At 69.0% G+C, this 56,645-nt stretch carries 48 protein-coding genes (2 of these 48 running past the window's edge); 18 read left to right on the top strand and 30 right to left on the bottom strand.

Going from position 1 to position 56,645, the window contains the following annotated elements:
* The 3 genes in view from NQV17_RS23775 to NQV17_RS23765 are tightly spaced (at most 24 nt apart) and all read left to right on the top strand, a layout consistent with a single transcriptional unit that may run on beyond the window.
* Positions 1-343: the 3' portion of a DUF2069 domain-containing protein gene (locus NQV17_RS23775; protein WP_257774105.1), read on the top strand. The gene continues 59 nt to the left of window position 1, outside the view; 343 of the gene's 402 nt are visible here — the last part of the coding sequence; its start codon lies beyond the left edge, outside the window; the stop codon is at positions 341-343.
* A 19-nt stretch (positions 344-362) separates the two neighbouring features.
* On the top strand, positions 363-1,784 hold the full coding sequence (locus tag NQV17_RS23770; RefSeq protein WP_257774104.1) for an FAD-binding oxidoreductase: 1,422 nt from the start codon (positions 363-365) through the stop codon (positions 1,782-1,784).
* Between the two features lie 24 nt (positions 1,785-1,808).
* The gene (locus NQV17_RS23765) at positions 1,809-2,636 is read left to right on the top strand and encodes a metallophosphoesterase (RefSeq protein WP_124488969.1); all 828 of its coding nucleotides are present in this window, start codon (positions 1,809-1,811) and stop codon (positions 2,634-2,636) included.
* Between the two features lie 55 nt (positions 2,637-2,691).
* On the opposite strand, the gene NQV17_RS23760 is transcribed toward NQV17_RS23765, so the two are convergent.
* Together NQV17_RS23760 and NQV17_RS23755 are read right to left on the bottom strand one after the other, a co-directional pair.
* The gene (locus NQV17_RS23760) at positions 2,692-2,850 is read right to left on the bottom strand and encodes a hypothetical protein (RefSeq protein ID WP_170296438.1); all 159 of its coding nucleotides are present in this window, start codon (positions 2,848-2,850) and stop codon (positions 2,692-2,694) included.
* Between the two features lie 125 nt (positions 2,851-2,975).
* The gene (locus tag NQV17_RS23755) at positions 2,976-3,917 is read right to left on the bottom strand and encodes a LysR family transcriptional regulator (RefSeq protein ID WP_257774103.1); all 942 of its coding nucleotides are present in this window, start codon (positions 3,915-3,917) and stop codon (positions 2,976-2,978) included.
* Positions 3,918-4,074: 157 nt separating this feature from the next.
* Between NQV17_RS23755 and NQV17_RS23750 the strand changes: the two genes are divergently transcribed.
* Genes NQV17_RS23750 through NQV17_RS23735 form a run of 4 tightly spaced genes read left to right on the top strand, consistent with a single transcriptional unit; the run spans position 4,075 to position 8,999 of the window.
* Positions 4,075-5,694 carry an efflux transporter outer membrane subunit gene (locus NQV17_RS23750; protein ID WP_257774102.1) on the top strand — a complete coding sequence of 540 codons (1,620 nt, stop codon included), beginning with the start codon at positions 4,075-4,077 and terminating at the stop codon, positions 5,692-5,694.
* Positions 5,695-5,709: 15 nt separating this feature from the next.
* The gene (locus NQV17_RS23745; protein ID WP_257774101.1) at positions 5,710-7,911 is read left to right on the top strand and encodes an FUSC family protein; all 2,202 of its coding nucleotides are present in this window, start codon (positions 5,710-5,712) and stop codon (positions 7,909-7,911) included.
* Positions 7,908-8,111 carry a DUF1656 domain-containing protein gene (locus tag NQV17_RS23740; protein ID WP_011351756.1) on the top strand — a complete coding sequence of 68 codons (204 nt, stop codon included), beginning with the start codon at positions 7,908-7,910 and terminating at the stop codon, positions 8,109-8,111. The genes NQV17_RS23745 and NQV17_RS23740 overlap by 4 nt, the downstream gene beginning before the upstream one ends.
* 12 nt (positions 8,112-8,123) lie before the next feature.
* Positions 8,124-8,999 (top strand): HlyD family secretion protein, encoded by an 876-nt coding sequence (locus NQV17_RS23735; protein ID WP_044846076.1) that lies wholly within the window; start codon positions 8,124-8,126, stop codon positions 8,997-8,999.
* Between the two features lie 18 nt (positions 9,000-9,017).
* Here the strand turns inward: NQV17_RS23735 and NQV17_RS23730 are convergent, their stop codons facing one another.
* The gene (locus tag NQV17_RS23730) at positions 9,018-10,691 is read right to left on the bottom strand and encodes a methyl-accepting chemotaxis protein (RefSeq protein ID WP_257774100.1); all 1,674 of its coding nucleotides are present in this window, start codon (positions 10,689-10,691) and stop codon (positions 9,018-9,020) included.
* 410 nt (positions 10,692-11,101) lie between these two features.
* On the opposite strand from NQV17_RS23730, the gene NQV17_RS23725 reads away from it, so the two are divergent.
* Positions 11,102-12,340, top strand: a complete 1,239-nt coding sequence (locus NQV17_RS23725; RefSeq protein WP_257774099.1) for an MFS transporter — start codon at positions 11,102-11,104, stop codon at positions 12,338-12,340.
* Between the two features lie 71 nt (positions 12,341-12,411).
* Here NQV17_RS23725 and NQV17_RS23720 read toward each other — a convergent pair whose 3' ends face one another.
* From NQV17_RS23720 to NQV17_RS23710, 3 genes are all read right to left on the bottom strand, one after another.
* The gene (locus tag NQV17_RS23720) at positions 12,412-12,684 is read right to left on the bottom strand and encodes a hypothetical protein (RefSeq protein WP_044846079.1); all 273 of its coding nucleotides are present in this window, start codon (positions 12,682-12,684) and stop codon (positions 12,412-12,414) included.
* 75 nt (positions 12,685-12,759) lie between these two features.
* A complete protein-coding gene (locus NQV17_RS23715; protein ID WP_257774098.1) occupies positions 12,760-13,569 on the bottom strand; it encodes a 5'-methylthioadenosine/adenosylhomocysteine nucleosidase in 810 nt (269 codons plus the stop codon).
* Complete coding sequence (locus tag NQV17_RS23710) at positions 13,566-15,929, bottom strand: UvrD-helicase domain-containing protein (protein ID WP_257774097.1); 2,364 nt, start codon at positions 15,927-15,929, stop codon at positions 13,566-13,568. The genes NQV17_RS23715 and NQV17_RS23710 overlap by 4 nt, the downstream gene beginning before the upstream one ends.
* 214 nt (positions 15,930-16,143) lie before the next feature.
* On the opposite strand from NQV17_RS23710, the gene NQV17_RS23705 reads away from it, so the two are divergent.
* Together NQV17_RS23705 and galU are read left to right on the top strand one after the other, a co-directional pair.
* The gene (locus tag NQV17_RS23705) at positions 16,144-19,011 is read left to right on the top strand and encodes a valine--tRNA ligase (protein ID WP_257774096.1); all 2,868 of its coding nucleotides are present in this window, start codon (positions 16,144-16,146) and stop codon (positions 19,009-19,011) included.
* Between the two features lie 87 nt (positions 19,012-19,098).
* Positions 19,099-19,983 carry a UTP--glucose-1-phosphate uridylyltransferase GalU gene (gene galU, locus NQV17_RS23700; protein WP_124523042.1) on the top strand — a complete coding sequence of 295 codons (885 nt, stop codon included), beginning with the start codon at positions 19,099-19,101 and terminating at the stop codon, positions 19,981-19,983.
* Between the two features lie 59 nt (positions 19,984-20,042).
* Here galU and NQV17_RS23695 read toward each other — a convergent pair whose 3' ends face one another.
* The 7 genes from NQV17_RS23695 to NQV17_RS23665 form a co-directional block, all read right to left on the bottom strand.
* Positions 20,043-20,657: a DUF4136 domain-containing protein gene (locus tag NQV17_RS23695; RefSeq protein WP_257774095.1), complete on the bottom strand. Its 615-nt coding sequence runs from the start codon at positions 20,655-20,657 to the stop codon at positions 20,043-20,045.
* Between the two features lie 37 nt (positions 20,658-20,694).
* Complete coding sequence (locus NQV17_RS23690; protein ID WP_257774094.1) at positions 20,695-23,082, bottom strand: CHASE2 domain-containing protein; 2,388 nt, start codon at positions 23,080-23,082, stop codon at positions 20,695-20,697.
* A 10-nt stretch (positions 23,083-23,092) separates the two neighbouring features.
* On the bottom strand, positions 23,093-24,454 hold the full coding sequence (locus NQV17_RS23685; RefSeq protein ID WP_257774093.1) for a FecR domain-containing protein: 1,362 nt from the start codon (positions 24,452-24,454) through the stop codon (positions 23,093-23,095).
* Complete coding sequence (locus NQV17_RS23680; RefSeq protein WP_006490421.1) at positions 24,451-25,155, bottom strand: response regulator transcription factor; 705 nt, start codon at positions 25,153-25,155, stop codon at positions 24,451-24,453. Before NQV17_RS23680 ends, NQV17_RS23685 begins: the two co-directional genes overlap by 4 nt.
* 229 nt (positions 25,156-25,384) lie before the next feature.
* On the bottom strand, positions 25,385-25,810 hold the full coding sequence (locus NQV17_RS23675) for a peptidase (protein WP_257774092.1): 426 nt from the start codon (positions 25,808-25,810) through the stop codon (positions 25,385-25,387).
* A gap of 290 nt (positions 25,811-26,100) precedes the next feature.
* The gene (locus NQV17_RS23670) at positions 26,101-26,328 is read right to left on the bottom strand and encodes a sulfurtransferase TusA family protein (protein ID WP_006753156.1); all 228 of its coding nucleotides are present in this window, start codon (positions 26,326-26,328) and stop codon (positions 26,101-26,103) included.
* Positions 26,329-26,479: 151 nt separating this feature from the next.
* A complete protein-coding gene (locus NQV17_RS23665; protein ID WP_257774091.1) occupies positions 26,480-27,415 on the bottom strand; it encodes a LysR family transcriptional regulator in 936 nt (311 codons plus the stop codon).
* Positions 27,416-27,531: 116 nt separating this feature from the next.
* On the opposite strand from NQV17_RS23665, the gene NQV17_RS23660 reads away from it, so the two are divergent.
* A complete protein-coding gene (locus NQV17_RS23660; protein WP_257774090.1) occupies positions 27,532-29,052 on the top strand; it encodes a CoA-acylating methylmalonate-semialdehyde dehydrogenase in 1,521 nt (506 codons plus the stop codon).
* A 62-nt stretch (positions 29,053-29,114) separates the two neighbouring features.
* Here the strand turns inward: NQV17_RS23660 and NQV17_RS23655 are convergent, their stop codons facing one another.
* From NQV17_RS23655 to NQV17_RS23620, 8 genes are all read right to left on the bottom strand, one after another.
* On the bottom strand, positions 29,115-29,999 hold the full coding sequence (locus NQV17_RS23655; protein WP_257774089.1) for a MurR/RpiR family transcriptional regulator: 885 nt from the start codon (positions 29,997-29,999) through the stop codon (positions 29,115-29,117).
* A gap of 318 nt (positions 30,000-30,317) precedes the next feature.
* On the bottom strand, positions 30,318-31,490 hold the full coding sequence (locus NQV17_RS23650; RefSeq protein WP_257774088.1) for a Gfo/Idh/MocA family protein: 1,173 nt from the start codon (positions 31,488-31,490) through the stop codon (positions 30,318-30,320).
* A gap of 66 nt (positions 31,491-31,556) precedes the next feature.
* On the bottom strand, positions 31,557-32,483 hold the full coding sequence (locus tag NQV17_RS23645; protein WP_257774087.1) for a sugar phosphate isomerase/epimerase: 927 nt from the start codon (positions 32,481-32,483) through the stop codon (positions 31,557-31,559).
* Between the two features lie 85 nt (positions 32,484-32,568).
* On the bottom strand, positions 32,569-33,582 hold the full coding sequence (locus tag NQV17_RS23640) for a Gfo/Idh/MocA family protein (RefSeq protein WP_257774086.1): 1,014 nt from the start codon (positions 33,580-33,582) through the stop codon (positions 32,569-32,571).
* Between the two features lie 74 nt (positions 33,583-33,656).
* Entirely contained in the window at positions 33,657-34,571 is a 915-nt protein-coding gene (locus NQV17_RS23635; protein WP_257774085.1) for a sugar phosphate isomerase/epimerase family protein, read from the bottom strand.
* A gap of 36 nt (positions 34,572-34,607) precedes the next feature.
* Positions 34,608-35,633, bottom strand: a complete 1,026-nt coding sequence (locus NQV17_RS23630; RefSeq protein ID WP_040143986.1) for an ABC transporter permease — start codon at positions 35,631-35,633, stop codon at positions 34,608-34,610.
* Between the two features lie 27 nt (positions 35,634-35,660).
* The gene (locus NQV17_RS23625; protein ID WP_257774084.1) at positions 35,661-37,235 is read right to left on the bottom strand and encodes a sugar ABC transporter ATP-binding protein; all 1,575 of its coding nucleotides are present in this window, start codon (positions 37,233-37,235) and stop codon (positions 35,661-35,663) included.
* Positions 37,236-37,303: 68 nt separating this feature from the next.
* Positions 37,304-38,230, bottom strand: a complete 927-nt coding sequence (locus NQV17_RS23620) for a sugar ABC transporter substrate-binding protein (protein WP_044846095.1) — start codon at positions 38,228-38,230, stop codon at positions 37,304-37,306.
* A 317-nt stretch (positions 38,231-38,547) separates the two neighbouring features.
* Here NQV17_RS23620 and iolC point away from each other — a divergent pair, with 317 nt between their 5' ends.
* The 5 genes from iolC (at position 38,548) to NQV17_RS23595 (ending at position 44,856) form a co-directional block, all read left to right on the top strand.
* Entirely contained in the window at positions 38,548-40,506 is a 1,959-nt protein-coding gene (gene iolC, locus NQV17_RS23615; RefSeq protein ID WP_124893746.1) for a 5-dehydro-2-deoxygluconokinase, read from the top strand.
* A gap of 46 nt (positions 40,507-40,552) precedes the next feature.
* Positions 40,553-42,436 (top strand): 3D-(3,5/4)-trihydroxycyclohexane-1,2-dione acylhydrolase (decyclizing), encoded by a 1,884-nt coding sequence (gene iolD, locus NQV17_RS23610; protein ID WP_257774083.1) that lies wholly within the window; start codon positions 40,553-40,555, stop codon positions 42,434-42,436.
* A 61-nt stretch (positions 42,437-42,497) separates the two neighbouring features.
* Positions 42,498-43,427: a myo-inosose-2 dehydratase gene (gene iolE / locus NQV17_RS23605; RefSeq protein WP_257774082.1), complete on the top strand. Its 930-nt coding sequence runs from the start codon at positions 42,498-42,500 to the stop codon at positions 43,425-43,427.
* 31 nt (positions 43,428-43,458) lie between these two features.
* Entirely contained in the window at positions 43,459-44,277 is an 819-nt protein-coding gene (gene iolB, locus NQV17_RS23600) for a 5-deoxy-glucuronate isomerase (RefSeq protein WP_257774081.1), read from the top strand.
* 84 nt (positions 44,278-44,361) lie between these two features.
* The gene (locus NQV17_RS23595; RefSeq protein ID WP_257774080.1) at positions 44,362-44,856 is read left to right on the top strand and encodes a heme-degrading domain-containing protein; all 495 of its coding nucleotides are present in this window, start codon (positions 44,362-44,364) and stop codon (positions 44,854-44,856) included.
* 22 nt (positions 44,857-44,878) lie between these two features.
* Here the strand turns inward: NQV17_RS23595 and NQV17_RS23590 are convergent, their stop codons facing one another.
* The 8 genes from NQV17_RS23590 to NQV17_RS23555 all read right to left on the bottom strand — a co-directional run bounded on the left by NQV17_RS23590 (position 44,879) and on the right by NQV17_RS23555 (position 51,925).
* The gene (locus NQV17_RS23590) at positions 44,879-45,625 is read right to left on the bottom strand and encodes a glucose 1-dehydrogenase (protein WP_257774079.1); all 747 of its coding nucleotides are present in this window, start codon (positions 45,623-45,625) and stop codon (positions 44,879-44,881) included.
* A gap of 161 nt (positions 45,626-45,786) precedes the next feature.
* A complete protein-coding gene (locus tag NQV17_RS23585) occupies positions 45,787-46,491 on the bottom strand; it encodes an ABC transporter ATP-binding protein (RefSeq protein WP_257774078.1) in 705 nt (234 codons plus the stop codon).
* On the bottom strand, positions 46,488-47,237 hold the full coding sequence (locus tag NQV17_RS23580; protein WP_257774077.1) for an ABC transporter ATP-binding protein: 750 nt from the start codon (positions 47,235-47,237) through the stop codon (positions 46,488-46,490). Before NQV17_RS23580 ends, NQV17_RS23585 begins: the two co-directional genes overlap by 4 nt.
* Entirely contained in the window at positions 47,234-48,460 is a 1,227-nt protein-coding gene (locus NQV17_RS23575) for a branched-chain amino acid ABC transporter permease (protein ID WP_257774076.1), read from the bottom strand. Before NQV17_RS23575 ends, NQV17_RS23580 begins: the two co-directional genes overlap by 4 nt.
* Positions 48,453-49,388: a branched-chain amino acid ABC transporter permease gene (locus tag NQV17_RS23570; RefSeq protein ID WP_257774075.1), complete on the bottom strand. Its 936-nt coding sequence runs from the start codon at positions 49,386-49,388 to the stop codon at positions 48,453-48,455. The genes NQV17_RS23575 and NQV17_RS23570 overlap by 8 nt, the downstream gene beginning before the upstream one ends.
* 13 nt (positions 49,389-49,401) lie before the next feature.
* The gene (locus NQV17_RS23565; protein ID WP_257774074.1) at positions 49,402-49,839 is read right to left on the bottom strand and encodes a thioesterase family protein; all 438 of its coding nucleotides are present in this window, start codon (positions 49,837-49,839) and stop codon (positions 49,402-49,404) included.
* 149 nt (positions 49,840-49,988) lie between these two features.
* The gene (locus NQV17_RS23560; RefSeq protein WP_257774073.1) at positions 49,989-50,525 is read right to left on the bottom strand and encodes an NUDIX domain-containing protein; all 537 of its coding nucleotides are present in this window, start codon (positions 50,523-50,525) and stop codon (positions 49,989-49,991) included.
* Positions 50,526-50,647: 122 nt separating this feature from the next.
* Positions 50,648-51,925, bottom strand: a complete 1,278-nt coding sequence (locus NQV17_RS23555) for a YbfB/YjiJ family MFS transporter (protein ID WP_257774072.1) — start codon at positions 51,923-51,925, stop codon at positions 50,648-50,650.
* Between the two features lie 124 nt (positions 51,926-52,049).
* Here NQV17_RS23555 and NQV17_RS23550 point away from each other — a divergent pair, with 124 nt between their 5' ends.
* Positions 52,050-52,970, top strand: a complete 921-nt coding sequence (locus NQV17_RS23550) for a LysR family transcriptional regulator (RefSeq protein WP_257774071.1) — start codon at positions 52,050-52,052, stop codon at positions 52,968-52,970.
* Positions 52,971-53,206: 236 nt separating this feature from the next.
* On the opposite strand, the gene alaS is transcribed toward NQV17_RS23550, so the two are convergent.
* A complete protein-coding gene (gene alaS / locus NQV17_RS23545; RefSeq protein ID WP_257774070.1) occupies positions 53,207-55,831 on the bottom strand; it encodes an alanine--tRNA ligase in 2,625 nt (874 codons plus the stop codon).
* Between the two features lie 240 nt (positions 55,832-56,071).
* Here alaS and NQV17_RS23540 point away from each other — a divergent pair, with 240 nt between their 5' ends.
* Positions 56,072-56,645, top strand: partial view of a CaiB/BaiF CoA-transferase family protein gene (locus tag NQV17_RS23540; protein ID WP_257774069.1) — the 5' end (the start) only. It continues 647 nt past the right edge of the window; the window shows 574 of its 1,221 coding nt (coding positions 1-574); it begins with the start codon at positions 56,072-56,074; its stop codon lies beyond the right edge, outside the window.

Genomic DNA, 56,645 nt, shown 5'->3' with positions numbered 1-56,645 from the left:
GACCGCGGCCGCGTGCCTCGTCGCGCTGATCGCGCTGTCGCTCGCGTGGGAACTGTGGCTCGCGCCGCTGCGCCCGGGCGGCTCGGCGCTGATGCTCAAGGCCGTGCCGCTCGCGCTCGCGCTGCCCGGCGTCTGGCGGCGTAACATCTATACGATGCAGTGGGCGAGCATGCTGATCCTCGTCTATTTCGCCGAAGGCATCGTGCGCGGCATGTCCGACCGCGGATTGTCCGCGACGCTCGGCTGGTGCGAGACCGCGCTCGCCGTCGGCTTCTTCGTGGCCGCGCTGGCCTACGTCGCGCCGTTCAAGCGCGCGGCGAAGCAGCAGCGCGCCGCGTCCTGACCCTTACGCGACCGAACGTATGAATTCTTCCGAAGCCTTCGTATCCGCCTGCCGAGACGCGATCGGCGCCACCTACGTGCTGACCGAGCCGCACGACACCGAACCGTTCCTGACCGACTGGCGCCGCCGCTACAAGGGTAGCGCGTGCGCAGTGCTGAAACCGGCCGATACGGCAGAAGTCGCCGCGCTCGTCCGGCTCGCCAACGCGCACGGCGTCGCGCTCGTGCCGCAGGGCGGCAACACGGGGCTCGCCGGCGGCGCGACGCCCGACGCGAGCGGCGGCCAGGCGGTGCTGAGCCTCGCGCGCCTGAACCGCGTGCGGGCCCTCGATCCGCACAACAACACGATCACGGTCGACGCCGGCGTGATCCTCGCCGACGTGCAGGCGCGCGCCCGCGAAGGCGGCCGGCTGTTCGCGCTGAGCCTCGCCGCCGAAGGCAGCTGCACGATCGGCGGCAACCTGTCGACCAACGCGGGCGGCACCGCGGTGCTGCGCTACGGCAACGCACGCGAGCTGTGCCTCGGGCTCGAGGTCGTGACGCCGCAGGGCGAGATCTGGGACGGCCTGCGCGGGCTGCGCAAGGACAACACCGGCTACGACTTGCGCGACCTGTTCATCGGCGCCGAAGGCACGCTCGGGATCATCACGGCCGCCGTGCTGAAGCTGCATCCGCTGCCGGCCGCGCAGGTCACGGCGCTGGCCGCGCTCGAGTCGCCGCACGCGGCGCTCGACTTCCTCGCGCTCGCGCAACGCGCGGCCGGCCCGCTGCTGACCGGCTTCGAGCTGATGTCCGACTTCTGCATGCAGCTGGTCGGCAAGCACTATCCGCAACTGCGCTATCCGTTCGACCGCACGCATGCGCAGACGGTGCTGCTCGAACTGTCGGACAACGAAAGCGAAACGCATGCGCGCGCGCTGTTCGAAAAACTGATGGAAGAGGCGTTCGAGGCCGGGCTCGTGGTCGACGCGGTCGTCGCGGAAAATCTCGCGCAATCGCGCGCGTTCTGGGACCTGCGCGAACACATCCCGCTCGCGCAGGCCGACGAAGGTCTCAACATCAAGCACGACATCGCGGTGCCGATCTCGTCGATCGCGCGCTTCATCGACGAAACCGACGCGGCGATCCAGCAGGCCGCGCCGGGCGCGCGGATGGTCACGTTCGGCCACCTCGGCGACGGCAACCTGCACTACAACGTGCAGACGCCCGAAGGCGGCGACCCGAAGGCGTTCCTCGCGGCATTCCAGAAGCCGATCAACCGCATCGTCTACGACAACGTGCACCGTCACCACGGCACGATCAGCGCGGAGCACGGGATCGGCCAGCTGAAGATCGACGACGCGCAGCGCTACAAGTCGCCGGTCGAAACGGCGCTCATGCGCACGCTGAAGACCGCGCTCGACCCGCGCGGGCTGATGAATCCCGGCAAGGTCCTGCACTGAAGCCCCCGTCCCGGAGCGATGCCCATGAGAGTTCGCGTCCTGTCCGACCTGCATCTCGAATGCAACCAGCCCGACACGATCGCGCATGCCGACGCGGATCTCGTCGTGCTGGCCGGTGATATCCACAATCACGCGGAAGGCCTGCGCTGGGCCGCGGAGACGTTCGATCCCGACGTGCCGGTGATCTACGTGCCGGGTAATCACGAGTACTACGACGGGGAATTCGGCGCGCTCGAAACCGCGATGCGCGACGCCGCGCACACGATCGACCACGTGCATTACCTGAACAACGGCGTGTACGTCGATCCGGCGCAGCGCTTTCGCGTGCTCGGCACGACGCTGTGGGCCGATTTCTCGCTGTTCGGCGCCGATCAGGCGAGCGTCGCGCGCGCGATCGACGCGGCCATGCGCGTGATGCTCGATTTCAAGGGATTGATCCAGGTGACGTGGCCGCACGATGCGTCCGTGCATGCGGCGGCAGCCCCGGAGCGGGATTTCACGCCGGCCGACGCGATCGCGCTGCACCGGCAAGGCCGCGCGTGGCTGGAAGCACGGCTCGCGACACCGTTCGCGGGCCGCACGATCGTCGTCACGCATCATGCGCCGCACCTGCGCTCGCTGGCGGAGCGTTATGCGGAAGACCTGGCGTCGGCGGGATTCGTCACGGACATGGCGGAACTCGTGCGGCCGCCCGTGGACCTGTGGATCCACGGCCACACGCATACTTCATTCGATTACGTGACCGACAGCGGCACGCGCGTGGTGTGCAACCCGCGCGGCTATATCCGCCGGCGCACCGGCGAACTGGAGAATCCCGCGTTTGCGTGGGACAAGGTAGTCGAGCTCGGCTGAGCGCCAAGCCATCGGGCCGCGCGATGCGGCCCTACCCGAGCTGAAAGGCCCCCGATCAGCGATCGGCGCGGCGCGAGCCGTTCGACGACGGGCGCACCCGCACCGGCACCGGCTTCATCCGCGCCTTCATCGCGCGCAGCAGATCGCGCGTCGCCGCGGCGGCAGCAGCCGCACCAAGCAAAACTCCAAGGCCGATCATCAGTTGCGTATCCATTGCGACTCCGGGTGTGGGCAGTTCCAAATCTCGATGATTGAAACAGTATCAAACTGTCCGCGGTCCGTTGGTAAAAAAATGTTGCGTGAAGGACAAATCTCGTCAGATTGCACTCGACCGCGCGCTCATGTCGCAGCCGTGAACTGCGCGAGCGCCGCTTCGTCGGCTTCCAGCGTGGCCGGCAGCTCGTCGCGCAGGAAATCGACCCAGGTGCGGATTTTCGCGTCGAGGTACTGGCGCGACGGATACAGCGCATAGATGTTCATCACGTGCGACCGGTATTCGGGCATCACGCGCACGATGTGTCCGCTGCGCAGCCCGCCGATCGCCGAATAGAGCGGCAACCCGCCGATCCCCATCCCTTCCCGCACGGCCACCGCGAGCGCCTCGGCGACGTTCACGCGGAACGGCGGCGCCGTGACCGGAACCACCTCGTCGCCGCGCGGCCCCGACAGCGACCACTCGTCGAAATGAAAACCGGGCGCGACCATCCCGAGACAGACGTGCTGCTCGAGATCGGCCGGCGTGTGCGGCACGCCGTGCGCGTCGACATAGCCCGGCGACGCGCACACGACGCTGTAGCTCTCGCCGAGCCGCTGCGACACGAGCCCCGAATCGGGCAGGTCGCGGCCGACCACGATCGCGACGTCGTACCCCTCGTCGAGCAGGTCGGGCATCCGCTGCGCGAGCGTCAGCTCGACGTGCACGTCCGGATAGCGCTGCCGATAGCGCGCGATGGCCGGCACCAGGTAGTGCTGCCCGAGGCTCGTGAAACAATGCACCTTCAGCTTGCCCGACGGCCGCGCGTGCGCGTCGCCCGCTTCGGCTTCGGCCTGGTCGACGTACGCGAGGATCTGCTCGCAGCGCTGCAGGTAGCGCTCGCCCGCTTCGGTCAGCGCGATCCGGCGTGTCGTGCGGTTCAGGAGGCGCGTGCGCAGATGCGCCTCGAGATCCGACACGGCGCGCGACGCATAGGCGGTGGTCGAATTCATCTGCTGGGCGGCCGCGGTAAAGCTGCCCGCGTCGACCACGCGGACGAAGACCCGCATGTTTTGTAACGTATCCATCCCATTACCCGTTTGAATCCGGAGGGATTGTTGCACAGGGGCCAACAAATATTATCTCAAGATTCGTAAAAATGACTTGCACCGTTGTCCATTTATTCAGGAATCACTGAAAAATATAATCGCATCCGACTCATCTATATCCGAAAGGGAGAAAATCGTGCGCTCTCCGGCAACAAAAGGGACGCTGGCACTGGCGGTTCTTGCAGTCTCATTAATAATGGCCGGATGCGCGAGCATGGGCGACAACAGGCCGCAGTCCGCCCGTATCGAAGCGAACACGCTCGACGCCGGTGCCGCGATCCGCGCGGCGGACCACGACGCGGGCTGGCCCGCGTCCGACTGGTGGCGCGCGTACCGCGATCCGCAGCTCGACGCGTGGATTGCCGCCGCGCAGGCCGGCAACCCGAGCCTGGCGGCCGCCGAGGCCCGCGTGCGCGAAGCGCAGGCGATGGCGCGCGTGGCGCGCTCGGCGGAACTGCCGCAGATCAACGGCAACCTGTCGCTGATGCGCCAGCACTGGCCCGACAACGTCTACTACGGCCCGGGGCCGCTCGCCGATACCGACACCTGGAACAACACCGGCACGCTCGGCCTGTCGTACCACCTCGACCTGTGGGGCAAGGACAAGAACGCGACGGAGCGCGCGCTCGACACCGCGCATGCGACCGCGGCCGACGCACGGGCGGCGAAGCTCGAGCTCGAGGTCAACGTCGTGCGCGCGTATGTCGGCATGTCGATGAACTACGCGCTGCTCGACCTTGCGCACGAAACGTTCGAACGCCAGCGCTCGCTGGCCGATCTCGCGCGCAAGCGCCTGCAGGCCGGCCTCGGCACGCAGCTCGAAGTCAGCCAGGCCGAATCGACGCTGCCCGACTACGAGCGCCAGATCGACAGCTACGAAGAAGCGATCCAGCTCGCGCGCCACCAGCTCGCCGCGCTCGCGGGCAAGGGCCCGGGCGCCGGCGACGCGATCAAGCGGCCGAGCCTGTCGCTCGACGCGCCGGCCGGCCTGCCGTCCGCGCTGCCGGCCGACCTGCTCGGGCGCCGCCCGGACGTCGTCGCGGCCCGCTGGACGGTCGACGCGCAGGCTCGCGGCATCGATGTCGCGAAAGCCGCGTTCTACCCGAACATCGACCTGCTCGCGACGGTCGGCGGCTTCGGCGTGACCGCGCCGTTCACCGACTTCCTGCGCGCGATGAACGGCGGCTGGACGGCCGGCCCCGCGCTGTCGCTGCCGATCTTCGAAGGCGGCCGGCTGCGCGCGCAACTCGGCGCGGCCGACGCCGGCTACGACCAGGCGGTCGAACGCTACAACCAGACGGTCGTCGGCGCGCTCAAGGACATCGCCGACCAGGTCGTGCGGATCCGCTCGCTCGACACGCAGAAGAAGGACGCCGCGCGCTCGGTGGCCGCCAACGACCGCAGCTACCAGCTGTCGCGCGAAGGCTTCCGCCGCGGGCTGACCGATTACGTGAACGTGCTCGTCGCGCAGCAGCAGTTGCTGCGCGCGCAGGAGACGGCGGCCCGCATCGACGCGGAACGCCTCGCCGCGCACGCGCAGTTGATGGCCGCGCTCGGCGGCGGCGTCGAGACGGAGGCGCAGACGCAGACAGATGCGGACGTTCGGGGCGGTCATCCGGCCCGCGACGCGTCCGCCGCGGGTGCCGCCGCGCCGGCCGCCGCATCGGGTGCGAAACCCGCCGCGGCCGCCGCGCGCCCCGCGCAGGTCGCGACGGCCGGTTCGGCCGGTGCGGCCGCCACGCCGGCCGCACGGTAACGCGGAGCGACCGTCATGTCAGCCTCCTCCCCCGCTTCCACGCACGCCGGCGGCCCGCTCGCGGCCTGGTACGCCGCCTTCGGCGACTGGGCCCGCAGCGACGGCGCCGCGTGGCTCTACCTGTTCAAGGCGCTGCTCGCCGCGTTCATCGCGACCGGCGTGTCGATGCGGCTCGACCTGCCGGCCCCGAAGACGGCGATGACCACGGTGTTCATCGTGATGCAGCCGCAAAGCGGCGCGGTGCTCGCGAAGAGCTTCTACCGGGTCGCCGGCACGATCTTCGGGCTGATCGCGACGCTCACGTTCGTCGGGCTGTTCCCGCAGCAGCCGCAGCTGTTCCTCTTGGCCGTCGCGCTGTGGGTCGCGCTGTGCACGGCCGGCGCCGCGCGCAACCGCAATTTCCGCAGCTACGGCTTCCTGCTCGCCGGTTACACGACCGCGCTGATCGGGCTGCCGGCATCGCAACACCCCGACGGCGCGTTCATGAGCGCGATGACGCGGGTCGCCGAGATCATGGTCGGGATCGTGTCGGCAGGCGTCGTCAGCGCGCTGGTGTTTCCGCAGTACACCGGCGAGCAGATGCGCACGACGGTGCGCAAGCGCTTCAGCAGCTTCGTCGACTACGTCGCGGCGGCACTGTCGGGCCAGCTCGACCGCGCGCACATCGAGACCATCCATACGCGCTTCGTCGCGGACGTGGTCGGCTTCGAAGCGGCGCGCAGCATGGCCGTGTTCGAGGATCCGGACACGCGGATGCGCAGCGGCCGTCTCGCGCGCCTGAACAGCGAGTTCATGAGCGTATCGAGCCGCTTCCACGCGCTGCACCAGCTGATGAACCGGCTGCGCGCGGCCGGCGCGCAGGCCGCGATCGATGCGATCGAGCCGTACTTCCGCGAAATCGCGCCGCTTCTGACGCGCAACGGCGAGCCGGTGCGCTCGTCGGCCGACGCCGCGCTCGCCGCCGAACAGTTGCTCGCGTGGCGCGACGCGCTGCCGCGCCGCATCCGCGCGACGCGCGCCGCGCTCGAGACGCAGCCGGATTTCCCGCTGCTTGACTTCGACACGGCCACCGAGCTGCTGTACCGCTTCATCACGGACCTGCACGAATACGCGGCGACCTACGCGTCGCTGTCGACCGCGACGCACGAGCGCGAGCGCTGGATCGAGCGCTACGAGCCGCGCACCAACCTGACGGCGATGGTGATCGCCGCGATTCGCACCGCGACCGTGATCCTCGTGCTCGGCGCGTTCTGGATCGCGACCGCGTGGCCGAGCGGCGTGACGCTGACGCTGACGGCGGCGGCCACCTGCGCGCTCGCGTCGTCGACGCCGCGCCCGACCGCGATGTCCGCACAGATGGGCATGGGTACCGCACTGGCCGTCTGCACGGGCTTCCTGCTGACGTTCGGCATCTACCCGCACATCGACGGCTTCCCGCTGCTGTGCGTGGCCCTCGCGCCGCTGCTCGCGATCGGCATCTTCATGACGCTGAAGCCGAAACTCGCCGGCTACGGGATGGGCTACCTGATCTTCTTCAGCTTCCTCGCCGGCCCCGACAACATCACGCACTACGACCCGACGAGCTTCATGAACGACGCGCTCGCGCTGGTGCTGTCGATGCTCGTCTCGGCGATCGCGTTCGCGGTGCTGTTCCCGCCGACCGCGCCGTGGCACAAGAAGCGGCTGTTCGCCGACCTGCGCCACCAGGTGGTCGCGGCGTGCCACGCACGGCTGGCCGGCTTGCGCACGCGCTTCGAGAGCGGCGCGCGCGACCTGATGTACCAGGCGCACACGCTGTCGGCCGACCAGCCCGACGTGCAGCGCGACGCGCTGCGCTGGATGTTCGCGGTGCTCGAAACGGGCAACGCGGCGCTCGACCTGCGCACGGAGCTGGCGACGCTGCCGTCCGACCCGCGCTATGCGCCGACGACACCGTGGCGCCGCGCGATCGAGACGCTGCGCGCCGCGCTGTCCGCGCTGTTCCGCAAGCCGGACGCGGCGCGCTTCGACGCGGCGCTCGCCGCGGTCAACGCCGCGATCGACGCGACCCGGCTGACGCTCGATGCGTTCACGCCGTCGCGCGAGGAGCGCCACCGGCTGCAACGCATCCTGAGCCATCTGCATTTCGTACGCACGGCGCTGCTCGATCCGGAATCGCCGCTCGAGCCGCTCAACCGCAACCGCCCCGTGCGTCCCCAACAAGGAGCCTCGTCATGATGCCGCGTGAAATCGCCATTCTCGATGCCTACATGCCCACGGTGGTCCTGATGTTCGTCCTGGGCGCGCTCGCGACCTGGGCCGTCGACCGCCTGCTCGCCTACACGGGCCTCTACCGTCTCGTCTGGCACCCGTCGCTGTTTCGCGCGTGCCTTCTCGTCTGCATTTGCGGCGGACTGAGTCTTGCCGTTTACCGTTGATTCCGAACCATCATGATTCTCAGAAAACTCTTCGGCTTCGTCGCGACCGCCATCATCCTTCTCGTCGCGATCCTGATCGGGCGCTCGCTGTGGGTGCACTACATGGACGATCCCTGGACGCGCGACGGCCGCGTCCGTGCCGAGATCGTCAACGTCGCGCCGGACGTGTCGGGCGCGATCGTCGAGCTGCCCGTACATGACAACCAGCTCGTGAAAAAGGGCGACCTGATCATGCAGATCGACCCGTCGCACTACCAGATCGCGGTCGAGCAGGCGCAGGCGGCCGTCGCCGCCCGCCGCGCGGAACTGCAGATGCGCCGCGACGACGCGGCCCGTCGTGCCGACCTCGACGCGCTCGTCGTGTCGAAGGAAAACCGCGAGAACGCGGCGCACAGCGCGTCGAGCGCCGATGCGCAGTACCAGCAGGCGATCGCCGCGCTCGACGCCGCGAAGCTCAACCTCGAACGCACGCGCGTGGTCGCACCGGTCGACGGCTACATCACGAACCTGCAGACGTTCAAGGGCAACTACGCGGTGGCCGGCCAGGCGAAGCTCGCGATCGTCGACAGCCATTCGTTCTGGGTCTACGGCTACTTCGAGGAAACCAAGCTGCCGCGCGTGAAGGTCGGCGCGCCGGCCGAGATGCGGCTGATGAGCGGCGGCGTGATGAAGGGCCACGTCGAGAGCATTTCGCGCGGCATCTACGATCGCGACAACCCGCAAAGCCGCGACCTCGTCGCGGACGTGAACCCGACCTTCAACTGGGTGCGCCTCGCGCAGCGCGTGCCGGTGCGCATCCGCATCGACGAGGTGCCGGCCGACGTGGTGCTGTCGGCGGGCACGACCTGCACGGTCATCATCGATCCGGACCAGCGGAAGAAGTCGTAAGCGTCGACGGCCGGACGCCTACGCCGCGATGCGAAAGCGTCCGACCAGCGACTTGAGCGCCTGCGCCTGTTCGTCGAGCGCATTCGCCGCGGCGGCCGCCTGCTCGACGAGCGCGGCGTTCTGCTGCGTGCCGGCATCCATCTGCGTGACCGCGCGGCCGATCTCGTCGATCCCGGCGCTCTGCTCGTCCGACGCCGCCGAGATCTCGCCGATGATGTCGGTCACGCGCTTGACCGCCCGCACCACGTCGTCCATCGTGCTGCCCGCATCGCGCGCGAGCGCCGCGCCGTTCGCGACGCGCTCGACCGACGCGCCGATCAGCGCACGGATCTCCTTCGCCGCGGTCGCCGCGCGCTGCGCGAGCAACCGCACCTCGCCCGCCACCACCGAGAAACCGCGTCCCTGCTCACCCGCGCGCGCCGCCTCGACCGCCGCGTTCAACGCGAGAATGTTGGTCTGGAACGCGATCCCCTCGATCGTGCCGATGATGTCGCGAATGTTCTTCGCGCTGTCGTCGATCTCGCTCATCGTCGCGACCACGCGGCCGACGACTTCGCCGCCCGCCTCCGCGACGGCCGACGCATTGGCCGCGAGCGCGCTCGCCTGACGTGCGTTCTCGGCATTCTGCCGCACGGTCGACGTGAGCTCTTCCATGCTGGCCGCGGTGCGCTCGAGCGCGACGGCCTGCTGCTCGGTGCGCCGCGACAGGTCGAGGTTGCCGGTCGAGATCTCGCCGGACGCGGCCGCGATCGCCTCGGCGCTGACGGCGATCTCGCCGACGGTCGCCGCAAGCCCGGACTGCATGTCGGACAGCGCGCGCACCATGCTGTCGCGGTCGTGCCGGCCGAGCGGAATCGGCCGCGTCAGGTCGCCGCGCGCGATGTCGGCGGCGATCGCCTTCGCCTCCGCGGGCTCGCCGCCGAGCTGCGACGCGAGGCGGCGCACGACCCGTTCGGCGATCGCGATCGCCAGCACGATCAGCGCGGCCGTCATCGCCGCGATCATCGCGAACGACGACGAGAAGATCGTTGCGGATGCATCGAGCGTCGCCTTCGACTTCGCGCCGCGCGTCTTCACGAGCATCGCGACGAGTTTCTCGAGCTTGCCGGTCTCGACCAGCAGCGACACGTCCTGCGTGCCGACCTGCCAGTTCATCTGCGACAGGTCGAGCGGCTGCGCCTGCACGAGCGCGACGAAATCGCGCAGATGGCCGCTCCACGTGCCGACCGCCAGCGAGAACGCGCGCAGTCGCGCGGAATCGTCCGCATCGGCCGGATCCGCGTAATGCTGCAGCGTCGCGAGCGCCTGGCCGATCGACGCGAGCCCCGCGCCGACTTCGGCGCCCAGGTCGTCGCGTTCCTTCGCGGTGGTGGCGGTCAGCAGCATCTTCTGCGCGCGGCTCGCGCGCAGCACCTCGGCGCGCACTTCCTCCGCCGCCCGGCTCGCGACGTGCCCCTGCTCGTAGACCGACGCAATCGACGCGTTCAGCCGGCTGATCTGCCACAGCGAGAACACGCCGATCGCGAGCGTGCCGGCCAGCAGGATCGCGAACGCGGCGCGCAACGTTGTCTTGACGGTCCACGTCCGGCGTTCGCGCCGGGCTGCGCGCGCGTGCCGCGAGGCGGGCCTGGCGGCTGCGTCGGTCGCGGCTGTGGCCGCAACCGGCCGCGGATGCAATGAAGCTGCTTTCATCGATATTTCCCCGTATTGATCGTGCCGCCGGAAAGGTCGGTTCCGGCGGCCGGCATTCCCGCAATGGCCCGTCATGCCGCGCGTCCTGCACCCGTCCGGCTCGTGGCCGGTGCCGGGCGCGGCGCACCTGTGTTGTCGTTGCGTCTTCTACGGCCCCGATCGGCGCGTCTTGAGTCCGGACAAACACCGATCCGGTCCCACGCGGCGCGACGAAAGGCGGACTCGCCGCAGCGTTATACCCGGCCAAAAAAGGGTGCAATGGGCCGAATCGTCGTAGCAATGTCCGAATCGCGACAAAACTTGGCCGGACATTCTCGATACGCCACATTAGACTTCTTTGACGCAACAACGATTCGAACGCGCCGATCCCCATCAGAGCGCGTCCCGTCACCTCAACTCGCTCAGCTCACATGGAAACCAGCCTCGATACGGGCGCCGGCACCGCCGCCGCAGCCCAGCCGTCTGCTCCACGCGCCCCGCGTACCGTCTATCCGGTGCTCGGCGCGATCAGCTTCTCGCACATGCTCAACGACATGATCCAGTCGTTGATCCTCGCGATCTATCCGATGCTCAAGAGCCAGTTCGCGCTGTCGTTCGCGCAGATCGGCCTGATCACGCTGACCTACCAGATCACAGCGTCGCTGCTGCAGCCGCTCGTCGGCCTGTATACGGACAAGCGGCCGAAGCCGTATTCGCTGCCAGTCGGGATGGGCTTCACGCTCGCGGGGCTGCTGCTGATGTCGGCCGCGCCGAACTTCGCGACGCTGCTGGCGGCGGCGGCGCTGGTCGGCTGCGGCTCGTCGGTGTTCCATCCGGAATCGTCGCGCGTCGCGCGGATGGCGTCGGGCGGCCAGCACGGGCTCGCGCAGTCGCTGTTCCAGGTCGGCGGCAATGCCGGTTCGGCGCTCGGGCCGCTGCTCGCCGCGCTGGTGATCATCCCGCACGGCCAGCACAGCATCGCGTGGTTCTCGGCGGCCGCGCTCGTCGCGATGGTCGTGCTCACGCAGATCGGCCACTGGTACAAGAAGCATCCGTCGATGAAGAAGAAGGCGGCGCCGGCCGGCCATCCGACGCTGTCGCAGGGCCGCGTGCTCGCCGCGATCGGCGTGCTGGTGCTGCTGGTGTTCTCGAAGTACTTCTATCTCGCGAGCATCAACAGCTATTTCACGTTCTACCTGATCGACAAGTTCCACCTGTCGGTGCAGGCCGCGCAGATCCACCTGTTCGTGTTCCTCGCGGCGGTCGCGGCCGGCACGCTGATCGGCGGGCCGGTCGGCGACCGGATCGGCCGCAAGTACGTGATCTGGGTGTCGATCCTCGGCGTCGCGCCGTTCACGCTGCTGCTGCCGTACGCGAACCTGTTCTGGACGAGCGTGCTGAGCGTGATCATCGGCGTCGTGCTGGCGTCGGCGTTCGCCGCGATCCTCGTCTATGCGACGGAGCTGATGCCCGGCAAGGTCGGGATGGTCGCGGGCCTGTTCTTCGGCTTCGCGTTCGGCCTGGGCGGCGTGGGCGCCGCCGTGCTCGGCCAGCTCGCCGACGCGACGAGCATCACGTTCGTCTACAAGGTGTGCTCGTTCCTGCCGCTGATCGGCGTGCTGACGGTGTTCCTGCCGAACCTCGAAAGCAGCCGGCGCAAGCAGGCGTGACGAAGCGGCCGCGGCTTGGGTGCCGCGGCCGTTGGCTCAACAACCTTGCGAAACGTTTCGTTGAGCGGTTATCAGTGCCGGGGTTCTCGTGTGCCGCGACCGAACATTCGCGCACCCAGCCAGACCAGCACGATCGCGATCACGAAGCTGACGCCGAGCATGGTGCTGATCAGGATGTCGCCCTGGCCGTGAACACCGAGCGTTTCGAACACGCGGAACAGCGGCTCGAACGCTCGCCACCCCGCCCCGCTTTGAAACCATTCATCCAGCGGGGAATTCGCCAGGCCGAGATAGACCGGGATCGTCAAGACGATCGCTGCAAGCAGGCGGACAAGCACTTTCATTGGACGATCACTCGACCGTAGTACTTCATCCCGGTGCCCGGAATCGTGGCACCGGCCTGCGACTTCAGGACTTGCCTACACGACGGCTGCACCATTCTCCGTCGCATGCAACGTCAGGAACCGCTTGAGGATGCCGGACGAATAGCTGCTCGCGATCGCCGACAGGAAGTGCGAGAACGACTGCGTCGCGTGATCGTCGGCCGTATCGGAGATCGTGCGCACGATGGCGAACGGCACGTCGTGTTCGGCGCATACCTGCGCGATCGCCGCGCCTTCCATCTCGACCGCGAGCGCGTCCGGCAGCGCGTCGCGCAGCGCGACGACTTCCCGCTCGCTCGACACGAAGCGGTCGCCGCTGATGATCAGCCCGCCATGCAGCGTCCCGCCGGCGAGCCCGAAACGCGCGGCGAACTGCGCGCCCTCCTCGGCGACGAACAGCGTGCACGCGGCCTTCAGGCGGGCCGTCAGCGCCGCGTCGGTCGCGAACCGCGTGATGCCGAGCAACGGCACCTCGTAGCGCGGAAACAGCGGCGACGCATCGAGATCGTGCTGCAGCAGCGTATCGGCGACGACAACGTCGCCGATACGCACCGTGCGCGCCACGCCGCCGGCGACACCGGTGAACACGACGCCGGACACGCCGAACACATGGATCAGCGCACTGACGGTGGCGGAGGCCGCGACCTTGCCGACCCGCGCGAGCGTGACGACGCAGGCCGCGCCGTGCACGGTGCCGACGTGGTAATCGCGGCGGCCGAGCGTGATCGTCTTCATCACGCCGTCGGCGCGCATCGCGGCGATCAGGTCGCCGAGTTCCTCGGGCAGCGCGGCCAGAATGCCGAGCGGACGCGTCGATACCGTTTCAACCATGTCGATGCTCATCATTCCACCGCCTGCAGTTTCGCGACCGCCAGCGCGAGCCACTTCTCGCCGTGCCGCTTGAACTTCACCTGCGCCTTCGCATCGGCGCCGCTGCCTTCGAGCGCGGTGACCGTGCCCTCGCCGAACTTGGTATGGAAGACCGGCTGGCCGACGCGGAAACCGGTGTCGGCCGCGCGCTGCTTGTTCGCGAAGGCCGGCAGCGGCGCGGTGACCGCCGCGTCGACGACCTGCTCGCGGCTGCCGCCGCCCGGCCGCGCGAACCAGTCGCGCCCCCAGCCGGCGTTGTCCGAGCGGCCGCCCCAGCGCGAGCCGGCCTCTACCTTCGGCGTGAGCCACTTCAGCACGTGCTCCGGCAGTTCGTCGAAGAAGCGCGAGCGCACGTTGTAGCGCGTCTGGCCGTGCAGCATCCGGCTCTGCGCGAACGACAGGTAGAGCCGCTCCTTCGCGCGCGTGATCGCGACGTACATCAGCCGGCGCTCTTCCTCGAGGCCGTCCGATTCGAGCACGCTGTTCTCGTGCGGGAACAGCCCTTCCTCGAGGCCGGTGATGAACACGGCCGAGAATTCGAGGCCCTTCGACGCGTGCACCGTCATCAGCTGCACCGCGTCCTGGCCGGCCTGCGCCTGGTTGTCGCCGGCTTCCAGCGACGCGTGCGACAGGAAGCCCGCGAGCGGCGTCATCGTGTCGGGGTTCTGCGCGGGGTCGCCGAGCGGCGCCGGGTCGAGCACGTCGACCGACGGATCGCCTGCGTCCATGCGGAGCTCCGGCGCCGCGATCGCGCCCGCGCGCAGCGGAATCGAGCGGGCCGGTGCGTCGAGCCCGTAGCCTTCCTCGCTGACGAACGCGGTGGCCGCGTTCACGAGTTCCTGCAGGTTCTCGAGGCGGTCTTGGCCTTCGCGCTCGCCCTGGTAGAAATCGGCGAGGCCGCTCGCACGCACGACGTACTCGACCGTCTCCGGCAGGCTCATCTGCTGCGTCTCGGCGCGCATCTTCGCGATCAGGGTCGCGAACGCGCCGAGGCTCGTGCCGGCCTTGCCGGTCACGTACGGAATCGCGGCGGCCATCGAGCAGTCGTACAGGCGCGCGGCGTCCGCGAGCTGCTCGATCGAGCGCGCGCCGATCCCGCGCGTCGGGAAATTCACGACGCGCACGAACGCGGTGTCGTCGTTCGGGTTGTCGATCAGCCGCAGGTACGCGAGCGCGTGCTTCACTTCCTGGCGCTCGAAGAAGCGCAGGCCGCCGTACACGCGATACGGAATGCCCGACGTCATCAGCGTGTGCTCGATCGCGCGCGACTGCGCGTTGCTGCGGTACAGGACGGCCACCTCGCTGCGCGACATCCCGGTGTTGATCAGCGAGCGGATCTCCTCGACGATCCAGCCGGCCTCCTGCGCATCGGTGCTCGCCTCGTACACGCGCACGGGCTCGCCGTGGCCGGCGTCGGTGCGCAGGTTCTTGCCGAGGCGATGCGCGTTGTTCGAGATCAGCTGGTTCGCCGCGTCGAGGATGTTGCCGTGCGACCGGTAGTTCTGCTCGAGCTTGATCAGGTTGCGCACGCGGAATTCGTCTTCGAAGTCGCGCATGTTGCCGACGTTCGCGCCGCGGAACGCATAGATCGACTGGTCGTCGTCGCCGACCGCGAAGATCGCGTTCTCGCCGCCCGCGAGCATCTTGAGCCACGCGTACTGCAGCTTGTTGGTGTCCTGGAACTCGTCGACGAGGATGTGCCTGAAACGCGCCTGGTAGTGCGCGCGCAGCGGCGCGTTGTACGCGAGCAGCTCGTAGCAGCGCAGCAGCAGCTCGGGGAAATCGACGACGCCCTCGCGCTGGCACTGCTGGTCGTACGCCTGGTACAGCTCGACGAACTTGCGGTTGAAGTTGTCGGACGCGTCGACCTTGTCGGGCCGCAGCCCCTGCTCCTTCGCGTTGTTGATGAAGTACTGGACGTTCTTCGGCGGGTATTTCTCGTCGTCGACGTTCGCCGCCTTCATCAGCCGCTTGATCGCCGACAGCTGGTCGGCCGTGTCGAGGATCTGGAAGGTCTGCGGCAGGCCGGCGTCGCGCCAGTGCGTGCGCAGCATCCGGTTGCACAGCCCGTGGAACGTGCCGATCCACATCCCGCGCGTGTCGATCGGCATCATCGCCGACAGCCGCGCCATCATCTCGCGCGCGGCCTTGTTCGTGAAGGTGACGGCGAGCACGGTGGCCGGCGATGCGTAGCCCTGCTGGATCAGCCACGCGATACGCGTGATCAGCACGCGGGTCTTGCCGCTGCCCGCCCCCGCGAGGATCAGCGCCGGTTCGTTCGGCAGCGTGACGGCGGCGTATTGTTCAGGGTTCAGATTGGCGAGCAGATCGGGCATGGAGCGGCAGCGGACGTGCGAGAAAAATGCGGACCCGCCATTATAAGTCGGCCGCGCGATGCCGTTTCCGATCCGTTGTGCCGCGGGCCGTCGCCCGCGCTGCGCGCCCCTTGCGACCCGCCCGCGCGGGCAAGCGATGGCTGGCCGATGTGCATCCATTTATAATTGTCAGATTCGGCATCCAATTCACGCATTTTTCGGCAGATTTCCAACCATGAGCGACAGCACGCTTGCGAAGAGTTTCGAGCCCCACACCATCGAGTCCCAATGGGGGCCGGAGTGGGAAAAACGCGGCTATGCCGCCCCGGCATTCGACCCGGCGCGTCCCGATTTCGCGATCCAGCTGCCGCCGCCGAACGTCACCGGCACGCTGCACATGGGCCACGCGTTCAACCAGACGATCATGGACGGCCTCGCCCGCTACCACCGGATGCTCGGCGAGAACACGCTGTGGGTGCCCGGCACCGACCACGCGGGGATCGCGACCCAGATCGTCGTCGAGCGCCAGCTCGACGCGCAGGGCGTGTCGCGCCATGACCTCGGCCGCGAGAAGTTCGTCGAGCGCGTGTGGGAGTGGAAGCAGCAGTCCGGCTCGACGATCACGGGCCAGGTGCGCCGCCTCGGCGCGTCGACCGACTGGTCGCGCGAATATTTCACGATGGACGACAAGATGTCGGCCGCCGTGCGCGACGTGTTCGTCACGCTCTACGAACAGGGCCTGATCTACCGCGGCAAGCGCCTCGTGAACTGGGATCCGGTGCTGCTCACCGCGGTGTCGGATCTCGAAGTCGCGAGCGAGGAGGAAAACGGCCACCTGTGGCACATCCGCTACCCGCTCGTCGACGGTTCGGGCTCGCTGACCGTCGCGACCACGCGTCCGGAAACGATGCTCGGCGACGTCGCGCTGATGGTCCACCCGGAAGACGAGCGCTACGCGCACCTGATCGGCAAGCTCGTCACGCTGCCGCTGACGGGCCGCGAGATCCCGGTGATCGCCGACGACTACGTCGACCGCGAGTTCGGCACGGGCGTCGTGAAGGTCACGCCCGCGCACGATTTCAACGACTACCAGGTCGGCCTGCGCCACAACCTCGCGCCGATCGAGATCCTGACGCTCGACGCGAAGATCAACGACAACGGCCCCGAGCAGTATCGCGGCCTCGACCGCTTCGACGCGCGCAAGGCAATCGTCGCCGACCTCGACGCGGAGGGCTTCCTCGACTCCGTGAAGCCGCACAAGCTGATGGTGCCGCGCGGCGACCGCACGGGCGTCGTGATCGAGCCGATGCTGACCGACCAGTGGTTCGTCGCGATGACGAAGCCGGCGCCGGAAGGCACGTTCAACCCGGGCAAGTCGATCACCGAAACGTCGCTCGACGTCGTGCGCAGCGGCCAGATCAAGTTCGTGCCGGAAAACTGGACGACCACCTACTACCAGTGGCTCGAGAACATCCAGGACTGGTGCATCTCGCGCCAGCTGTGGTGGGGCCACCAGATTCCCGCGTGGTACGGCGAGAACGGCGAGGTGTTCGTCGCACGCGACGAGGAAGAGGCGCGCGCGCAGGCCGCCGCGAAGGGCTACACCGGCGCGCTGAAGCGCGACGAGGACGTGCTCGACACGTGGTTCTCGTCGGCGCTCGTGCCGTTCTCGTCGCTCGGCTGGCCGAACGAAACGCCTGAACTCCAGCACTTCCTGCCGTCGTCGGTGCTCGTCACCGGCTTCGACATCATCTTCTTCTGGGTCGCCCGGATGGTGATGATGACGACGCACTTCACCGGCAAGGTGCCGTTCCACACCGTCTACGTGCACGGTCTCGTGCGCGACGCGGAAGGCCAGAAGATGTCGAAGAGCAAGGGCAACACGCTCGACCCGATCGACATCGTCGACGGCATCGACCTCGAGACGCTGGTCGCGAAGCGCACGACCGGCCTGATGAACCCGAAGCAGGCCGCCACCATCGAGAAGAAGACGCGCAAGGAATTCCCGGACGGCATCGCCGCGTTCGGCACCGACGCGCTGCGCTTCACGATGGCGTCGATGGCGACGCTCGGCCGCAACGTGAACTTCGACCTCGCGCGCTGCGAAGGCTATCGCAACTTCTGCAACAAGCTGTGGAACGCGACGCGCTTCGTGCTGATGAACTGCGAAGGCCACGACTGCGGCGCCGACAAGCCGGAAGTGTGCGGCGCGGGCGACTGCGGCCCCGGCGGCTACCTCGACTTCTCGGCGGCCGACCGCTGGATCGTGTCGCTCCTGCAGCGCACCGAGGCCGACATCGCGAAGGGCTTCGCCGATTACCGCTTCGACAACATCGCGACCAGCATCTACAAGTTCGTGTGGGACGAGTACTGCGACTGGTACCTCGAACTCGCGAAGGTGCAGATCCAGAACGGCACGCCGGAACAGCAGCGCGCGACGCGCCGCACGCTGCTGCGCGTGCTGGAAACGGTGCTGCGCCTCGCGCACCCGATCATCCCGTTCATCACCGAAGCGCTCTGGCAGAAGGTCGCGCCGCTCGCCGGCCGTTATCCGCAAGGCAAGGCCGACGGCGAAGCGTCGCTGATGACGCAGGCGTATCCGGTCGCGAACCTGCAGAAGATCGACGAGGCGTCCGAACAATGGGCGGCCGACCTGAAGGCGATCGTCGACGCGTGCCGCAACCTGCGCGGCGAGATGAACCTGTCGCCGGCGACCAAGGTGCCGCTGCTCGCGGCCGGCGATGCCGAGCGCCTGCGCTCGTTCGCGCCGTACGTGCAGGCGCTCGCGCGCCTGTCGGAAGTGCAGATCCTGGCCGACGAAGCGACCCTCGACAAGGAAGCGCACGGCGCGCCGATCGCGATCGTGGGCCCGAACAAGCTGGTGCTGAAGGTGGAAATCGACGTCGCGGCCGAACGCGAGCGCCTGTCGAAGGAAATCGCGCGCCTGACGGGCGAGATCGCGAAGTGCAATGCGAAGCTCGGCAACGAGGCGTTCGTCGCGAAAGCCCCGCCGGCCGTGGTCGAGCAGGAGCAGAAGCGCGTCGCCGAATTCCAGAGCACGCTGGAAAAACTGCGCGCTCAGCTCGATCGGTTGCCTGCGTAACAAACGGTAAGGTCGTTTGCGTTCACTATAATCGGAACGTGAACATAGGCTGTCTGACAAGTCGATTACAGGAATAAAGGTTCGATCATGTTGAAAGTCACCAAGGCGGTATTCCCCGTTGCCGGTCTTGGCACGCGGTTCCTCCCGGCAACGAAGGCGAGCCCGAAGGAAATGCTGCCCGTCGTCGACAAGCCGCTGATCCAGTACGCGGTCGAGGAAGCGATCGCCGCGGGCATCACCGAGATGATCTTCGTGACCGGGCGCAGCAAGCGCGCGATCGAGGATCACTTCGACAAGTCGTACGAGGTCGAGGCCGAACTCGAGGCGCGCGGCAAGGAGAAGCTGCTCGAGCTCGTGCGCAGCATCAAGCCGAGCCATGTCGACTGCTTCTACGTGCGCCAGCCGGAAGCGCTCGGCCTCGGCCATGCGGTGCTGTGCGCGGAGAAGCTCGTCGCCGACAACCCGTTCGCGGTGATCCTCGCCGACGACCTGCTCGACGGCAACCCGCCCGTGATGAAGCAGATGGTCGACGTGTTCGACCACTATCACAGCTCGGTGATCGGCGTGGAAGAGATCCCGCCGTCGGAGACGAAGTCGTACGGCATCGTCGACGGCAAGGAGTGGGAAGAGTCGATCGTCAAGATGTCGGCGATCGTCGAGAAACCGGAGCCGGAAGTCGCGCCGTCGAACCTCGGCGTGGTCGGCCGCTACATCCTGAAGCCGCGGATCTTCGAACACCTGCGTGCACTGAAGCCGGGCGCGGGCGGCGAGCTGCAGCTCACCGATGCGATCCAGGCGCTGCTCGCCGACGAACAGGTGCTGGCCTACAAGTACCAAGGCACGCGCTACGACTGCGGCAGCAAGCTCGGCTACCTGAAGGCGACAGTCGAGTTCGCGCTGCGCCACCCGGAAGTCGGCACCGAGTTCGACGCGTACCTGCGTGCGCGCGGCAACGGGCAACCGGCTGCCTGAACGCGGCATGGGCCGGCCTCGCCTCCCCGGCGGGCCGCCCTCGCCTCACGGCCGGCGCGTCAGCGCGTGACGGCCGGCTTCACCGAGACGACGCCCGGCATTGCGCCCGCGTCGTCTTTTTTCGTCTTCACGAGCCAGCCGTCGCCCTGCTCGAACGGCAGCTTCGCGAGCGCGCTCTTCACGAGCGTCGGCGCGGCCTGCTGCGTGAGCGCATCGCGATCGCGCAGCGACGCCGACACGCGATAGACGTCGACGCCCGTCTTCGCATCGACGAAACGCAGCGTCAGCACGTGGCGGTACACCTTGCCCGCGAACGGCAGCGCGAACGGCGCCGGTCCGTCGACGGTCACGCACGCGCTGCTTGCCGCGCCGCACTGGTCGGCCGTCGCCGCGACCGACGCCGGCTGCGTCGCATACGCGATCGACAGCCGGTAGCCCGCGGCCGGGCCGGGCTGCGCGTCGAAGCCGCGCTGCGCGAGCTCGTCGCGCACGAGCGTCTCTATCTGCCGGTATTCGGCATCGTCGGCCTGAGCGGCCGTGCGAACGAAATCGTAGCCGTGCGCACCGGATGCGAACGCATTCGGCTGCCCGAGCGCGCTCACGCCGGTCGTGACGCCGGCGCAACCCGTCAACAGCGACGCCGCCAGCGCGGCCGCTGCCCATTCCTTTCTCATGACTTCCCCCAAATGCCTGCCGTCGTGCCCGGCCCTGTCAGGCGGACGGCTCGTCGATCGCGGGCAGCGACACCGTCACCGCGGTGCCGACACCCACTTCGCTGTCGACCGTCACGCTGCCGCCGTGGCGCGTGACGACCGTCTTCACGAATGCCATGCCGAGCCCGGAGCCCGAGATTTCGGGCCGCTCGCCGGCATGGAACCGCTTGAAACGCTCGAACAGATGCTGCAGATCTTCCGGCGCGATGCCGTACCCCTGATCGCGAATCGTACAGAAGATCCGCTTCGATGCATGCTCGACCGTCAGCGTACACGCGATCACCGTGTCGGACGGACTGTATTTGACTGCGTTGTTCAGCAGGTTGACGAACGCGCGCGTGATCAGCGAGCGGTCGGCGCGCGTCCAGCACATGTCGGCCCCGGCGTCGGTCTCGATGCGGATGCGCTTTGCCTGCGCCTGCGGCCAGACTTCGTCGCTCGCGTCGATCAGCACGTCGACCAGGCTCGTCGGTTCGAGCTGGTACGCCTGCGACTCCGCGCGCGCCAGCTGCACGAACTCGTCGGCGAGCGACAGCGCACGGTGCGCATAGCGCTCGATCCGCGCGAGCAGCCCGCGCATCGCGTCGGTTTCGACGCGATCGCGCTCGATCTCGACGAGTGCGAGGATCGACGACTGCGGCGAGCGCATGTCGTGCGACAGCAGGTGCAGCGCCTCCTCGCGCTGCCGCTCGGCCGCGTGCAGCTCGGTCACGTCGACCAGACCGGCGATCCAGCCCGTCACGTGGCCCTGCGCGTTCGTACACGGGGCGTAGCGTAACAGATGGTCGAGCCCGTCGCGATCGCGCACCTCGATGCCGCGCGCCATCGCTTCGTCTTCGGCCCCGAGCGTCGGGTCGAGCGCGGCCGGCCAGTGGGCGCGGATCGTGACGTCGTGTTCGGCGTTGCCGTCGACGGTCTTCATGAAGGTCAGCTCGCCGAGCGCGGCGCGCAGCGGCCGCCCTTCCGGAACCGGCAGCGCGAGCCGCGAACCGTAGCGCTTCGCCGCATGGTTCGCGATCAGCACGGTGCCGGCCAGGTCGGTGACGAAGATCGGCTCCGGCATGCTGTCGAGGCTGTCCCACACGAAGCGCTTCATGTCCTGCACGCGCTGCGCGGCCTGCGCCATCAGCGCCATCTGCCGTTCGAGCACGTCGCCGCCGACGCTGCGCGTGCGCGGCGCCTCGGGCAGCAGGTGCGGCTCGTCGGCGAGCCGCTGCAGCTCGCGACGCAGGTACGACATCGTCATTTCCAGGCGCCGCCAGTTCCAGATCGGGTAGACGGCGACCAGCCCGAAGATGGCCGGCGCGGGCGACAGCCACACGCGCGCCTCGAACAGCAGCGCCAGGCTCGCGACGACGGCCAGCGCGGCCAGGCTCAGCGTCAGCAGCAGCGCGCGCCACGGCGACAGCATCAGGAAGCCGCCCAGCAGCACGGCGAGCGGCAGCAGCGATGCGGCGAAGAGTCCGGCCCGCGACGCAGGCAGGATCGCGCTGCCGGTCGTCAGCATGTCGAGCACGTTCGCATGGATGTACACGCCGGCGAGCGGACCGAAGTCGCCCGACACCGGCGTCGCGAAGCGGTCGAAGAGGCCCGACGCCGTCACGCCGACGACGACGATCTTGCCGCGCAGTGCGTCTGGTTTCACGCGCCCTTCGAGCACGTCGTCGAACGACAGCGTCGGATACGCGGGCGTGTTGCGGCTGAACGGAATCAGGTAGCGGCCGTCGCCGGTCGCGTCGCGCGACAGGTCGTGCGCATGCGCGCCGGGCGTGCCGCCGACCGGATGCAGCCGGCCGGCCTGGATCGCGCGGTAGACGGGCACCATCAGCTGCGGCCAGCGCACGCGTCCGTCGCTTTCGAACAGCGCGACGCTACGCACGATGCCGTCGGGATCGACTTCGAGATTGATGTGGCCGAGCCCCATCGTGCGTGCCGACAGCTCCGCCACCGGCGGATCGACGGTGCGCGTGCCGTCCGCCTGTTCGGGGCTCAGCAAGACGGGCAGGAAGGTCGGCACGCGGGCCATCGCGTCGGCGAACGCGCGATCCTCCGGCGACTGCTCGGTAAACAGCACGTCGTAGACGACCGCGGCCGGCTGCGCACGCGCCAGCGTGTCGAGCAGCCGCGCGTGCACGCTGCGCGGCCACGGCCAGCGGCCGAGTGCGGACACGCTCTGGTTGTCGATGTCGACGACGACGACGTCGGGCGACAGCGGCAGGCTGCGCAGCATCAGCAGCCGGTCGTAGATCAGCCCGTCGACGCTCGACGACAACCGGCCGAGCGCGCACGCGAGAATCACCGCGATCCCGAGGCAGCCGATCGCGATCCACTCGATCAGGAAGCGGCGGCCGAGGCGCCGCCGCGGAGAAACGGAGTCGGTTTTCATGCGCCGCGGGTCAGCGCGACAACGTAAACGCGCTGACCGGACTCGTCTTCTGATAGAACTTGCCGCCCTCGAACTCCTCGACCGTCACCGCCCAGTAGTAGTCGCCGGGCGGCAGGTGGGAGACCGTGATCCGGCGCGCCTGCAGGCCCATCTGGTCGACGACCGGCGCGCTCAGGTCCTTCGAGTGCGACAGCACGAACCGATAACGCGCGTCCTTGGCCGCGTCGTTCGGCGCCCAGCGGAACTCGTAGCCGTCCGGGCCGGGCGACGCGCTCGCATCGAGCCCCATCAGGCGCCGCTCGAACGCGTAAATGTGCGGCATGCCTTCGAGGCCGTTGTCGTCGATCGCGGAAATCCGGACGAAGTACGTGCCGTTCGGCACCTCGCGGAACACCGCGCGCGACGAGACCGTGCGCGTTTCGCTGAACAGTGCGAGCATGCCCGCGTCGCGCGCGAGTTGCAGGTGATAGGCATGCGCATGCTCGAGCGGCGCGACGTCGAACGTGAGGTCGGGCTCGTCCTGCACCTTGTCCGGATGCGTGAGCGCGGGCGCCGGCAGCAGCTGCACGGGTGCGCCGACCGCGCCGGACGACGTCGTGACGCTGCCGAAGTTCGCATGCACGAGCGTCGGGTCGGCCGGCTGCCGCTTGCCCGCGACGCCGACGGTGCCGTCGAGCACCTCGACACGCGTCGCCGCGTTGCCGGCGGCGTCGTAGTTCACGCGGAACCGCGTGCCGCGCACGCCGGCCACGACCGACGGCGAGCGGATCTGGAAGCGGTCGTCGCGCTTCTTCAGATGGGTGACCTCGCTGTCGACCGAGCCGCGCGTGAGCTCGAACTCGCGATCGAGCGTGCCGGTCAGCACGGTGCGGCGCAAGGTCTTCAGGTCGAGCTGGCTGTCGGGCGGCAGGCTCATGTGCGTGCCGTCGGCCAGTTCGAGCGTCAGGAAGCCGTTCGCGCCCGTGCGCACGCGGTCGCCCTCGGTCAGCGTCGCATCGTTCGCGAGCGGCGTGTACGCGTCGCCGGACGCGCGCTCGGCCGTGCCCTGCACCGCGACGACGCGCGCGGTCAGCTTTTCCTTGCGCAGCCGCGCGACCGGCAGCTTCAGCGCGATGTCGGGCTGCAGGTGTTTCGGCGCGGGCACGCCGTTGATCTGTTGCAGCAGCTGCCAGTCGTCCGGGCCCTGCAGGTAGCGCGCGGCGACGTCGTACAGCGTGTCGCCGGCATGCGTGCGGTAGACGACCATCTTGCCCGCGGCAGCGCTCGGCTGCGCGACGGCCTGCTGCGCCGCGAACGCAAACGCGACCGCGCACGCCGCGTGCAGTGCCGCCGTGCGCAGGCTCGCCGTGCGCCGCGTGATGCGCCGGGTCACTCCGGCTCTCCCTGGCCGACCCGCTCGAGCCGGTAGCCGTAGCCGTAGATCGGCGCGAGGCGATAGCCGTTTTCCGGCCGCAGGCCGAGCTTCGTGCGCAGCATCGAGATGTGCGTGTCCATCGTGCGCGACGGGATGTCGGTCGCCTGCTTCCACACGAGATCGAGAATGTGCGCGCGCGACAGCGGCCGGTCGAGGTGCTGGAACAGCAGCAGCGCGAGCTCGAATTCCTTCTGCGTGAGGCTCACGGCCTTGTCGCCGACATAGGCCTGCTTCAGGTTCACGTCGAAGCGGAACTGGTCGAACTCGCGAACGGTCGCCTCCGCGTTGACCGGATACGCGCGGCGCAGCAGCGAGCCGATGCGCGCGCGCAGGATCGGACCCGACACGGGCTTGACCACGTAATCGTCCGCGCCGGCGTTGAGGATCTGCGTGATCCCCGCCTCGTCGTCGCGGCTCGTCATGAAGATGATCGGCAGGCTGTGCTCGGTCTGGTTCGCACGCACCCACTTGAGCACTTCCTCGCCGGACATGTCGGGCACGTTCCAGTCGAGCACGAGCAGATCGAACGTCTCGCGCTGCAGACGCTTCTTCAGGGCCTTGCCTTCCTTGAACGCATAGCACGTGTGGCCGACGGCCGTCAGCGTTTGACTGACGAAATCCGTCTGGGCCGGATCATCATCCAGTACAGCAATTCTCATAGCACCCCGCAAATCGAAATCGATTCGTCCAGTTCAGCTCCCCGCACTCATCCCGCCGCGCAGCACGCGCGCGGCGCCCGACACCGGCCGGCGAGCCGTCGTTTGCCGAGCGCGCAACCTGCGCGATACGGCGCCCCGGCCACCCATCTCAAAAACGGGGCACGGACGAACCGGCGATTTCATCATAGTAGTATGAAATTCGCCAAGAAATTGCGCGGACTACGGTCCTTTATTCGAATAATCCTTCCCGTCGCGCAACTGGAGGCGCTTCCGGCTGCCCCAGCGTGGGCTGCCCCAGCATGGGCTGCCCCAGCATCCTCTCCAGCTGGCTGCGCACGCGCTCCCACGCCGGCGCCGCATAGTCGGGCTGGCTCGCCGCCCACGCCTGCGCGAGATCGAACACGCGCCCGATCGTCGCGCCGCAATACGTGAAGCCCGCGCCGTCGTCCCGCGCGGCGCCGCGCAGCCGTTCGTCGAGCGATTCGGCCAGCCACGGCATCTCGGCCGCCGCCGAATCGGCATACGCCTCGAGCGCGGCACGCGCGTGGCGATCCCATTGCGGGTCGAGCTCGATCCGGCTCAACCCCGCCGCGCGTGCGGGCGCGATGCATTCCGCTGCGGACGGACTTCGAATGGTCCCTGGTCTGAAGGACATGTCCTCTCCCCGTTTGTACGACGGCAGCGTCAGGCATGGCCCCCGTGCCCGCCTCGTATGACGTACCGTGGCCGGCGCATCCATTCGAGACGGACGACCGGCCGGGTCAGTATACGCAGCCGGTCGTGCGGCGAGGTTTAAGAATTGTCAGAGGCGTCAGACGAGCGCTTTCCCATGGAACAGGCGCCTGGGCGAGGGTCTGTGCTGGCGCTCGTGTCGCGCCGTTGGCGCGGCGGACCGCAGCGGGCGGTGCGCGAGCGGGCGCCGCAAGGGGCGCGTGATGCGGGCCGTCAGCGGCGGCGCATCAGGAACACGAAGGTCTTGTCCTGCGTCGTCACTTCGACGATCTCGTTGCCCGTCTGCTTCGCGAACGCGGCGAAATCGCGCTGCGAACCCGGATCGGTCGCGAGCACCTTGAGTATCTGCCCGCTCTCCATATCGGCGAGCGCTTTCTTGGCGCGCAGGATCGGCAACGGGCAATTGAGCCCGCGCGCGTCCACTTCCTTGTGAATCTGCATCGGCTGTCGACCTTCGAATGACGCGCCCCACGGGCGCGGGAGGAAGCGGCGATTTTACCGCAGCGCGGCCGCCCCTGCCCGCGCGGCCCGGGCCCGGCCGCGCGACGCAGCGCGCCCGCGCTCGGCACGCGCCCGTCATGCCAAGCGCCCGTCAGGCGCCCGCGAACCCGCCCGCGAGCCGCTCGCGCAGGTGCCGCACGAGCGCACGCACCGCGCTCGGCACGACCGGGCTGTACGGCCGGAGCGCGAAGATGTGGTCGCCGAACGCGCCCGACGGCCGCCAGCCGTCGAGCAGCGCGACGAGCCGGCCGGCGTCGAGATCGCGCTGCGCGCTGAAATCCGGCAGCAGCGCGATGCCGAGGCCGCCGAGCGCGGCCTCGCGCATCGCCTCGCTGTTGTTGGCCGCGAAGCTGCCGCGCACCGGCACGCTCACGCGCTGGCGCCGCCGGCCGTCCGGCTCGAAGCTCCAGGCGGCCGGTTCGTTGTCGCGCAGGTAGCACAGGCAGCTGTGGTCGACGAGTTCGCTCGGGTGGCGCGGCGCACCGCGCGCGTCGAGGTAGTCGCGGCTCGCGACCAGCAGCGAACGCGTGTCGCACAGCTTCCACGCGACGTGGGTTTGCGGCGCGGTCGTCGTATGGCGGATCGCAAGGTCGAAGCCCTCCTGCGTCAGCGAATGCAGCCGGTCGGACAGGTCGAGTTCGATATGCACGCCCGGGTGCTCCCGCAGGAAATCGGGAAGGTGCGGCACGACCTGCTGGCGCCCGAGCGCGACCGGCGCCGTCACGCGCAGCAGCCCGCGCGGCTCGCCGGCGAGGTCCTTCACGCGCGCGAAGTGCTGGCCGATCGATTCGAACGCGTCGCGCGTGCTGTCGACCAGCGTCTGCCCGGCGTCGGTGAGCCGCACGCTGCGCGTCGTGCGCCGCACGAGCGGCACGCCGGCCGCCTTCTCGAGATCGGCGATGCGCTGGCTCATCGCGGCCTTGCTGATGCCGAGCCGCTGCGCGGCGGCCGTGAAACTGCCGGCCGCGGCCAGCACCGTCAGCGAGTGGATATGCGGCCAGAGCGCCTGGACATTTTGCTGATTCATCCGCCGATTATTCAGAATTCTGAACAGTGAATCAAGCTGCTCGGCCTTCTCCCGACCCGCCGCTTTGCCTAGACTAGGTTCCGTCCATCCCCCATTCCCATGCCCAGGAGACACGCATGACCACGGTTCCCGCCTATACGTCCGACGCCGACGTCGGCCACTACATCGACGGCGCACCCGTCGCCGGCCGCAGCGGCCGCTTCCAGGACGTCTTCAATCCGGCGCTCGGCCGCGCGGTGCGCCGCGTCGCGCTCGCCGGCGACGACGAAGTGCAGCGCGCCGTCGCGTCCGCCCGTGCGGCGTTCCCGGCCTGGGCCGACACGCCGCCGATCCGCCGCGCCCGCGTGCTGCACCGCTTCCTGCAGTTGATGAACGAACACCGCGACACGCTGGCCGCCATCATCACCGCCGAGCACGGCAAGGTGTTCTCGGATGCGCAGGGCGAAGTCGCGCGCGGCATCGACATCATCGAATTCGCATGCGGCGTGCCGCAGCTGCTGAAGGGCGACTTCACCGACCAAGTCAGCACCGGCATCGACAACTGGACGATGCGCCAGCCGCTCGGCGTCGTCGCGGGCATCACGCCGTTCAACTTCCCGTGCATGGTGCCGTGCTGGATGTTCCCGGTCGCGCTCGCGACGGGCAACACGTTCGTGCTGAAGCCGAGCGAACGCGACCCGTCGGCGGCGCTGTTCATCGCCGACCTGCTCACGCAGGCGGGCCTGCCCGCCGGCGTGTTCAACGTCGTGCAGGGCGACAAGGGCGCGGTCGACGCGCTCCTCGACCACCCGGACGTGCAGGCCGTCAGCTTCGTCGGCTCGACGCCGATCGCGGCCTACGTGCAGCAGCGCGCGGTGCAGTCGGGCAAGCGCGTGCAGGCGCTCGGCGGCGCGAAGAACCATCTCGTCGTGATGCCGGACGCGAACATCGAGCAGGCGGTCGACGCGCTGATCGGCGCCGCATACGGCTCGGCCGGCGAGCGCTGCATGGCGATCAGCATCGCGGTGCTGGTCGGCGACGTGGCCGACAAGATCGTGCCGTTGGTTGCCGAACGCGCGCGCAAGCTGGTGATCGGCGACGGGATGTCGCCGGAAGTCGAGATGGGCCCGATCGTCACCGGCGACGCGCTCAAGCGCATCGAAGGCTATATCGAGCAAGGCGTCAGCGAAGGCGCGCAACTGGTGGTCGACGGCCGCGGGCTGCGCGTGCCGGGCCGCGAGGCAGGCTTCTTTACCGGCGGCACGCTGTTCGATCACGTGAGCCCCGACATGCGCATCTACAAGGAAGAGATCTTCGGGCCGGTGCTTGGCTGCGTGCGCGTGAAGGACTTCGGCGCAGCGGTCGACCTGATCAACGCACACGAATTCGGCAACGGCGTCGCATGCTTCACGAGCGACGGCGGCATCGCGCGCGAATTCGCGCGGCGCATCCAGGTCGGCATGGTCGGCATCAACGTGCCGATCCCGGTGCCGATGGCCTGGCACGGCTTCGGCGGCTGGAAGAAGAGCCTGTTCGGCGATATGCACGCGTACGGCGAGGAAGGCGTGCGCTTCTACACGCGCCAGAAGTCGGTGATGCAGCGCTGGGCGTCGAGCATCGGCAAGGGCGCCGAATTCGCGATGCCGACCGCGAAGTAAGCGGGGTCGACGCGCCGCCCGCCGATGGAATGCGCGGGCGGCCGGCGAATCGAAGGCCGGCGTCAGCCGGCCTGCGTGCCGTGCGCGCCGTCGGCGGTCGGCAGGTACGACAGTTCGAGCCGGTAGGCGAGCGCGACGAACAGGCTCTGTGCGAGGCCCATCGTCGCGGTCAGCGCACGGAACCCGAACGTCGCGCTGTCCTGCACCATCAGCGTCACCTCGGCCTCCCGCGCGAGCGGGCTCATCCGGCTGTCGGTGATCGCGATCAGGCGCGCGCCGCGCTGCACGGCCTGCTGCGCGACCTGCACCGTCTCTTCCGCATACGGCATGAACGAGATCACGATCATCACGTCGCCCTCGCGCACCGAGCGGATCTGCCCGAGATGCATGCTGCCGAGCGCGCTGAACAGGCCGATGCGCTTGTCGGTGTGCTGCAGCGCATAGTCGAGATACACGGCGATCGGAAACGCGCGGCGCGAGCCGGCGATCCAGATCGCCTGCGTGTCGGCGAGCAGGTCGACGGCCTGTGCGAGCGCGTGCGGGTCGAGCGTCTGCCGCAGCTGCTGCATGCCGGCAATGCTGCCCTTGATGAATTCGTCGGCGATCTGCTCGGGCTGCAGGCTCGACTCGCCCGATTCGATCACGTCGCGCAGCCGCAGGTTGTACGCGCGGCCCGGCGCGATCTGCTGGGCCAGCCCCTCGCGGAACAGCCGCTGCATCTCGGAGAAGCCCGAAAAGCCGAAATGCTTCGCGAACCGGACGACGGCCGACGGCTGCACGCCGCACGCCTCCGCGAGCGACTGGATGCCTTCCAGGCCCAGCTGGTCCCGATGCGTTTCCACGTGACGCGCAATCACCTTCAGGCGATTGCTGAGGCCGTCGTACTCCTGCGTCAGATGCTGCAGGAACGCCTCGACGGTGGCGGGTGGTTTCTCGGATGAACTCATCGGATAGCGCGAAGTTGACGGACCCGATCCGCGCGCCGCCTGCGCGTGCGCCCGGGACTCACCTATGGACATGCATGAAGGGCGAATTTAATCACGTTTGCGGCACGGCCCGCGCCGCACGCTCGCTCCCACGCGCTCGATCATCACCTGCACACGCTCCACGGCCGGAATGGAAACGATTTTCCAACGCCGTCGCCGAGCCGTAAAGATTAGGGCGTCTACCGACGCCGATGCGGACGGCTCCGCCGAGGGTCGCCGGCAGCCGCCCTGGGCCGCCGGCCGGCGCCGCGCATCGGCCGCCGCTTGCTGACCGCTTGCTCACCGATAGTCGACCCATACGCCGCCCGCATCGGCGGACCGCACGCAGTTCTCGACCCACCGCACGCCTTCGACGCCCGCATGGACATCCGGAAAGCGGATGTTCTTCAACGCATGCGCGTCGCCGCGATCGGCCGCATCCATCGCGAGCGCGAAGCGTGCGTACAGATTCGACCACGCTTCGAACAGCCCTTCCGGATGCCCGGCGCCGATGCGGTCCTCGCGCAATGCGAGCGGATGCAGATAGCCCATCCCGCGATCGAGCACCTGCGCGGGCTGCCCCTGGATCTCGTAGCGCAACTGGTTCGGATGTTCGTCCCACCATTCGACGCTCGCCTTCGAGCCGATCACGCGCACCTTCTGCCCGTGCATCGAGCCCGCGTTCACCGCGCTCGACCACACGTAGCCGATCGCGCCCGTGTCGTACTCCATGATCGTGAACGCGTTGTCCTCGAGCGGCGCGCGACTCTTCACGAAGCTCTGCCGCGAGCACATCAGCCGTTTGATCCGCAGTTCCGGCGCCATCACTTCGGAGATGTACAGCGGATGCGTGCCGATATCGCCGAGCACGTAGCTCGGCCCCGCGAACTTCGGGTCGACGCGCCAGCGCGCGGCGGCGCTCGCCGCTTCGACGCCCTCGCTGTGAAAGCCGTGCGCGAACTGCATCTGCACGATGCGTATCTCGCCGAGATCGCCGCGCGCGATCATTTCGCGCGCCTGCTCGATCATCTGGTGTCCGGAATAGCCGTACGCGACGCCGACGATGCGGTTCTTCTCGACCGACAGCCGCTGCAGCGCCTCGGCCTCCTCGGTCGTGAAGCACAGCGGCTTTTCGCACACGACGTGCAGCCCCGCGTTCAGCGCCGCGCGGCAAATTTCGAAGTGCGTGTTGTTCGGCGTCGCGATCGACACCGCGCGGATGCCGTCGGCACGCTTCGCCTCGGCGTCGAACATCGTCCGGTAGTCGGGATAGCAGCGCCCGGCGTCGACGCCGAGCTTCACGCCGAATTGCCGCCCGCGTTCGGCATCGATGTCGAATGCGCCGGCAACGAGCTGGAAGCTGCCGTCTCGCAATGCAGCCGACCGGTGGCTGTAGCCGATCTGGCTGCCGAGCCCGCCGCCGACCATGCCCCAGGGAATCGAATGTCCGAGCAGAATCTGTCCGTCGATCATGATTGTCGTGTTCCTGTCCGTGTTCAGGTGTTCAAAGTGTGTGCAAAGGGTCGGGCCGACGGCCGATTACGCGAACCCGGCCGATGCGAGAAACTCCCGGCTCGCCGCGACGTCGCGCAGGCTCGTGCCGGCATTGCGCGGATCGCGCTCCTGTTCGATCGTGATGTATCCCGCATAGCCGATGTCGTCGAGCGCGCGACGGATCGCGCGGTAGTCGAGCACGCCGGTGCCGATCGGGCACATCACGCCACGCGCGCACGCCGCGAAGAAGGCGATGTGTTCGCCCATCACCGCGTCGTATACGGCCGCGTCGATATCCTTGAAATGCACGTAGTCGAGCCGCGCCGCGTGACGGCGCAGCCACGTCTCGGGATCCATCCCCGAGTAGTACAGGTGGCCGGTGTCGAGACAGAGGCCCGCCGTATCGGCCGTGACGTCGGCGACGATCCGGTCGATCTCGTCCGCGAACTCGATGTAGCCGCCCGCATGCGGATGGATCACCGCGCGCACGCCGAATTCGTCGCGCGCGATCGTCGCGATTTCGCGAATGTGGTCGACCATGCGCGCCCAGCGTTCGGCGGACAGGCGCGGCGCGCGATCCGCGTGGCCGGCCGCGTAGTCGCGTTCGTCGTGCCCCCAGTCCATCACGACCAGATACGGCGCCGCATGGCGCTGGCCCGGCTGCGTCGGCAGCTTCGGCAAGCGCGTGATCAGCGCGCAGATCTCGCGCGTCTGGCGCAGCAGGTTCGGCAGGTTCTCCGGCGACACCAGGTCGTCGAAGATCGTGCCGGCGGTGATGCTCAAACGCTGCCGCTCGAGCTCCGCGCTCACCACGTCGAGCTCGAGCGGGATGTAGCCGTACGGGCCGAGCTCGATGCCCGAATAGCCGGCCTGTGCGGCCTCCGCGAGCACCTGTCGCCACGGCGGCAGGTGCGGGTTCTTCACGTCGTCGACGCCCCAGCAGCAGGGCGCGCAGCCAATCTTCATCGTCATGTTGGTCAGTCCCGCAGGAAAGCGGCGCGCGGCCGCGAGCATGGCCGCGTGGACACGCGGCCCGGTGTCGGCGTGTTCAGCCGGTTCAGCCGCGATAGAACGCCGGGCGTTCGGCCATCGCGATCGGCTCGACCGCCCCGCTCTGCTGCGCGCGCACGCACGCATCGGCCGCGACCGCCGCCGCATAGCCGTCCCACGCGGACGGTCCGGTCAGCGCACCCTGCCGCACGCCGTCGATGAACGCCTGCAGCTCGACGTCGTACGACGCGACGAAGCGCTCCTTCCAGTCGGTCATGATCTCGACCGACTGCCGCGCCGCGTGCTTGAGCCCAACCGCGGGCGGATCGGGCAGCTTCGCGATGCCGTTCTCGCCGACCACCTCGCACTGGATGTCGTAGCCGTATTGGCAGTTGACGAAGATCTCGACGTCGATGCGCACGCCGCTCGCGGTTTCGAGCAGCACGATCTGCGGATCGGCGAGATGCGCGGACGCATGGCGCGTCTTCTTCGGATAGACGACCTGCGCGCTCGCATAGTCCTCGCCGAGCAGCCAGCGCAGCACGTCTAGTTCGTGGATCAGCGTGTCGGTGATCGCCATGTCGGTCGTATAGCGCTCGCCGACCGACTGGTTGCGGTGCGCGCAATGCAGCATCAGCGGCGCGCCGATCTCGCCGCCGTCGATCACGCGCTTGAGCGCGCGATAGCCTTCGTCGTACGGACGCATGAAGCCGACCTGCACGAGCCGGCGGCCGTGCGCGACCTCGGCTTCGACGATGCGCATGCAGCCGTCGGCCGTGACGGCCAGCGGCTTCTCGCAGAACACCGGCTTGCCGTGCGCGATCGCGTCGAGCACGAACGCTTCGTGCGTCGGCCCCCACGACGTGACGAGCACGGCCTGTACGTCGGCGGCCGCGACCACTTCGTGGCCGTCACCGTAGATTTCCGCATCGAGCCCGTACTTCGTCACCGCATCGCGCGCCTGCTGCGGATCGATGTCGTTGACGGCCACCACGCGCGCGCCGGACAGCGTGCGCGTGAGCCTGCGGATATGGTCCTGGCCGATCGCGCCGCAGCCGATCACGCCGATTTGCAAGGTCATCCGGATATCTCCAGTCTCTGGTTCAACGACGGCGCGGCCCGTGCCGCGCCGGTCGGCAATGGTTCCAAAACGGGTCAGCGCACGGCCGCCCGTTCGAAATGGCGTTCGACGTAGCGCTGGATCGTGTCGCGCATGTAGCGCGACGACGCTTCCGCGCGGTCCTCCCACGCGAACACGCACGACGACATCACGCCGTCGAAGCCGGCGCTGCCGAGTGCGCGGAAAAACACGTCCCAGTCGATCTCGCCCTGCCCGATGTCGAGATGCTGGTGCACGCGGATCTGGTTCGAGCCCGGCGGGTTCACGATGTAGCGCAGCTGGCTGCTCTTGCGGTGGTCGAACGTGTCGGCCACGCGCACGTGTGCAAGGATCGGCGCGGCGGCCGCGATCATCGCGGCCATGTCGTCGCCGTAATAGAACGTGTGCGGCGCGATGTACGACAGCTTCAGCGACGGCGAGCCGATGTTCGTGACGATGTCGATCGCCGGCTGCAGCTGCTCGATCCAGTCTTCCGGATGCGGCTCGACCGACAGCACGATGCGTTCGCGCTCGAGGATCGGCAGCAGCTCGTCCATCGAACGGAACCACGCGGCTTCGCACAGCTCCTTCGGATTCGCGCCCGGCCGTTCGCCGACCGAGCGCTCCGGCGACGCGCCGCGCCCGAATTCGGACACCATCAGCGGGCATTCCATCTCGAGCGCGACCTCGATCGCCTTCTTCCAGCAGCGCACCGCCCACTGCCGCTCGTCATCGAACGGGCTGGCCCAGCGGTACATCGGCTGCAGCGACGCAAGGCCCACGCCGCTTGCGCGCAATGCGTGCCGGAACGCGGCCATGCGCTCGCGCGTCGCGCGCGGCATCACCCACCAGTCGAGAAAGTCGCTGCGCGGCGACAGCTCGATCTGGTCGTAGCCGAGCTCGGCCACCGCATGCGGCAGCCGGTCGAGCGGCAGGTGGCGAATCATGTAGGGGTCCAGAGCGATCTTCATCTTCTTCCCGTTTGTTGTGTGTTCGGCCGCGGCCGGTCAGCGGCGCGACTTCTTGTTGCGATACTGGTCGGCGATCACGGCCGCGACGATGATCGCGCCCTTGACCATCTCCTGGTAGTACGCGTCGATCCGGATGAACGTGAAGCCCGACGTCATCACGCCGAGGATCAGCACGCCGATCACGGTGCCCGTCACGCGCCCGAGGCCGCCCGACAGCGACGTGCCGCCGATCACGACGGCCGCGATCGCGTCGAGCTCGTACATCACGCCCATGCCCGACTGGCCGGAGATCGCGCGCGCGGCCGTCACGGTGCCGGCGATCCCGCTCAGGAGGCCCGCGATCGCATAGACGAACACCAGGTGGCGCGTCACGTTGATGCCCGACACGACGGCCGCGTGGCGGTTCGCGCCGATCGCATACGTGTACTTGCCGAAGCGCGTGTAGCGCAGCACGACGTGGAAGATCGCGGCCACCACGACGAAGATGATCACCGGGTTCGCGCCCGCGCCGATCGCCGCGAACTGGTCGGTCAGCATCGACACCGGCATCCCGTTGGTGAACCACTTCGCGAAGCCGCGCGCGGCCACCATCGTGCCGAGCGTCGCGATGAACGGCGGGATGCCCGTCAGCGCGATCAGCGAGCCGTTCAGCAGGCCGACCAGCAGCCCGACGCACACGCCGGCCAGCACCGGCCAGATGACCGGCAGGTCGGTCAGGTGCGGGAACACCGCGCGCGGAAAATCGGACACCTGCGCGAGGCTGGCCGACACGACCGCCGCCGCGGCGACGACCGACCCCGACGACAGGTCGATCCCGCTCGTGATGATCACGAGGTTCACGCCGACCGCGATGATGCCGATCACGGCCATCTGCAGCACGATGATCTCGAGCCGCTCCGCGTTGAACAGGAAGCTCTGCCCGACGACGAGCCAGCCGATCACCTCGAAGAACAGGCTGATGCCCACCAGCACCAGGAAGATGCTCAGTTCGGGCGGCCACTTCGCGTGCCGCGTCTTGATCGTCATGGACTGCGCGTCCGCGACCGGATTCAGGTTGCCCATTTCAGTTGTCTCCATGCTTGTTGCGGCTCAGCGCGAGGCCAGGTCCATGATGCGGACCTGGTCGGCGTCCTTGCGTTCGACGATGCCGGTCATCCGGCCTTCGTGCATCACCATCACGCGATCGCTCATGCCGAGCACCTCCGGCATCTCCGACGAGATCATCAGCACCGCGACGCCCTTGCCGGCGAGCGCGCTGACGAGCCGGTGAATCTCGGCCTTCGCGCCGACGTCGATCCCGCGGGTCGGCTCGTCGAGGATCAGGATGCGCGGTTGCGTGAGCAACCATCTGCCGATCAGCACCTTCTGCTGGTTGCCGCCCGACAGGTTCTGGATTTCCTCGTGCAGCCCGGGCGTCTTCACGCGCAGCATCCGGCTCATTGCCTCGCAGTCGCGTTTCAACTGCGCCTGCCGCACGAAATTGAACTTCACGTAGCGGTTGCTGAGCACCGCCGCTTCCATGTTCGCGAGCAGGTCGAGATTCAGGAAGCAGCCGGTGTCCTTGCGGTCCTCGGTGAGGAACGCCATCCCGTGCTTCATCGCTTGCGCGGGCGTGGCGATGCGCACCGGCTTGCCGTCGATCAGGATCTCGCCGGCGGTGGCCGGCACGACGCCGAACAGCGCCTCCGCGACGTTCGAGCGCCCCGAGCCGACGAGGCCCGCGACGCCGAGGATCTCGCCCGCGCGCAGCTCGAAGCTGACGTCGCGGAACACCCCGTCGACGCCGAGGTTCTTCACGGCCAGCACGACGTCGCCGATCGGCACCTCCTCCTTCGGGAACATCTGCGTGATCTCGCGGCCGACCATCATCCGGATGATGTCGTCGCGCGTGACGTCGCTCGACGCGTGCGTGCCGATGTACTTGCCGTCGCGGAACACCGAGAACTCGTCGGCGATCTCGAACAGCTCGTTCATCTTGTGCGTGATGTAGACGATGCCCTTGCCCTGCTCGCGCAGCTGGCGAATGATGCGGAACAGGTGCGTGACCTCCTTGTCGGTCAGCGCGGAAGTCGGCTCGTCCATGATCAGCACTTCGGAGTCGAACGACACGGCCTTCGCGATCTCGACCATCTGGCGGCTCGCGACCGTCAGCGTGCGCACGTCGGCTTCCGGGTCGATGTCGATCGACAGCCGCTCGAACAGCGCGGCGGTGCGGCGGCGCAGCTCGGCGTGATCGATCAGGCCGAAGCGGTTCTTCGGTTCGCGGCGGATCCAGATGTTCTCCGCGACCGTCATGTACGGCATCAGGTTGAGTTCCTGGTGGATCATCGCGATCCCGCGATCGAGCGCGTCGAGCGGGCCGTTCAGCACGACGGGCTCGCCGTTGATCAGGATCTCGCCCTGGTCGGGCGTGTAGACGCCGGCGATGATCTTCATCAGCGTCGACTTGCCGGCGCCGTTCTCGCCCATCAGCGCATGCACGGTGCCGCGCCGCACGCGGAACTGCACGCCGTCGAGCGCGACGACGCCGGGAAACGACTTGCCGACGCCGCGCACCTCGAGCACGCAGTCGGCGGCGGGCGCACCGGACGAACCCGGTGCGGCGGGCGAGGCGGCCGGCGCGCTTTCGCTCGCCATCGAGCGCGCCATCCTGGCTGTAAACATGGACGTTCCTCGAAAGTCACACGCGAACCCGGACACGCCGGGCCCGCGCAGTTCAGCGGAAAAACCGGTCAGTGCTTCGCGTACTGGTTCATGTTCTCCGGCGTGACGAGTTCGAACGGCACGTTCACGAAGCGCTCGACGGGCTGCTTCTTCGCCAGCTTGAGCGCGGCCGCGACGGCCTGCGCGCCCTGCCCGGCCGCGTTCTGGTACACCGACACCTTCAGCTCGCCGCTCTTCATCGCCGCGAGCCCGTCCGGCGTCGCGTCGATGCCCGCGACGACCGTCTTCGGCGTCAGCTTGCGCGCGGCCTTCAGCGCGTTGATCGCGCCGATCGCCATTTCGTCGTTGTTCGACACGATCGCGTCGAACTTCGTCCCGGAGCTCAGCCAGTTCATCGTGATGTCCTGGCCCTGCGTGCGGCTCCACTTGCCTTCGCGCTTGTCGACGATCTTCATGCCGGCGCAGTCCTTGGTCGCGATCACGTCCTCGATGTCCTTGGTGCGCGCGCGCGCCGACTCGTTGGACAGCTCGCCCATCAGCACCAGGATGTCGCCCTTGCCGCCGAGCAGCTTGCACACCTGGCGCGCCTGCAGCGTGCCCGACTGTTTCTCGTCGGAGGCGACCACCGCGACGCCGGCCGGCAGCTTGTCGAAATCGACCGGCTTGCGGTTCACGTAGACGAGCGGGATCTTCGCGGCGGTCACCATCTTGGTGATCTTCGGCGTCGCGTCGGTGTCGACCGCATTCACGATGATCGCGTCGACCTTCTGCGCGATCATGTTCTGGACCTGGCTCAACTGCTTGCCGACGTCGTTGCCGCCGTCCTCGATCTGCACGGTCGCGCCGTCCTTCTTCGCCGCATCGCCGATGCTGTTGCGCAGGATCGTCAGGAACGTGTCGTCGAACGATGCCATCGTCACGCCGATCTTCTCGGCATGCGCGAGCGGCATGGCCAGGATTGCGGCGGCCGCGGCGGCCATCAGCTTGGTCTTCATGATCACTCTGTCTCCTCATCTCCGGGGGCGGAAAAACGGCGCGTTGCGCGCCGCCGGGCCGAGTCCGATCGGATCCGATTCGGACTGAAGCATCCGGATGAAACTGTAGATCACTTCTTCGAAAATTTGGAAATTTATTTCTACGTGATTTCACCTAGGGAACTGGATTTCCAAAAAGTCTAGACTCCGTTCCGTAGCCCGATTCCTTGCGGCAGGCGTTCCCGTGTCGTGCCGCGCACGTGACGGACCACCGTCGCAGGATCGGTCCCTCAATCCGCCGGCAGGGTCGAACGCCGGCCGCGAGCGTGATACGTGATATGAGCCCGTTGAACTTTCCGACTGACCGCCCCATCGATCTCGCCTGCCTCGGCCGCGTCGCCGTGGACCTTTACGCGCAACAGTACGGCAGCCGCCTGGAGGATGCGCGCAGCTTCCAGATGTATCTCGGCGGCTCGTCGGGCAACGTCGCGTTCGGCGTCGCCCGGCTCGGACTGAAGACCGCGATGATCTCGCGCGTCGGCGACGAGCAGATGGGCCGCTTCGTGCGCGAGACGCTCGAGCGCGAAGGCTGCGACACGAGCCAGCTGCAGACCGATCCGGAACGCCTGACCGCGCTCGTGCTGCTCGGGCTGAAGGATCGCGACACGTTCCCGCTGCTGTTCGTGCGCGAGAACTGCGCGGACATGGCCGTGCGCGCCGACGAGATCCGCGAGGACTTCATCGCCGGCTGCCGCGCGCTCGCGATCACCGGCACCCATCTTTCGACGCCGGGCACCCGCGAGGCGTCGCTGACCGCGCTCGGCTACGCGCGCCGCCACGGCGTCGTGCGGATCCTCGACATCGACTACCGGCCGGTGCTGTGGGGGCTGACCGCGCGCGGCGCGGGCGAGAACCGCTACGTGCCCGACGCGCAGGTCACGCGGCAGCTGCAGCAGGTGCTCGGCGAGTTCGACCTGCTGGTCGGCACCGAGGAGGAATTCCTGATCGCGGGCGGCGTGCCGCACGACCTGATCGCGTCGCTGCAGGCCGTGCGCCGCGCGAGCGGCGCGGTGCTGGTGGTCAAGCGCGGCGCGCTCGGCTGCTGCGTGATCGAGGGCGACATCCCTGCGCGCATCGACGATGCGCCGACCTTCCACGGCGAACGCGTCGAAGTCCTGAACGTGCTGGGCGCGGGCGACGCGTTCCTGTCGGGCCTGCTGTCCGGGCTGCTGCGCGGGCACGGCTGGGCGCAAGCGACGCGCATCGCGAACGCGTGCGGCGCGATCGTCGTGTCGCGCCACGCGTGCTCGGCCGCGATGCCGACGCCGGCCGAGCTCGCGCACTGGTTCGGCGGCAGCCGCAATCCGCAGGTGGACGCCGATCGCGCGCTCGCGCACCTGCATCGCGTGACGGTGCCGCGCCGCGCATGGGACGACCTGTGCGTGATGGCGTTCGACCATCGCAGCCAGTTCTACGAGCTCGCGGTGCAGGCCGGCGCGGACGAAGCGCGGATCAAGACGTTGAAGCGCCTGCTCGTGCGCGCGGCCGAACAGGTCGAGCGCGATCGCCGGATCGAAGGCCATGTCGGCGTGCTGATCGACGGCGGCGCATATGGCCGCGACGCGCTCGCGTCGGCCACCGGCCGCGGCTGGTGGGTCGGCCGCCCGGTCGAGCTGCCCGGCTCGCGGCCGCTGTGCTTCGACGACACGCGCTCGGTCGGCTCGTCGCTCACGCACTGGCCGACCGAACAGGTCGTGAAGTGCCTCGTCCACTACCACCCCGACGACGACGTCGACCTGCGCGTCGCGCAGGAGCAGCGCGTGCTGGAGCTGTGGGAAGCCACGCGCGCGAGCGGCAACGAGCTGCTGCTGGAAATCATTCCGCCGCGCGCGGTCACGCCGCCCGGCACCGAGGACGACGCGGTGCTGCGCACGGTCGCGCGCTTCTACAACCTCGGCGTGATGCCGGAGTGGTGGAAGCTCGCGCCGATGAGCGCCGACGGCTGGGCGCGGCTCGAGACGCTGGTAGCCGAGCGCGACCCGCACTGCCGCGGCGCGGTGATCCTCGGGCTGAACCAGCCGCTGCAATATCTGGTCGACAGCTTCCGCTCGGCGACCAACCCGATCGTCAAGGGCTTCATGGTCGGCCGCACGCTGTGGGCCGACGCGTCGCTGCACTGGCTCGCCGGCCGGATCGACGACCAGGCGCTGATCGACGAAGTGGCCGGCAATTTCGCGCAGCTGGTCGACGCGTGGCTCGGCCGCCGTGCCGCCGCGCGCGCCGCGGCAGCAGCCTGATGCAGATGTCCGTGATGACCACCCGATTCCTCCCGATCGACAGACGATGACCACCACCGTGAGACTGACCGTCAGCCAGGCGCTCGTGCGCTACCTGGCCGCCCTGCGCGCCGAAGTCGTCCAGCCGGACGGCCGCACCGAAATCCTGCCGTATTGCGGCGGCGTGTTCGCGATCTTCGGCCACGGCAACGTGGCCGGGCTCGGCGAAGCGCTGCATGCCGAACGAGACCGGCTGCCGACGTTCCGCGCACACAACGAGCAAGGGATGGCGAATGCGGCCGTCGCGTTCGCGAAAGCGAACTTCCGCCAGCGGATGATGGCCGCGACGTCGAGCATCGGCCCCGGCGCGACCAACATGCTGACCTCCGCCGCGCTCGCGCACGTCGGCCGGCTGCCGCTGTTGCTGCTGCCCGGCGACGTGTTCGTGTCGCGGCTGCCCGACCCGGTGCTGCAGCAGGTCGAGGACTTCGAACAGGGCGACGTCAGCGCGAACGACTGCTTCCGGCCGGTGACGCGCTACTTCGACCGGATCACGTCGCCCGAGCAGCTGCTCGTCGCACTGCCGCGCGCGATCCAGGTGATGACCGACCCCGCGCAGTGCGGCCCCGTGTGTCTCGCGCTGCCGCAGGACGTGCAGACCTTCGCGTACGACTGGCCGGAGGATTTCTTCGCGCCGCCGGTGATCCGGATGCGCCGCCCGCCGGCCGACGCGCTCGAACTCGCGGATGCGCTCGACGTGTTGAAAGCGGCGAAGAAGCCGCTGATCGTCGCCGGCGGCGGCGTACTGTACAGCCAGGCGTGGGACGCGCTGCGCACGTTCGCCGACACGCACGGCGTGCCGGTCGCCGAATCGCAGGCCGGCAAGGGCAGCCTCGCGTGGGACCACCCGCTGAACCTCGGCTCGATCGGCGTGACGGGCTCGCCCGCCGCGAACCGCGCGGCCGCGCAGGCCGACGTGGTGTTCGCGGTCGGCACGCGCCTGCAGGACTTCACGACCGGCTCGCATGCGCTGTTCGGCAATGCGACGCTGCTGAGCCTGAACGTGCAGCCGTTCGACGCGGGCAAGAAGCGCGGCCGGCAATTGATCGCCGATGCGCGCACGGGCCTCGGCCAGCTGTCGGCCGCGCTCGCGGGCTGGCGCGCGGATGCGGCCTGGACGGCCGCGAACCAGGATCAGGCCGCCGCGTGGAACGCGCGCGTGACCGAGCTGACCACGCGCGTGCCGACGGACACGCTGCCGTACGACGCGGAAGTGATCGGCGCGGTGCGCGACTCGGCGGCCGACGCGGGGCGCGACAGCGCGCGCGACGATCTCGTCGTGTGCGCGGCCGGCACGCTGCCGGCCGAACTGCACAAGCTGTGGCGCAGCGGCGTGCCGGGCAACTACCACATGGACTACGCGTACTCGTGCATGGGCTACGAGGTCGCGGGCGGCCTCGGCGCGAAGCTCGCGCGGCCCGAGCGCGAAGTGATCGTGATCGTCGGCGACGGCTCGTACATGATGCTCAACGCCGAGCTCGCGACGTCCGTGATGCTCGGCCGCAAGCTCATCGTCGTGATCCTCGACAACCGCGGCTACGGCTGCATCGAGCGGCTGCAGCTCAATTGCGGCGGCGCGAGCTTCAACAACATGCTCGACGACTGCGTGCCGGAAGGCGGCGAACGCTCGACGATCGACTTCGCGATGCATGCGCGCTCGATGGGCGCCGAAGCCGTGCACGTGCGCGACGTCGGCGAGCTGCGCAGCGAAATGAAGCGTGCGCGCGCGGCGAAGACGAGCCAGGTCATCGTGATCGACACGACGCACGAGCGCACGACCGCGGACGGCGGCGCGTGGTGGGAAGTCGCGGTGCCGCAGGTATCCGCGCGCGCCGGTGTCGAACGCGCGCACCGGACGTATCTCGACGAGAAAACCCGGCAGCGACGCTGATCCGTTTCCCCATTCAATCCGCCGCTCCGCGAAAACAACATTCGAACCAAGGAAGCACGTCATGAGCTGGAACGTTCGCATCGGTATCAATCCCCTGTCGTGGATGAACGACGACCTGCCGTCGCTCGGCGGCGAGACGCCGCTCGAGACGGCACTGAAGGAAGGCGCCGAAATCGGCTACGCGGGCTTCGAGCTCGGCAACAAGTTTCCGAAGACGGGCCCCGAGCTGAAGGCGAAGCTCGCCGAGTTCGGGCTCGTGTGCGTGTCGGGCTGGTATTCGGGCTTTCTGGCGGAAGTCGCGCCGGGCATGAGCGACGCCGATGCCGTCGAGGCCGAAATCGAGCGCTGCCGTGCGCACATGACGAAGCTGCAGTTCAACGACGTGAAGGTCGTGGTGTACGGCGAATGCGCGGGCACGATCCAGGGCAGCATCGACACGCCGGTCGCCAAGCGCCCGCGCTTCGTCGACGATGAAACCTGGCGGCGCTATGCGGCGCGCCTCGACGCATTCGGCGCGCACCTGCTCGAGACCTACGGGATCAAGCTCGCCTACCATCACCACATGGGCGCGTACGTCGAATCGCCGGACGACGTCGACCGGCTGATGGCGCTGACCGATCCGGCGAAGGTGTTCCTGCTGTTCGACACGGGCCACGCGTATTTCGGCGGCGCGGCCGATCCGGTCGCGCTGCTGAAGAAGCACGTGGCGCGCGTCGTGCACGTGCACTGCAAGGACGTGCGGCCGCAGGTCGTCACGCAGGCGCGCAACGGCGGCTGGAGCTTCCTGAACGGCGTGATCAACGGCACCTTCACGGTGCCGGGCGACGGCGCGCTCGATTACGAAGCGACGCTGCGCACGCTGAAGGACGCCGGCTACGAAGGCTGGCTCGTGGTCGAGGCCGAGCAGGACCCGGCCGTCGCGCCGAGCTATCAGTATGCGAAGAAGGGCTACGAATCGCTGCGCGCGATCGTCGACCGGTTGAGCGCGTAAGCCCCGTCATCTCATCGAGGAACCTCACGCCATGACGATTTCTCCCCTGCTGGTCAAGGCATCCGCCGACCGCGAAATCTGCAACGTGACGCCCGAGTCGGCCGGCTGGAAACACGTCGGCTTTCGCGCGCTACGCCTGAAGGCCGGCGACACCGAAACGCTCGACACGGGCACGCGCGAACTGTGCGTCGTCGTGCTCACGGGCACGCTGCGCGCGCAAGTCGACGGCGAGACCTACGACGCGCTCGGCAAGCGCGACAGCGTGTTCGAGGAAGTGTCGCCGGACGCACTGTACGTGCCGGGCGGCAAGACCGTCACGCTGGTGGCGACGCGCGACACGGAAGTCGCGCTGTGCACCGCGCCTTACGCGAGCGGCGACAAGCGCGTGCAGCGCCTCGACGGCGAACGGATGCGGCGCGCCGTGCGCGGGCAAGGCACCAACACGCGCTACGTATGCGACATCCTGATGGGCGACAACCCGGCCGCGGACCGGCTGCTCGTCGTCGAAGTGATCACGCCCGCGAGCCACTCGAGCAGCTATCCGCCGCACAAGCACGATCGCGACGCGGCGCCCGACGAAACGTCGCTCGAGGAAACCTATTACCACCGGATCGATCCGCCGCAGGGTTTCGCGTTCCAGCGCGTGTACACGGACGACCGCAGCCTCGACGAGGCATGCGCGATCGAGAACCACGACGTCGTGATGGTGCCGCGCGGCTATCACCCGGTGGTCGCGCCGCACGGCTACAACCTGTACTACCTGAACGTGATGGCCGGGCCGAGCCGCGCGTGGGCGTTCAAGAACGACCCCGCGCACGAGTGGATGCTCGACGCGGCGCCCGGGCGCTGATGCATTGACGCGCTGAACGATCGACGGCCGGCGCGCGACGCAGGACGCGCGCACGGGCCGAACTTGCGACGACACGGAGCTGCCATGGCGACACCCTTCCCGCGCTGCGCGCCCACGCCCTTCGGCGACACGGCCTCAACGCCGATGCTGGCGCACTTCGATGCCGACGTCGCGCGCCGGCTCGGCGACATCGCGATCAATCTCGCGTCGCGCCGCGGGCTGCCGATCGCGGTCGGCATCGTCGGCGAAGCCGCACCGCTGTTCTATTGCGCGCTCGACGGCAGCCGCGCCCGCGACAGCGACGCGATCCGCCGCCGGCAGAACACGGTGTTGCGCTTCGGCGTCAGTTCGCTCGAGGTCGGCGCGCGCTTTCGCCGCGCCGGCTGGTCGCTGCAGTCGCAGGGATTGTCGGATGCCGACTATGCGCTCGACGGCGGCGGCGTGCCGCTGCGGCTGGCCGACGGCGCCATCGTCGGCGCGATGGCGATCGCCGGGCTCGACGACGAACGCGATCATGCGCTCGTCGTCGAGAGCCTGCGCTGGCATGTCGGCGCGAACGCGCTCGCGATGATCGCGTAGCGGCGCGCGCCGGCGCGCGCGATCAGTGCAGCCCGCCGCTCGCGACGAGGCGCTCGCCGGTCAGCCAGCGCGCATCGTCCGATGCGAGGAACACCGCGACCGACGCGATGTCGTCCGGCTCGCCGAGGCGGCCGAGCGGCGTCTGGCTTTGCACCTGCCGGTCGAGGTCCGAACCGATGATGCCCGCGCTGTGCGTGCCTTCGGTCACGATCATGCCCGGGTTGATCGCGTTCACGCGAATCTTGCGCGGGCCGAGTTCGAGCGCGAGCACGCCGGTGATCGCGTCGACGGCGCCCTTGGTGCCGCTGTACACGGCGCTCGCGGGCGGCGTGATGCTCGTCACCACGGAACTGATGTTGATGATGCTCGCGCCTTCGCCCAGATGCTTGACGGCGGCCTGCGTCGTCAGCAGCACGCCGAACACGTTCGTGTCGAACTGCCGGCGGTAGTGCTCTTCGGTGATCGCCTCGATCGGCGCGAATTCGTACACGCCGGAATTGTTGACCAGCACGTCGAGACGGCCGTACGTGTCGATCGCCGTGTCGACGATGCGCTGCGCGTCCGCTGCCTTCGACACGTCGCCGCCGACCGCGACCGCGCGGCCGCCCGCTTCGACGATCGCGCTCACGACCGCGTCGGCGCCGGCCTTGCTGCTCGCGTAGTTGACGACGACCGACGCGCCTTCGGCGCCCAGCGCCTTCGCGATTGCGGCGCCGATCCCCTTGGAAGCGCCCGTGACGATCGCGACCTTGCCTGCCAGCTTGCTCATGATTTCATTCCTCAGTCGGAAGACTTCGATGGATGGGTACCGGTCGCGCCTGTCGCGGCGCACCGGCCTTGCTGGCAATCTTCGCGGTTCCGGCGGCCGCGATAAAGCGGCTCGACACGAATTGACTGGCGAGGTTTGCCGAACAATCGGCCGACGGACGGTCAGCCGGCGCTCAGCCACGCGCCGACGACGTCGCCGCCGAGCCCGTCGAGCGCGCCGTCGTAGACGATCCGCCCGCGCCCCATTACCGCGACGCGCTGCGCGAGCCGCGGCGCGAGCTGCAGCCGCTGCTCGATCAGCAGGATCGCGACGCCGTCGTCCTGCAGCGCGGCAAGGCAGGCGCCGACTGCGTCGACCGCGAGCGGCGCGAGCCCTTCGGCCGGTTCGTCGACGATCAGCACGCGCGGGCGGCCGGCGAGCGCGCGCACCAGCGCGAGCACCTGCTGCTCGCCGCCCGAGAGCCGCCCGGCCTTCACGTCGGCCCGCGCGCCCAGCAGCGCAAAGCGCGCGAGCAGCCGGTCGAGCGCGGCACGTTCGGCCGCGCCGCGCAGGCCGCGCAGCCCGAGCCGCAAGTTGTCGCGCACGCTCAGCAGCGGAAATACGTCGCGGCTTTCGGCGACGTAAGCGACGCCGCGCCGCGCGATCTCGAACGTGCGCGCCCCCGCGCATTCGGCGCCGGCGATGCGCACCGAGCCCGCGGTGCGCACGAGCCCCATCACGGCCTTCGCGAGCGTCGAGCGGCCCGAGCCGTTGCGGCCGAGCAGCGCGAGCGTCTCGCCCGGCGCGAGCGCGAGATCGACGCCGTCGAGCACGGGCTGCCGCCCGTACCACGCACGCAGGCCGCGGATGTCGAGCAGCGCGCTCATGCGCCCTCGCCGAGATAGGCGGCGCGCACGGCCGGGTCCGAGCGGATCGCGTCGGGCGCACCGGTCGCGACCACCGTGCCGCGCACGAGCACCGTGATGCGCTCGGCGAAGCCGAACACCGCATCCATGTCGTGCTCGATCATCAGCACCGTGCGGCCCTGCGTCGTCGCGCGGATCAGCGCGATCATCCGCGCCGCCTGTTCGCGGTTCATGCCGGCGGTCGGCTCGTCGAGCAGCAGCGTGCGCGCGCCGCTCGCGAGCGCGATGCCCAGATCGAGCGCGCGCTGTTCCGCATAGCCGAGTGCGCCGGCCGGCGCGTCGCGCTGCGCATCGAGGCCGATGTCGTGCAGCACGCGCGCGGCCGCGCGATCGACCGATGCCGATTCGCGCAGCCGGTTCCACCAGCGCCGCCGCTCGGCCGGCGCATGCAGCGCCGCGCAGCGCAGGTTGTCGAACACGCTCAGCCGCGCGAACGCGCTCGTCTGCTGGAAACTGCGGCCGATGCCGAGCCGGCTCGCGACGACCGGCCCGCGCCCGCGCAGCTCGACACCGTGCAGCACGACGCGCCCGCGCGTCGGCCGCGTCGCGCCGGCGATCACGCCGAACAGCGTCGACTTGCCCGCGCCGTTCGGCCCGATCAGCGCATGACGCTCGCCGGCCGCGATGCTCAGTTCGATGCCGTCGAGCACGGTCTGCGCGCCGAAACGCTGCACGATCCCGTGGAGCGCGATCGCGTTGCCGTTCATCGCCCGTCCTCCCGCGTGCCATGCCCATGGTTCAGCAGCCGCGCGCGCCAGCCCCACAGCAGCGTGCCGATGCCGGCCGCCGAGGCCGCGACGGCCCAGCCCGCCGGCGAATCGGCGTCGATCCCCCACGCGCCGAACGCGATGCCGGTGCCGTCGTCCTGCGCGAAACGCCACGCATAGCCGAGCTCGGCCGCGCAGACGATCGCGACGCCCCAGAACACGCACGCGCCGACCCCGCACAACAAGCGCCACCGCTCGGCCGCCGGCGCGCCGCGCCGCAATGCATGCGCGAACGCTTGCGCGATGCCCGCGATCCCGCGCGGCGCGGCGACGACGACCGCGACGAACAGCACGCCGAGATACAGCGCCCATGCGCGCGACACGCCCGCGACGACGACGCTCAGCGCGGTCAGCACCACCGCGCCGGCCGCAGGCCCGAAGAACGTGCCGGTGCCGCCGATCACCGCGGCGATCAGCACGGTCGCCGAACGCGCCATCGACACGCTGTCGGGCGTCGCGATCTCGACGTCGATCAGCGTCAGCGTGCCGGCGATGCCCGCGAAGAACGACGCGCAGGTGACCATCGCGAGCCGTACGCGGCGCGGCTCGGTGCCGAGCGCGGCGACGCGCGCGGGGTTGTCGCGCACCGCGTTCGCGAGCCGGGCGAGCGGCGTGCGCGTCAGCGCGTGCATCGCCAGCGCCGACACGATGCACCATGCGGCGATCACCGCGTAGGCCTGCGTTTGCGCACCGAAATGCCAGCCGCCCCAGGGCGCGCCGCTCGCGCGGTCGATCGTCACGCCGCCGACGCCGCCGAACCACGCGGGCACGCTCCACGCGGCGGCCGCGACGCATTCGCCGAGGCCGAGCGTGATCATCGCGAACACGGTGCCCGCGCGGCGTGTCGCGAGCAGGCCGGCCAGGAACCCGAAGCCCGCGCCGGCCGCGCCGCCGACGAGCGGCAACAGCGGCAGCGGCGCGCCGACATGATTGAACCAGTGCGCGGCGGCGAACGCGCCGAGCCCCGCGACGGCGGCATGGCCAAACGACAGCAGCCCGGTCGTGCCGAGCTGCAGGTTGTACGACAGCGCGAGCACGACGAGCGCGGCCGTCTGCGCGAGATAGCCGAGCACCGCGCCATGCGGCCACAGCCACGCGGGCACGGCCACGCACGCGGCGAACAGCACCCAGCGCAGCGCGCCGGCCCGCGCGCGGCTAGCCATCGACACGCTCGCCGAACAGCCCGCGCGGCCGGGCGACCAGCACCGCGACGAGCAGCAGGTACGGGACCAGCGGGGCGAGCTGCGCGATCGACACGGCCGCGACGCTGTCGGGCAGCGCGAGGCCCGCCCATTGCGCGAGGTCGCGTAGCGACGTGTCGCTGGACGCCGCGAAGGTCTGCGCGAAGCCGACCGCGAGCGACGCGGCGAACGCGCCGCCGAGCGAGCCGAGCCCGCCGATCACGACGATCGCGAACACCACCGACCCGACGGTCTCGGCCAGCGCCGGCTCGATCACCGCGAGCGGCGCGCCGATCACGCCGGCCAGCGCCGCGAGCGCGGTGCCCGCGCCGAACAGCCCCGTCATCACGCGCGGCACGTCGTAGCCGAGCGCCTCAACGGCCGCGCGGTGCGTGAGCGCGGCGCGCACGACGAGCCCGAGGCGCGACACGCGCAGCAGCGCGCCGAGCGCGACCAGCATCGCCGCGGACATCGCCATCATGAAGAGCCGGTAGCGCGGCAGCGCAAGGCCGAACACGGTCACGGGCGTGCCGTCGAACAGCGGCGGCACCGGCGCCGGCAGCGGTGCGAGGCCCCACAGCAGTTTCGCGCCCTCGCCGATCAGGTACGCGAGCCCGAAGGTCAGCAGCAGTTCGCTCGTGTGCCCGTGCGCCTGCACGCGGCGCAGCAGGGCGCGCTCGCAGCCGGCGCCGAGCAGCCCGACCGCGAGCGGCGCGAGCCCGAGCGCGGGCCAGAAACCCGCGCGGGCCGCGATGCTGTAGCCGACGTATGCGCCGAGCATGTAGAAGCTCGCATGCGCGAAGTTGAGCACGCCCTGCACGCTGAAGATCAGCGTGAGGCCGGCCGACAGCATGAACAGCAGCAACCCGTAGCTGAGGCCGTTGAATGCCTGGAGCGCGAACGCGTGCACCGCCGCGCGCCCGTCAGCCGGCGAGCGGTTCGAGCGCCGCGCGCAGCGCGTCCGGCAGCGGCACCGGGCGGCGCGTGCCGCGATCGACGTACACGTGCACGAAGTGTCCCTGCGCGGCCGGCGCGGTTTCCCCTGCCGCGAACAGCCCGATCTCGTAGCGCACGCTCGACGTGCCGAGCTTCGCGACGCGCAGCCCCGCGTCGACCGACTGCGGAAAGACGAGCGGCGCGAAGTAGTTGCACTGCGTCTCGACCACGAGCCCGATCGTCTGCCCGTGCTCGACGTCGAGCAAGCCCGCGCGGATCAGGTATTCGTTCACGACGGTGTCGAAGTAGCTGTAGTAGACGACGTTGTTCACGTGCCCGTAGACGTCGTTGTCCATCCAGCGGGTCGTGATCGGCAGGAAGTGGCGGTAGGCGTCGCGCGGACGCGGCTGCGGCTTGTCGGACATGGCGGTGGCGATGGCGGTGGGCGGTCAGGACGAGGAAGATGAAGCGCACGTCGCGCGGCGGCCGCGCGGAACGGCACGCCGGCGAATGGCGAGATGCCGCGCCGCGATCGTGCCCGGCGCGACGGACGACATGGCGGCGGCGCGGCCCGTCACTGCCCCGCTCGGTCGACGAATTCGAAATCGAGGCCGCGCGCGCGCATCCAGTCGGCCAGCGCGTAGCCGGTGCCGGCGCGCCACGGGCGCAGCAGCGGCGGATCGACGAGCCGGTATTCGAGCAGTTCCGGCGACAGCGCGACGGTGCCCGACGCGCGCACGTGGTACGCGATGATCAGTTCGTTCTTGCGGATGAATTCATAGACGCCGACGAGCGTGACCTGCTCGGCCTTCAGCGCGGTTTCCTCGAACACCTCGCGCGCGATGCCGTCCTCGGGCGTCTCGCCGTTCTCGAGGAAGCCGGTGATCAGCGCGAACATCCCTTCCGGCCAGGCCGCGTTGCGCGCGAGCAGGATCTTGCCGTCGAGCTCGACGATCGCGGCCACCACCGGCAGCGGGTTGTTCCAGTGCACGTAGCCGCACACGTCGTCCGGGCAGGCCTGGCGGACGCGGCCGCCTTCGTGGTCGGGATCGGCGCGCTCGGTCAGCGGACGCGCGCAGCGCGGGCAAAAACGGTAGTCGGCGGTGGTCATCGATGGGGATCTGGCGAACGCCCGGCGGCGGCCTGCAAGCCGCGTCGCGCGCCCGCTCGGCGCGGGAAAGGCCTCATTCTAGCGAGTTTGCCCGCGCCGCAGACGATCCGGCCCCGATGAAGTCAGGGTTGCATGCGGGGTTGCGCGCGCCCGCGCGCGGCCGTCGCCGCGAAGCCGGCGGCACCGGCGAGCAACGCACCTGCCGCGACCCACAGCGCCGGCGAGAACGACCCGAAGCGCGCGGTCAGCGGCGCGGCGACGAGCGGGCCGAGAATCTGCCCGACCCCGTACGACGCGGTCGCATAGCCCATCAGCCCGGCCGCACGCTCGCCATGCAGCCGCCGCGCCTCGCGCATCGCGAACAGCGTGATCGCGGTGAACGGCAGGCCGAGCAGCGCGCTGCCGGCCGAGAAGCCGGCCGCATTCGGCCAGACGATCCCCGCCGCGATCCCGAACGCCTGCGTCGCGCAGCCGGCGGCGAGCAGCAGCCGGTTGTCCCAGTGGCCGGGCAATCGCGACGCGGCGATCGCGCCGACGATCAGCGCCGCGCCGAACATCGGCCAGAACAGGTCGGGCCACGGCGAGCCGGCCGGCAGCACGGCACGCGCGATCACCGGCAGGAACGTCGCGGTGATGATGTAGCCGAAGCCCGGCATCCCGTACAGCACGACGAGCCACGCGGCGTCGGCGCGATGGCGTCGTGCGTCGTGCGGTGCTGCGGCCGGCGCGGCCGGTCGCTCGCGCATGGCCGGCGCCGCGGCGCCCGGCGCGGCGGTTGTCGAGGCGGCCGGCCCCGGCGCGCTGCCGAACGTGCGCCAGATCGCGACCGACAGCAGCGCCGACAACGCCGCGAAGCCGAGCCAGCCGGGCGCCGCGCGATGGCCGGCGAGCGCGCTGCCGATCAGCCCGGTCAGCACGATCCCGACGCCCGGCCCCGCGTAGATCACCCCGCTCCACTCGGGCGCATGCAGTTCGGTGAGCCGCCGCAGCCCCCATTGCGACACGAACACGAACGTCCATGCGCTGACGACGCCCGCGACGAAGCGCACCACGAGCCACACGGAGAGCAGATGGCCGACGCCCATCTCGGCAGTCAACAGCACGGTGGCGGCCAGCCCGAAGCGCACCATCCGCGCGGGCGCGACCCGCACGGCCGCGCAACTGACCGCGCCGACGAAATAACCCGCGTAGTTCGCCGACGCGAGCCAGCTGCCGGCCTTCAGGCCGATCGAGCCGTCGGCGAGCATCAGCGGCAGCAGCGGCGTGAACGCGAAGCGGCCGACGCCGAGCGCGACCGCCAGCCCGATCATGCAGGCGAGCGCGGCCGCGCGGGCGCGGCGGTCGGCGTCATCGGGCAGGTGTACGCCGGCAACGGCGCTCGGAGCATCGGAACGGGACATGGCGGCATGGGCCGCGCGCGGCGCGCGCCGGCCGGAATGGAAATCGGAACGCTTGTATCGTAGCTTGACCGAACGTTCTCGATAAATGAATAATCAAGAATCCACATATCTCCAGGAGAGAATCATGGACCTGGCGGCGCTGGCGATTTTCCGGGCTGTCGTGCGCGAGAACGGCGTGACGCGCGCGGCGGCGAAGCTCAACCGCGTGCAATCGAACGTGACGACGCGCATCAAGCAGCTCGAGGAGGAACTCGGCGCGGCGCTGTTCGTGCGCGACGGCCGCCGGCTCGTGCTGACGCCGGCCGGGCACACGCTGCTGCCGTACGCGGAGCGGCTGCTCGCGCTTGCCGACGAGGCGCGCGACGCGGTGCGCGAGGACACGCCGCGCGGGCGGCTGCGCCTCGGCACGATGGAAAGCACGGCCGCGAGCCGGCTGCCGACCGTGCTCGCGCGCTATCACCATGCGTGGCCCGACGTGTCGCTGGAGCTCGTGACCGGCACGACCGGCTGGCTGATCGACAAGGTGCGCGACTTCGAGATCGACGCGGCGCTGTTTGCGCGGCCGCCCGAGCCGGACACGCTGCCCGACACGTTCGAGACGGTGCCGATCTTCCGCGAGGATCTCGTGCTGCTGACGCCGCGCGGCCATCCGCCGGTGCGCACGCCGCGCGACGTGATCCTGCCGACGCTGGTCGCGTTCGAGCGCGGCTGCACGTACCGGAAATATGTCGAGCAATGGTATGCGGCGCACGGGATGAAGCCCGCGCGTGTGCTCGAACTCGGTTCGTATCATGCGATCGTCGCGTGCGTCGCGGCCGGTGCGGGCATCGCGGTCGCGCCGCGCTCGGTGCTCGAGCTGCAGCCCGAGACCGGCAACGTCGCCGCCCACATGATCCACGAACTCGAAGGGATCGACACGCTGCTCGCGTGGCGGCGTGGTTACGCATCGGCGGCGCTCGCCGCGTTGCGCGATGCGCTGGGCGAGGCTGCGCGGGAGCCGGGTGATGCGAACAAGGCGGAGGTGGCCGCATCGGTGTCGGCCTGAGTCGGGATCGCAGGCTGCCGCTGGCGCGCGCGCTCGACCGTCATTCCGACAAAGGTGATGCGGTCAGGGCGGTGGTGGCCGCATCGGCGTCTGCACGAGCCGGGAACGCAGGCGAGCGCGCCAATGCTTCATACCGACAAAAACAAAACGACCCGACCGGCACACCGCCGATCGGGTCGTTTTTCCTATGACGCGACGCGGTCAGCCCGACCACACCGCATCATCAGCCATGCCGATCAAAGACGCTCTTCGACCCAGCCCTTGACGCCTGCCAGCGCGCCCGGCAGGTTCGCCGGTTCCGTGCCGCCTGCCTGCGCCATGTCCGGACGGCCGCCGCCCTTGCCGCCGATCTGCTGCGCGACGAAGTTCACGAGCTCGCCGGCCTTGACCTTCTTGCTCGCGTCCGGCGTGACACCCGCGATCAGGCTGACCTTGCCGCCTTCGACGGCCGCCAGCACGATCGCCGCGCTCTTCAGCTTGTCCTTCAGCTTGTCGACCGTCTCGCGCAGCGTCTTCGCGTCCGCGCCGTCGAGCGTCGCGGCCAGCACGAACACGCCACCGACTTCGATCGCCTGCTGCGCGAGCTCGTCGCCCTGGCTCGACGCGAGCTTCGACTTCAGCGCGCCCAGCTCCTTCTCGAGCGACTTCACCTGGTCCTGCACCTGCGCGATGCGTTGCGTGAGTTCCGACGGCTGCGCCTTCAGCGCGGCGGCCGCTTCGTTCACGCGCGCATCGAGCTCCTGCACGTAGCGCACCGCGTTGTCGCCGGTGATCGCCTCGACCCGGCGGATGCCGGCCGCGACGCCGCCTTCGACGACGATCTTGAAGAAGCCGATGTCGCCGGTGCGGTGCACGTGCGTGCCGCCGCACAGTTCGCGCGAAAAGCCGAGGTCGAGCACGCGCACTTCGTCGCCGTACTTCTCGCCGAACAGCGCCATCGCGCCGCCCTTCACCGCTTCGTCGTACGGCATCACGCGCACGATGCCCGGCGCGTTGGCAAGAATCTCGTTGTTGACGATCTGCTCGACGCGACGGATTTCGTCGTCGGTCAGCGGCGCGTTGTGCGCGAAGTCGAAGCGGGTTTTCTCCGCGTCGACGAGCGAGCCCTTCTGCTGCACGTGTGCGCCGAGCACTTCACGCAGCGCCTTGTGCATCAGGTGGGTCGCCGAGTGGTTGCGCTGCGTGCGTGCGCGACGATGCGCGTCGATTTCCGCGCGCAGCACGTCGCCGACCTTCAGCGTGCCCTGCTCCAGCGTGCCGTGGTGGCCGATCACGTCAGCCTGCACCTTCAGCGTGTCGGCCACCGAGAAGCGCGTCGCTGCATTCGCGAGCACGCCCTGGTCGCCGACCTGGCCGCCCGATTCCGCGTAGAACGGCGTGTGGTCGAGCACGACGACCGCATCCTGGCCGGTCTTCACTTCGTTGACGGCCGAACCGTCGACGTACAGCGCGACGACCTTCGCGTCGTCGAACGCGATTTCTTCATAGCCGTGGAACGTGGTCTTCGCGCCCGAGTATTCGAGGCCCTGCGTGGCCTTGAACTTGCCGGCCGCGCGCGCCTGCTCGCGCTGACGCGCCATCGCGTCGTCGAACGCCGGCTCGTCGACCGTCATCCCGCGCTCGCGGCACACGTCGGCCGTGAGGTCGAGCGGGAAGCCGTAGGTGTCGTGCAGCTTGAACGCGAGTTCGCCGTCGAGCACCTTGCCGCCCTTCGCGTCGACATCCGCCAGCGCCGCTTCGAGGATCGACATCCCGTGCTCGATCGTCTCGAAGAAACGCTCTTCTTCCTGGCGCAGCACGTCGGTCACGCGCTGCTCGGCTTCCTTCAGTTCCGGATAGGCTGCGCCCATCTCGGCGACGAGGTCGGCCACCAGCTTGTGGAAGAACGAGCCCTTGCGGCCGAGCTTGTAGCCGTGGCGGATCGCGCGGCGCACGATGCGGCGCAGCACGTAGCCGCGGCCTTCGTTGCCGGGGATCACGCCGTCGACGATCAGGAACGAGCACGCGCGGATGTGATCGGCGATCACCTTCAGCGAGTTGTTCGTGAGGTCGCTGATCTCGGTCACGCGCGCGGCGGCCTTGATCAGGTTCTGGAACAGGTCGATCTCGTAGTTGCTGTGCACGTGCTGCAGCACCGCGGCGAGGCGCTCGAGGCCCATGCCGGTGTCGACCGACTGCTTCGGCAGGCGCGTCATGTTGCCCTGCGCGTCGCGGTTGAACTGCATGAACACGAGGTTCCAGATCTCGATGTAGCGGTCGCCGTCTTCTTCAGGCGACCCCGGCGGGCCGCCCCACACGTCCGGGCCGTGGTCGTAGAAGATTTCGGTACACGGGCCGCACGGGCCGGTGTCGCCCATCGTCCAGAAGTTGTCCGACGCGTAGCGCGCGCCCTTGTTGTCGCCGATGCGGATGATCCGCTCGGTCGGCACGCCGACTTCCTTCGCCCAGATGTCGTACGCTTCGTCGTCTTCCTGGTAGACGGTGACCCACAGCTTTTCCTTCGGCAGCTGGTAGACCGTGGTCAGCAGCTCCCACGCGAAGCGGATCGCGTCGTGCTTGAAGTAGTCGCCGAACGAGAAGTTGCCGAGCATCTCGAAGAACGTGTGGTGGCGCGCCGTGTAGCCGACGTTCTCGAGGTCGTTGTGCTTGCCGCCCGCGCGCACGCTGCGCTGCGCGGTCGTGGCGCGCGTGTACGGACGCGGATCCGTGCCGAGGAACACGTCCTTGAACTGGACCATGCCCGAGTTCGTGAACATCAGCGTGGGGTCGTTACCGGGCACGAGGCTCGACGAGCGGACGATCGTGTGGCCCTTCGATTCGAAGAATTTGAGGAATTTCTCGCGGATTTCGGCAGCTTTCATGGCGTGCGGGGAATGTCTGGCTGAGACGGCTTCAAACGCCGGCCGTCCTCGCGGACGCACGGCGGGCAGATATCGTAAACGAGCGATTATACGATACAGATCGGCCGCTCCCACGCCAGCGGCCCGCCGCACCGGACGACCGGCCTGGGCCACCGGCGCGGCCGATTCGCCTTAAGATGCTCGGCATGCCAATCCGCCTTGCCTCGGGCCGGGCGAGCCATGAAAGGAGACGATTCGACGATGGGTGCCCTGAGCCATATCCGCGTGCTGGACCTCACCCGCGTGCTCGCGGGCCCGTGGTGCGCGCAGACGCTTGCCGATTTCGGCGCGGACGTGATCAAGGTCGAGCGCCCCGGCGCCGGCGACGACACGCGCCACTGGGGGCCGCCGTACCTGAAGGACGCGACCGGCGCCGATACGGCCGAGGCCGCGTACTACCTCGCGGCGAACCGCAACAAGCGCTCGGTGACGGTCGACATCGCGACGCCGGAAGGCCAGCAAACCGTGCGCGAGCTCGCCGCGCAGAGCGACGTCGTGCTCGAGAACTACAAGGTCGGCCAGCTGAAGAAATACGGGCTCGATTACGAATCGCTGCGCGCGGTGAAGCCCGATCTCGTCTACTGCTCGGTCACCGGATTCGGCCAGACGGGCCCGTACGCGCACCGCGCGGGCTACGACTTCATCGTGCAGGGAATCGGCGGCTTCATGAGCATCACCGGCGAGCGCGACAGCGAGCCGGGCGGCGGGCCGCAAAAAGCCGGCGTGGCGATCGCCGATCTCGCGACGGGCCTCTATTCGACGATCGCGGTGCTCG

Origin of the sequence: Burkholderia sp. SCN-KJ (assembly GCF_024656005.1) — a bacterium.
Taxonomy (GTDB): Bacteria; Pseudomonadota; Gammaproteobacteria; order Burkholderiales; family Burkholderiaceae; genus Burkholderia.
The sequence above is the reverse complement of the archived record's forward strand: the minus strand, read 5'-3'. Positions and strand labels throughout refer to the sequence as shown.

Bases quoted from the DNA above. Each gene is read 5' to 3' on its own strand.
- NQV17_RS23640 (WP_257774086.1), bottom strand. From the start codon at position 33,582: ATGACCTTGCAAATCGGCGTGATCGGCTGCGGCGCGATCGGCCAGGAC.
- galU (WP_124523042.1), top strand. From the start codon at position 19,099: ATGTTGAAAGTCACCAAGGCGGTATTCCCCGTTGCCGGTCTTGGCACG.
- NQV17_RS23715 (WP_257774098.1), bottom strand. From the start codon at position 13,569: ATGATGAGCATCGACATGGTTGAAACGGTATCGACGCGTCCGCTCGGC.
- NQV17_RS23660 (WP_257774090.1), top strand. From the start codon at position 27,532: ATGACCACGGTTCCCGCCTATACGTCCGACGCCGACGTCGGCCACTAC.
- NQV17_RS23740 (WP_011351756.1), top strand. From the start codon at position 7,908: ATGATGCCGCGTGAAATCGCCATTCTCGATGCCTACATGCCCACGGTG.
- NQV17_RS23675 (WP_257774092.1), bottom strand. From the start codon at position 25,810: ATGTCCTTCAGACCAGGGACCATTCGAAGTCCGTCCGCAGCGGAATGC.
- NQV17_RS23595 (WP_257774080.1), top strand. From the start codon at position 44,362: ATGGCGACACCCTTCCCGCGCTGCGCGCCCACGCCCTTCGGCGACACG.
- NQV17_RS23755 (WP_257774103.1), bottom strand. From the start codon at position 3,917: ATGGATACGTTACAAAACATGCGGGTCTTCGTCCGCGTGGTCGACGCG.
- NQV17_RS23650 (WP_257774088.1), bottom strand. From the start codon at position 31,490: ATGATCGACGGACAGATTCTGCTCGGACATTCGATTCCCTGGGGCATG.
- NQV17_RS23560 (WP_257774073.1), bottom strand. From the start codon at position 50,525: ATGACCACCGCCGACTACCGTTTTTGCCCGCGCTGCGCGCGTCCGCTG.
- NQV17_RS23665 (WP_257774091.1), bottom strand. From the start codon at position 27,415: ATGAATCAGCAAAATGTCCAGGCGCTCTGGCCGCATATCCACTCGCTG.
- NQV17_RS23705 (WP_257774096.1), top strand. From the start codon at position 16,144: ATGAGCGACAGCACGCTTGCGAAGAGTTTCGAGCCCCACACCATCGAG.
- NQV17_RS23655 (WP_257774089.1), bottom strand. From the start codon at position 29,999: ATGAGTTCATCCGAGAAACCACCCGCCACCGTCGAGGCGTTCCTGCAG.
- NQV17_RS23690 (WP_257774094.1), bottom strand. From the start codon at position 23,082: ATGAAAACCGACTCCGTTTCTCCGCGGCGGCGCCTCGGCCGCCGCTTC.
- NQV17_RS23680 (WP_006490421.1), bottom strand. From the start codon at position 25,155: ATGAGAATTGCTGTACTGGATGATGATCCGGCCCAGACGGATTTCGTC.
- NQV17_RS23555 (WP_257774072.1), bottom strand. From the start codon at position 51,925: ATGTCCCGTTCCGATGCTCCGAGCGCCGTTGCCGGCGTACACCTGCCC.
- NQV17_RS23625 (WP_257774084.1), bottom strand. From the start codon at position 37,235: ATGTTTACAGCCAGGATGGCGCGCTCGATGGCGAGCGAAAGCGCGCCG.
- NQV17_RS23585 (WP_257774078.1), bottom strand. From the start codon at position 46,491: ATGAGCGCGCTGCTCGACATCCGCGGCCTGCGTGCGTGGTACGGGCGG.
- NQV17_RS23590 (WP_257774079.1), bottom strand. From the start codon at position 45,625: ATGAGCAAGCTGGCAGGCAAGGTCGCGATCGTCACGGGCGCTTCCAAG.
- NQV17_RS23580 (WP_257774077.1), bottom strand. From the start codon at position 47,237: ATGAACGGCAACGCGATCGCGCTCCACGGGATCGTGCAGCGTTTCGGC.
- NQV17_RS23710 (WP_257774097.1), bottom strand. From the start codon at position 15,929: ATGCCCGATCTGCTCGCCAATCTGAACCCTGAACAATACGCCGCCGTC.
- alaS (WP_257774070.1), bottom strand. From the start codon at position 55,831: ATGAAAGCTGCCGAAATCCGCGAGAAATTCCTCAAATTCTTCGAATCG.
- iolC (WP_124893746.1), top strand. From the start codon at position 38,548: ATGAGCCCGTTGAACTTTCCGACTGACCGCCCCATCGATCTCGCCTGC.
- NQV17_RS23695 (WP_257774095.1), bottom strand. From the start codon at position 20,657: ATGAGAAAGGAATGGGCAGCGGCCGCGCTGGCGGCGTCGCTGTTGACG.
- iolB (WP_257774081.1), top strand. From the start codon at position 43,459: ATGACGATTTCTCCCCTGCTGGTCAAGGCATCCGCCGACCGCGAAATC.
- NQV17_RS23720 (WP_044846079.1), bottom strand. From the start codon at position 12,684: ATGAAAGTGCTTGTCCGCCTGCTTGCAGCGATCGTCTTGACGATCCCG.
- NQV17_RS23630 (WP_040143986.1), bottom strand. From the start codon at position 35,633: ATGGGCAACCTGAATCCGGTCGCGGACGCGCAGTCCATGACGATCAAG.
- iolE (WP_257774082.1), top strand. From the start codon at position 42,498: ATGAGCTGGAACGTTCGCATCGGTATCAATCCCCTGTCGTGGATGAAC.
- NQV17_RS23735 (WP_044846076.1), top strand. From the start codon at position 8,124: ATGATTCTCAGAAAACTCTTCGGCTTCGTCGCGACCGCCATCATCCTT.
- NQV17_RS23760 (WP_170296438.1), bottom strand. From the start codon at position 2,850: ATGGATACGCAACTGATGATCGGCCTTGGAGTTTTGCTTGGTGCGGCT.
- NQV17_RS23745 (WP_257774101.1), top strand. From the start codon at position 5,710: ATGTCAGCCTCCTCCCCCGCTTCCACGCACGCCGGCGGCCCGCTCGCG.
- NQV17_RS23565 (WP_257774074.1), bottom strand. From the start codon at position 49,839: ATGTCCGACAAGCCGCAGCCGCGTCCGCGCGACGCCTACCGCCACTTC.
- NQV17_RS23635 (WP_257774085.1), bottom strand. From the start codon at position 34,571: ATGAAGATCGCTCTGGACCCCTACATGATTCGCCACCTGCCGCTCGAC.
- NQV17_RS23620 (WP_044846095.1), bottom strand. From the start codon at position 38,230: ATGAAGACCAAGCTGATGGCCGCCGCGGCCGCCGCAATCCTGGCCATG.
- iolD (WP_257774083.1), top strand. From the start codon at position 40,553: ATGACCACCACCGTGAGACTGACCGTCAGCCAGGCGCTCGTGCGCTAC.
- NQV17_RS23725 (WP_257774099.1), top strand. From the start codon at position 11,102: ATGGAAACCAGCCTCGATACGGGCGCCGGCACCGCCGCCGCAGCCCAG.
- NQV17_RS23575 (WP_257774076.1), bottom strand. From the start codon at position 48,460: ATGGCTAGCCGCGCGCGGGCCGGCGCGCTGCGCTGGGTGCTGTTCGCC.
- NQV17_RS23550 (WP_257774071.1), top strand. From the start codon at position 52,050: ATGGACCTGGCGGCGCTGGCGATTTTCCGGGCTGTCGTGCGCGAGAAC.
- NQV17_RS23670 (WP_006753156.1), bottom strand. From the start codon at position 26,328: ATGCAGATTCACAAGGAAGTGGACGCGCGCGGGCTCAATTGCCCGTTG.
- NQV17_RS23730 (WP_257774100.1), bottom strand. From the start codon at position 10,691: ATGAAAGCAGCTTCATTGCATCCGCGGCCGGTTGCGGCCACAGCCGCG.
- NQV17_RS23645 (WP_257774087.1), bottom strand. From the start codon at position 32,483: ATGACGATGAAGATTGGCTGCGCGCCCTGCTGCTGGGGCGTCGACGAC.
- NQV17_RS23770 (WP_257774104.1), top strand. From the start codon at position 363: ATGAATTCTTCCGAAGCCTTCGTATCCGCCTGCCGAGACGCGATCGGC.
- NQV17_RS23765 (WP_124488969.1), top strand. From the start codon at position 1,809: ATGAGAGTTCGCGTCCTGTCCGACCTGCATCTCGAATGCAACCAGCCC.